General features: G+C 53.9%; 59 protein-coding genes (1 of these 59 only partly in view). 16 read left to right on the top strand and 43 right to left on the bottom strand.

What is annotated here, in order from left to right; translation table 11 throughout:
* Positions 1–438: the 3' portion of an MFS transporter gene (locus JK223_RS10350; protein WP_212714112.1), read on the top strand. It extends 972 nt beyond the left edge of the window; the window shows 438 of its 1,410 coding nt (coding positions 973–1,410); the start codon falls outside the window, past its left edge; the stop codon is at positions 436–438.
* Positions 439–517: 79 nt separating this feature from the next.
* Here JK223_RS10350 and JK223_RS10345 read toward each other — a convergent pair whose 3' ends face one another.
* From JK223_RS10345 to JK223_RS10335, 3 genes are read right to left on the bottom strand one after another with little or no spacing between them, the layout of a single operon-like run.
* Positions 518–1,840 (bottom strand): cytochrome c, encoded by a 1,323-nt coding sequence (locus JK223_RS10345; protein WP_212714111.1) that lies wholly within the window; start codon positions 1,838–1,840, stop codon positions 518–520.
* A 12-nt stretch (positions 1,841–1,852) separates the two neighbouring features.
* Complete coding sequence (locus tag JK223_RS10340) at positions 1,853–3,637, bottom strand: GMC family oxidoreductase (RefSeq protein WP_212714110.1); 1,785 nt, start codon at positions 3,635–3,637, stop codon at positions 1,853–1,855.
* Positions 3,638–3,639: 2 nt separating this feature from the next.
* Positions 3,640–4,377 (bottom strand): gluconate 2-dehydrogenase subunit 3 family protein, encoded by a 738-nt coding sequence (locus JK223_RS10335; protein WP_212714109.1) that lies wholly within the window; start codon positions 4,375–4,377, stop codon positions 3,640–3,642.
* A 301-nt stretch (positions 4,378–4,678) separates the two neighbouring features.
* On the opposite strand from JK223_RS10335, the gene sbmA reads away from it, so the two are divergent.
* Both sbmA and JK223_RS10325 read left to right on the top strand, forming a co-directional pair.
* The gene (gene sbmA, locus JK223_RS10330; RefSeq protein WP_212714108.1) at positions 4,679–5,914 is read left to right on the top strand and encodes a peptide antibiotic transporter SbmA; all 1,236 of its coding nucleotides are present in this window, start codon (positions 4,679–4,681) and stop codon (positions 5,912–5,914) included.
* 219 nt (positions 5,915–6,133) lie between these two features.
* Complete coding sequence (locus JK223_RS10325) at positions 6,134–7,045, top strand: ParB/Srx family N-terminal domain-containing protein (RefSeq protein WP_212714107.1); 912 nt, start codon at positions 6,134–6,136, stop codon at positions 7,043–7,045.
* Positions 7,046–7,082: 37 nt separating this feature from the next.
* Here JK223_RS10325 and JK223_RS10320 read toward each other — a convergent pair whose 3' ends face one another.
* The 3 genes from JK223_RS10320 to gltP form a co-directional block, all read right to left on the bottom strand.
* Positions 7,083–8,126, bottom strand: coding sequence for a YncE family protein (locus JK223_RS10320; RefSeq protein ID WP_212714106.1), 1,044 nt, complete (start codon positions 8,124–8,126; stop codon positions 7,083–7,085).
* Positions 8,127–8,525: 399 nt separating this feature from the next.
* The gene (murQ, locus tag JK223_RS10315) at positions 8,526–9,440 is read right to left on the bottom strand and encodes an N-acetylmuramic acid 6-phosphate etherase (RefSeq protein WP_212714105.1); all 915 of its coding nucleotides are present in this window, start codon (positions 9,438–9,440) and stop codon (positions 8,526–8,528) included.
* Positions 9,441–9,597: 157 nt separating this feature from the next.
* Entirely contained in the window at positions 9,598–10,908 is a 1,311-nt protein-coding gene (gltP, locus tag JK223_RS10310; protein ID WP_212714104.1) for a glutamate/aspartate:proton symporter GltP, read from the bottom strand.
* 510 nt (positions 10,909–11,418) lie between these two features.
* On the opposite strand from gltP, the gene acs reads away from it, so the two are divergent.
* Positions 11,419–13,383, top strand: coding sequence for an acetate--CoA ligase (acs, locus tag JK223_RS10305; protein WP_212714103.1), 1,965 nt, complete (start codon positions 11,419–11,421; stop codon positions 13,381–13,383).
* A gap of 63 nt (positions 13,384–13,446) precedes the next feature.
* Here acs and JK223_RS10300 read toward each other — a convergent pair whose 3' ends face one another.
* The 3 genes from JK223_RS10300 to JK223_RS10290 form a co-directional block, all read right to left on the bottom strand.
* Positions 13,447–13,989 carry a YfaZ family outer membrane protein gene (locus JK223_RS10300; protein WP_212714102.1) on the bottom strand — a complete coding sequence of 181 codons (543 nt, stop codon included), beginning with the start codon at positions 13,987–13,989 and terminating at the stop codon, positions 13,447–13,449.
* Between the two features lie 117 nt (positions 13,990–14,106).
* Positions 14,107–14,808, bottom strand: coding sequence for an LrgB family protein (locus JK223_RS10295; protein ID WP_212714101.1), 702 nt, complete (start codon positions 14,806–14,808; stop codon positions 14,107–14,109).
* Positions 14,801–15,229 carry a CidA/LrgA family protein gene (locus tag JK223_RS10290; RefSeq protein ID WP_212714100.1) on the bottom strand — a complete coding sequence of 143 codons (429 nt, stop codon included), beginning with the start codon at positions 15,227–15,229 and terminating at the stop codon, positions 14,801–14,803. Before JK223_RS10290 ends, JK223_RS10295 begins: the two co-directional genes overlap by 8 nt.
* A gap of 102 nt (positions 15,230–15,331) precedes the next feature.
* On the opposite strand from JK223_RS10290, the gene JK223_RS10285 reads away from it, so the two are divergent.
* On the top strand, positions 15,332–16,234 hold the full coding sequence (locus JK223_RS10285) for a LysR family transcriptional regulator (protein WP_212714099.1): 903 nt from the start codon (positions 15,332–15,334) through the stop codon (positions 16,232–16,234).
* A 37-nt stretch (positions 16,235–16,271) separates the two neighbouring features.
* Here JK223_RS10285 and JK223_RS10280 read toward each other — a convergent pair whose 3' ends face one another.
* The 3 genes from JK223_RS10280 to soxR form a co-directional block, all read right to left on the bottom strand.
* Complete coding sequence (locus JK223_RS10280; protein ID WP_212714098.1) at positions 16,272–17,921, bottom strand: Na+/H+ antiporter; 1,650 nt, start codon at positions 17,919–17,921, stop codon at positions 16,272–16,274.
* A 156-nt stretch (positions 17,922–18,077) separates the two neighbouring features.
* On the bottom strand, positions 18,078–19,427 hold the full coding sequence (locus JK223_RS10275; protein WP_212714097.1) for an NCS2 family permease: 1,350 nt from the start codon (positions 19,425–19,427) through the stop codon (positions 18,078–18,080).
* Positions 19,428–19,582: 155 nt separating this feature from the next.
* On the bottom strand, positions 19,583–20,113 hold the full coding sequence (gene soxR / locus JK223_RS10270) for a redox-sensitive transcriptional activator SoxR (RefSeq protein WP_212714096.1): 531 nt from the start codon (positions 20,111–20,113) through the stop codon (positions 19,583–19,585).
* Positions 20,114–20,213: 100 nt separating this feature from the next.
* Between soxR and soxS the strand changes: the two genes are divergently transcribed.
* A complete protein-coding gene (soxS, locus tag JK223_RS10265) occupies positions 20,214–20,624 on the top strand; it encodes a superoxide response transcriptional regulator SoxS (protein ID WP_212714095.1) in 411 nt (136 codons plus the stop codon).
* Positions 20,625–21,824: 1,200 nt separating this feature from the next.
* Here the strand turns inward: soxS and JK223_RS10260 are convergent.
* From JK223_RS10260 to JK223_RS10150, 23 genes are all read right to left on the bottom strand, one after another.
* The gene (locus JK223_RS10260; RefSeq protein WP_212714094.1) at positions 21,825–24,206 is read right to left on the bottom strand and encodes a glucose/quinate/shikimate family membrane-bound PQQ-dependent dehydrogenase; all 2,382 of its coding nucleotides are present in this window, start codon (positions 24,204–24,206) and stop codon (positions 21,825–21,827) included.
* A 578-nt stretch (positions 24,207–24,784) separates the two neighbouring features.
* The gene (locus tag JK223_RS10255; protein ID WP_212714093.1) at positions 24,785–25,531 is read right to left on the bottom strand and encodes a C40 family peptidase; all 747 of its coding nucleotides are present in this window, start codon (positions 25,529–25,531) and stop codon (positions 24,785–24,787) included.
* Positions 25,531–26,463, bottom strand: a complete 933-nt coding sequence (locus JK223_RS10250; RefSeq protein ID WP_212714092.1) for a flagellar motor protein MotB — start codon at positions 26,461–26,463, stop codon at positions 25,531–25,533. The genes JK223_RS10255 and JK223_RS10250 overlap by 1 nt, the downstream gene beginning before the upstream one ends.
* Positions 26,460–27,329: a flagellar motor stator protein MotA gene (gene motA / locus JK223_RS10245; protein WP_212714091.1), complete on the bottom strand. Its 870-nt coding sequence runs from the start codon at positions 27,327–27,329 to the stop codon at positions 26,460–26,462. Before motA ends, JK223_RS10250 begins: the two co-directional genes overlap by 4 nt.
* Positions 27,323–28,042, bottom strand: coding sequence for a FliA/WhiG family RNA polymerase sigma factor (locus JK223_RS10240; RefSeq protein ID WP_212714090.1), 720 nt, complete (start codon positions 28,040–28,042; stop codon positions 27,323–27,325). Before JK223_RS10240 ends, motA begins: the two co-directional genes overlap by 7 nt.
* Before the next feature lie 9 nt (positions 28,043–28,051).
* The gene (locus tag JK223_RS10235; protein WP_212714089.1) at positions 28,052–28,495 is read right to left on the bottom strand and encodes a flagellar basal body-associated FliL family protein; all 444 of its coding nucleotides are present in this window, start codon (positions 28,493–28,495) and stop codon (positions 28,052–28,054) included.
* Positions 28,496–28,517: 22 nt separating this feature from the next.
* The gene (locus JK223_RS10230) at positions 28,518–29,789 is read right to left on the bottom strand and encodes a flagellar hook-length control protein FliK (protein WP_212714088.1); all 1,272 of its coding nucleotides are present in this window, start codon (positions 29,787–29,789) and stop codon (positions 28,518–28,520) included.
* A gap of 4 nt (positions 29,790–29,793) precedes the next feature.
* Positions 29,794–30,096: a hypothetical protein gene (locus tag JK223_RS10225; RefSeq protein ID WP_212714087.1), complete on the bottom strand. Its 303-nt coding sequence runs from the start codon at positions 30,094–30,096 to the stop codon at positions 29,794–29,796.
* 1 nt (position 30,097) lies between these two features.
* Positions 30,098–30,484 carry a flagellar export chaperone FliS gene (gene fliS / locus JK223_RS10220; protein ID WP_212714086.1) on the bottom strand — a complete coding sequence of 129 codons (387 nt, stop codon included), beginning with the start codon at positions 30,482–30,484 and terminating at the stop codon, positions 30,098–30,100.
* A 12-nt stretch (positions 30,485–30,496) separates the two neighbouring features.
* Positions 30,497–31,798, bottom strand: a complete 1,302-nt coding sequence (gene fliD / locus JK223_RS10215; protein ID WP_212714085.1) for a flagellar filament capping protein FliD — start codon at positions 31,796–31,798, stop codon at positions 30,497–30,499.
* Between the two features lie 153 nt (positions 31,799–31,951).
* Positions 31,952–32,815 carry a flagellin gene (locus JK223_RS10210; protein WP_212714084.1) on the bottom strand — a complete coding sequence of 288 codons (864 nt, stop codon included), beginning with the start codon at positions 32,813–32,815 and terminating at the stop codon, positions 31,952–31,954.
* Between the two features lie 95 nt (positions 32,816–32,910).
* A complete protein-coding gene (locus JK223_RS10205) occupies positions 32,911–33,933 on the bottom strand; it encodes a hypothetical protein (protein ID WP_212714083.1) in 1,023 nt (340 codons plus the stop codon).
* Between the two features lie 2 nt (positions 33,934–33,935).
* Positions 33,936–34,847, bottom strand: a complete 912-nt coding sequence (locus JK223_RS10200) for a hypothetical protein (RefSeq protein WP_212714082.1) — start codon at positions 34,845–34,847, stop codon at positions 33,936–33,938.
* A 14-nt stretch (positions 34,848–34,861) separates the two neighbouring features.
* Positions 34,862–36,214 carry a flagellar hook-associated protein FlgK gene (flgK, locus tag JK223_RS10195; protein ID WP_212714081.1) on the bottom strand — a complete coding sequence of 451 codons (1,353 nt, stop codon included), beginning with the start codon at positions 36,212–36,214 and terminating at the stop codon, positions 34,862–34,864.
* Positions 36,211–36,585, bottom strand: a complete 375-nt coding sequence (locus JK223_RS10190; protein WP_249213569.1) for a rod-binding protein — start codon at positions 36,583–36,585, stop codon at positions 36,211–36,213. Before JK223_RS10190 ends, flgK begins: the two co-directional genes overlap by 4 nt.
* A complete protein-coding gene (locus tag JK223_RS10185) occupies positions 36,582–37,658 on the bottom strand; it encodes a flagellar basal body P-ring protein FlgI (RefSeq protein ID WP_249213578.1) in 1,077 nt (358 codons plus the stop codon). Before JK223_RS10185 ends, JK223_RS10190 begins: the two co-directional genes overlap by 4 nt.
* Positions 37,659–37,686: 28 nt before the next feature.
* Complete coding sequence (gene flgH, locus JK223_RS10180; RefSeq protein WP_212714079.1) at positions 37,687–38,355, bottom strand: flagellar basal body L-ring protein FlgH; 669 nt, start codon at positions 38,353–38,355, stop codon at positions 37,687–37,689.
* A 9-nt stretch (positions 38,356–38,364) separates the two neighbouring features.
* A complete protein-coding gene (flgG, locus tag JK223_RS10175) occupies positions 38,365–39,150 on the bottom strand; it encodes a flagellar basal-body rod protein FlgG (protein WP_212714078.1) in 786 nt (261 codons plus the stop codon).
* A gap of 27 nt (positions 39,151–39,177) precedes the next feature.
* Entirely contained in the window at positions 39,178–39,909 is a 732-nt protein-coding gene (gene flgF / locus JK223_RS10170; protein WP_212714077.1) for a flagellar basal-body rod protein FlgF, read from the bottom strand.
* Positions 39,909–40,679, bottom strand: coding sequence for a flagellar hook-basal body complex protein (locus JK223_RS10165; RefSeq protein WP_212714076.1), 771 nt, complete (start codon positions 40,677–40,679; stop codon positions 39,909–39,911). The genes flgF and JK223_RS10165 overlap by 1 nt, the downstream gene beginning before the upstream one ends.
* A gap of 33 nt (positions 40,680–40,712) precedes the next feature.
* The gene (locus JK223_RS10160) at positions 40,713–41,369 is read right to left on the bottom strand and encodes a flagellar hook capping FlgD N-terminal domain-containing protein (protein WP_212714075.1); all 657 of its coding nucleotides are present in this window, start codon (positions 41,367–41,369) and stop codon (positions 40,713–40,715) included.
* Positions 41,366–41,788, bottom strand: a complete 423-nt coding sequence (gene flgC, locus JK223_RS10155; RefSeq protein ID WP_212714074.1) for a flagellar basal body rod protein FlgC — start codon at positions 41,786–41,788, stop codon at positions 41,366–41,368. Before flgC ends, JK223_RS10160 begins: the two co-directional genes overlap by 4 nt.
* 18 nt (positions 41,789–41,806) lie before the next feature.
* Entirely contained in the window at positions 41,807–42,154 is a 348-nt protein-coding gene (locus JK223_RS10150) for a flagellar basal body protein (protein WP_212714073.1), read from the bottom strand.
* A gap of 103 nt (positions 42,155–42,257) precedes the next feature.
* Here JK223_RS10150 and flgA point away from each other — a divergent pair, with 103 nt between their 5' ends.
* The 3 genes from flgA to JK223_RS10135 all read left to right on the top strand — a co-directional run bounded on the left by flgA (position 42,258) and on the right by JK223_RS10135 (position 43,803).
* The gene (gene flgA, locus JK223_RS10145; protein WP_212714072.1) at positions 42,258–43,016 is read left to right on the top strand and encodes a flagellar basal body P-ring formation chaperone FlgA; all 759 of its coding nucleotides are present in this window, start codon (positions 42,258–42,260) and stop codon (positions 43,014–43,016) included.
* A 65-nt stretch (positions 43,017–43,081) separates the two neighbouring features.
* On the top strand, positions 43,082–43,360 hold the full coding sequence (gene flgM / locus JK223_RS10140) for a flagellar biosynthesis anti-sigma factor FlgM (RefSeq protein WP_212714071.1): 279 nt from the start codon (positions 43,082–43,084) through the stop codon (positions 43,358–43,360).
* Entirely contained in the window at positions 43,357–43,803 is a 447-nt protein-coding gene (locus JK223_RS10135) for a flagellar protein FlgN (RefSeq protein ID WP_212714070.1), read from the top strand. The genes flgM and JK223_RS10135 overlap by 4 nt, the downstream gene beginning before the upstream one ends.
* Here JK223_RS10135 and JK223_RS10130 read toward each other — a convergent pair.
* The 7 genes from JK223_RS10130 to JK223_RS10100 are packed head-to-tail and all read right to left on the bottom strand — an operon-like array spanning position 43,800 to position 50,157.
* Entirely contained in the window at positions 43,800–44,219 is a 420-nt protein-coding gene (locus JK223_RS10130; protein WP_212714069.1) for a flagellar FliJ family protein, read from the bottom strand. The two genes, JK223_RS10135 and JK223_RS10130, sit on opposite strands and share 4 nt — an antisense overlap.
* Complete coding sequence (locus tag JK223_RS10125; protein ID WP_212714068.1) at positions 44,216–45,538, bottom strand: FliI/YscN family ATPase; 1,323 nt, start codon at positions 45,536–45,538, stop codon at positions 44,216–44,218. Before JK223_RS10125 ends, JK223_RS10130 begins: the two co-directional genes overlap by 4 nt.
* The gene (locus tag JK223_RS10120; RefSeq protein WP_212714067.1) at positions 45,535–46,206 is read right to left on the bottom strand and encodes a FliH/SctL family protein; all 672 of its coding nucleotides are present in this window, start codon (positions 46,204–46,206) and stop codon (positions 45,535–45,537) included. The genes JK223_RS10125 and JK223_RS10120 overlap by 4 nt, the downstream gene beginning before the upstream one ends.
* Positions 46,207–46,218: 12 nt before the next feature.
* On the bottom strand, positions 46,219–47,250 hold the full coding sequence (locus JK223_RS10115; protein ID WP_212714066.1) for a FliG C-terminal domain-containing protein: 1,032 nt from the start codon (positions 47,248–47,250) through the stop codon (positions 46,219–46,221).
* Positions 47,225–48,799, bottom strand: a complete 1,575-nt coding sequence (fliF, locus tag JK223_RS10110; RefSeq protein ID WP_212714065.1) for a flagellar basal-body MS-ring/collar protein FliF — start codon at positions 48,797–48,799, stop codon at positions 47,225–47,227. Before fliF ends, JK223_RS10115 begins: the two co-directional genes overlap by 26 nt.
* A gap of 12 nt (positions 48,800–48,811) precedes the next feature.
* Positions 48,812–49,147, bottom strand: coding sequence for a flagellar hook-basal body complex protein FliE (fliE, locus tag JK223_RS10105; RefSeq protein WP_212714064.1), 336 nt, complete (start codon positions 49,145–49,147; stop codon positions 48,812–48,814).
* Between the two features lie 20 nt (positions 49,148–49,167).
* Complete coding sequence (locus JK223_RS10100; protein ID WP_212714063.1) at positions 49,168–50,157, bottom strand: sigma-54-dependent Fis family transcriptional regulator; 990 nt, start codon at positions 50,155–50,157, stop codon at positions 49,168–49,170.
* A 352-nt stretch (positions 50,158–50,509) separates the two neighbouring features.
* Between JK223_RS10100 and JK223_RS10095 the strand changes: the two genes are divergently transcribed.
* Genes JK223_RS10095 through JK223_RS10065 form a run of 7 tightly spaced genes read left to right on the top strand, consistent with a single transcriptional unit; the run spans position 50,510 to position 56,736 of the window.
* Positions 50,510–51,361: a FliM/FliN family flagellar motor switch protein gene (locus JK223_RS10095; protein ID WP_212714062.1), complete on the top strand. Its 852-nt coding sequence runs from the start codon at positions 50,510–50,512 to the stop codon at positions 51,359–51,361.
* Positions 51,362–51,364: 3 nt separating this feature from the next.
* Positions 51,365–51,745, top strand: coding sequence for a FliM/FliN family flagellar motor switch protein (locus JK223_RS10090; protein WP_212714061.1), 381 nt, complete (start codon positions 51,365–51,367; stop codon positions 51,743–51,745).
* Positions 51,742–52,491 carry a flagellar type III secretion system pore protein FliP gene (fliP, locus tag JK223_RS10085; RefSeq protein ID WP_212714060.1) on the top strand — a complete coding sequence of 250 codons (750 nt, stop codon included), beginning with the start codon at positions 51,742–51,744 and terminating at the stop codon, positions 52,489–52,491. Before JK223_RS10090 ends, fliP begins: the two co-directional genes overlap by 4 nt.
* A 2-nt stretch (positions 52,492–52,493) precedes the next feature.
* Positions 52,494–52,766: a flagellar biosynthesis protein FliQ gene (fliQ, locus tag JK223_RS10080; protein WP_212714059.1), complete on the top strand. Its 273-nt coding sequence runs from the start codon at positions 52,494–52,496 to the stop codon at positions 52,764–52,766.
* A gap of 5 nt (positions 52,767–52,771) precedes the next feature.
* The gene (locus tag JK223_RS10075) at positions 52,772–53,554 is read left to right on the top strand and encodes a flagellar biosynthetic protein FliR (protein WP_212714058.1); all 783 of its coding nucleotides are present in this window, start codon (positions 52,772–52,774) and stop codon (positions 53,552–53,554) included.
* Positions 53,538–54,662 (top strand): flagellar type III secretion system protein FlhB, encoded by a 1,125-nt coding sequence (gene flhB / locus JK223_RS10070; RefSeq protein WP_212714057.1) that lies wholly within the window; start codon positions 53,538–53,540, stop codon positions 54,660–54,662. The genes JK223_RS10075 and flhB overlap by 17 nt, the downstream gene beginning before the upstream one ends.
* Position 54,663: 1 nt before the next feature.
* Complete coding sequence (locus tag JK223_RS10065; RefSeq protein WP_305803615.1) at positions 54,664–56,736, top strand: flagellar biosynthesis protein FlhA; 2,073 nt, start codon at positions 54,664–54,666, stop codon at positions 56,734–56,736.
* Between the two features lie 64 nt (positions 56,737–56,800).
* Here JK223_RS10065 and JK223_RS10060 read toward each other — a convergent pair.
* The coding region (locus JK223_RS10060; RefSeq protein ID WP_212714055.1) for an IS3 family transposase at positions 56,801–57,369 on the bottom strand (569 nt) is incomplete at its 5' end.

Below are 57,369 nucleotides of genomic sequence, written 5' to 3'. Positions count from 1 at the left end.
TTCTTTATTACTCTGGCTTACCCGCTGGGGTCGTTGCTGTGCAGTCGCTATGCCGACAAAATAGAAAATAAGTGGCAGATCGTTATCTCTTCACTGATGACGGTTGTCTTCGGCACACTGTTTGCGCTGGTAACTCAGCCGGTACTGCTGATCCTTTGCGGATTTATGATCACCTATTCCAATGCCTGGCTGACTTTCAGCTACCACTCTTACCAGACCGAGATTTTCCCTACCCATATCCGCGCACGTGCGGTCGGATTCTGCTACTCCTTCAGCCGCTTATCGACCGTTTTCAGTAGTGTCATGATAGGTTCTATTCTGGCCTACGCCGGCAGCCAGGGCGTCATCCTCTTTATTATCCTCAGCATGCTGATGGTAATGCTCTCTGTGGGTCTGTTCGGACCGAAAACCCGCGGGCTGGACCTGGAAAATATCTGACAGGGATGGCATAACATTCCCCATAAAAAACGGGCGGCATCGCTGCCACCCGTTTTTTCCTCACTCTCTTACCGCGAAGTTACTGTTGTTTTTCCAGGTCTTTGATCGTCGCCCCGCCCTGATGGCCGCGGACAAACTCCGAGTTCCTGATATCCGCCACCTGGCTTGCCGTCACGCCGGAAGAGGCATTATTTCCCCAGCTGCTACGGATAAAGTTAACCACATCCGCGACTTTCTGATCATTCAGACGCCAGCCGAACGCTGGCATAGTGATGGCCGAAGGGGCACCCTGTACACCCGGCAGCGTATCTCCGGTAAGAATGATATGAATAAGCGATGTCGGATCCTTCGCTAATACCACCGGGTTCCCTTTCAGGGCCGGGTAGAAACGCTGATAGCCGGTCCCGTCTGTTTTATGGCAGGCGGCACAGCTGTCCACATAGGAAGCGGCCCCGGTCATGGAGTCATCGCCCTTCAGGAGCGCCCGGGAGACCGAATCATCCGCAGTGAATGCCGGCTGCTTAGGATCCTGCGGGCTGAGAGACTTCAGATAACGGGCTATCGCCTGAATATCGTCATTACTCATATATTGCAGACTGTGCTGTACCACGTCGGTCATCCCGCCGAAGGCCGCGGTATGATCATTGCGGCCATAACGCAGGAACTGAGCAATATCGTCGGTACTCCAGCGGCCCAGGCCTTCACGGTTATCTCCGCGTAAATCACTGGCATCCCAGCCATCAATCGGGGAACTACTGCCCGACAGGAAGAGATTACCGTCACTGTTATTCAGCGCTTTTTCCTGCATGGTGATGGCCCGTGGGGTATGGCAGGCACCACAGTGCCCCAGTCCTTCCACCAGATAACGCCCGCGGGCTAGCTCCGGGTCTTCACCCGCTGCTGCGACGGCAGGTTTGACGTCAGGTGCAAACATATGCCGCCAGATGGCCAGTGGCCAGCGCATAGAGAGTGGCCAGGGGATATCACTCGCCTTGTCCGGTTCACTCACCGGCTGGACACCCTGCATAAAATAGGCGTACAGAGCATGCATATCATCATCGCTCACCACCGCATAGGACGGGTAAGGCATCGCGGGATAGAGCGTTTCACCGTTTTTCGCAATCCCCTGACGCACAGCTTTCTGGAAATCATCATAGGTGTAGTTACCGATACCGTACGTCTTATCCGGCGTAATATTGCTGGAATAAATCGTGCCGATCGGTGTCTTCATCGGCAAACCGCCGGCAAAAGGCTGACCGCCTTCGCTCGTATGGCATGCCGTACAGTCCCCGGCCCGTGCCAGATACTCACCGCGTTTCACCAGGTCCTGTCCGCTTTCCCCGGCAGCCATGGCAGAAAAGGCCAGCGAACTCAGCACCAGCGCTAATAGTCTTTTTTTCATCGTCTGTGCCTCTTATGCCTGTACCAACGGACCCGGATTTTTCAGATAGACTTCGCGGATCGCTTTCGCCGACCAGTAAGTCAGTGCAGCAACCATTCCTGTCGGGTTATAACCCAGCCCCTGAGGAAAGGCTGACGCGCCCGGGACAAAGACATTCGGCACATCCCAGCTCTGCAGATAACGGTTAATGGCGCTGGTTTTCGGGTCTTCACCCATAATCGCTCCACCATTCATATGGGTCGTCTGATACACCGTGGTATCAAAATGCGTACCTGGCGTTTTCGGGCCACCCATGATCAGTTTAGGGTTCATGGCGCTGGCGATGTTGTGCATTTTAGCAACCATAAACTGTGACATTTTGATGTCATTCTCCTGCCAGTCGAACGTCATGCGCAGCAAAGGTTGTCCGTAGGCATCTTTATAATTCGGATCAAGATCCAGATAGTTCACCCGGTACGACTGGTGCGCGCCATGAGCATCCATCGAAACGTGATGCGTGTAAGTATCCGCAACCGCCGCTTTCCATTCGCTGCCCCAGGCCGGCGTTCCCGTCGGGGTCGGTAACCCGGAAATCGGCTTAGTGCCCGCCTGGTTTACCCATAGCGGGGAACCACCGACAAAACCATAAGGCGCATGGTCAAAGTTATCTGCATTAAAATCATCTACCGCCACACCCGCACCGCCCGCGCCGATAAACGGGTTAGTGGTGGTGTTTTTATCAAACAGCGCTTTCAGCGTAGAAATATTCTGATAGGCAAAGTTACGACCCACGACCCCTTCATTAGTGATCGGGTTATACGGCTTGCCGATCCCTGACAGGAGCATCAGGTGAACGTTATGGAACTGGAACGCTGACAGGATCACCAGATCCGCCGGCTGGATTTGTTCACGGCCGCTGGCATCCAGATAAGTCACCCCGGTCGCTTTTTTCTTATCGTCGGTCAGATTGACGCGTAAGACATAAGAGTCATTACGTAACTCAAACTTAGGTTCCTGACGCAGGGCCGGTAGAATGTTGACGTTAGGCGAGGCTTTTGAATACATATAACAGGCGTAGCCACTGCAATAACCGCAGAAGTTACATGGGCCCATCTGCGCGCCATAGGTGTTGGTATACGGGCCTGAGGTATTGGCCGACGGCATATCATAAGGATGATACCCCACCGACTCGGCGGCGGCCGCAAACAGCTGGGCGGAATAGGTCCGTTTCTGTGCTTTCAGCGGGAAGTCATCTGAACGATCCGGGGCAAACGGGTTTCCCCCTTTTCCTTTCCCCACCACCTGGCCTTTGATGGTCCAGGCGTTACCCGAAGTACCGAACACTTTCTCGGCTTTATCGAAAAACGGTTCCAGTTCATCGTAGCTGACACCGAAATCCTGAATCGTCATCCCGTCCGGAATAAAGTTTTTACCGTAACGCTCTTCATAATGGCTGCGCAGACGTAATTCCGCCGGATCGACACGGAAATGAACCCCCGACCAGTGCAGCCCTGCGCCTCCGGTACCGGTTCCAGGCAGGAACGCATTTAACTGACGGTAAGGCAAGGCGGTCTGCGAGGCGTTATGCCGGACGGTAACGGTGCTCTTCGAGAGATCCTGGAACAGTTTCTTACGCACATTATACGTCAGTTCATCGATGGACTGCGGATACGCACCGTCCGGATAGGTATCTCGCTGCGGGCCACGTTCCAGCGCGACCACATTCAGTCCGGCTTCGGTCAGTTCTTTCGCCATAATCGCCCCGGCCCAGCCGAAACCGACAATAACGACATCTGTTTTTTTCATTTCGTTCGCCATGATTACGCTCTTTCTCCACGAATTGATACCGGCGGGAAGGGATAATGTTCTCCGCGTTCTACCCAGTCCATAAAATCAGCACGGGCGCCCGGGAAACCAATCAGTTTCCAGCCCGTCATTCCCTGATTACCGCCATGGATAGGGTCACTGAAGAATCCTTCACGGGTGTTTTGTAACAGGTAGGAGAAAAAGAGCTTACTTGGCAGGTGGCTGAATTCTGCCTGCCCGCTTTCAAAGGCTTTCAGCAGGCTGATCTGCTGGTCTGCCGGTAAGTCGGCAAAGACTTTCTGGTGCTGTTGCTGACTGTAGGCGTCCGCATCCGCCAGACCCAGACGATAGATCTGGCGCGGTACCAGCGGTAACTGATACCCCAGTTCTTTCGGCGCGTCCGGCGCAAACGGTCCCTGCATATACCAGTTAGCCCCGGTGGCATACGGGGTATTCATCTGACGGTCGATGTATTCCGGGACGCCGGCTTCCAGGGCGCCCGGGCCACGATCATCCGCCGGAATCAGGTGAGCGACCGCCGCTTTGATAAATGCATATTCTTCCGCGGTAAACCAGCCGGGTTGATAGTCGCGGGGAGAGTGCTGCCCGTTTGCGGCACTCTCAGCCGCCTGCGCGGCAGGACTTAATGCAAGTGAACCAATGGCTGTGCTTCCCACTGCCATCGCCGGCGCAAGAGTAATTGTTCTTAACAAAAAATCCCTGCGTGATTGACCATTCTTATGTTCTGACATGACATTGCCTCAGTACCGCATATAATGCAGCATGAAATGTTAAAATTTTAGTGATGTTTTGAAATTATCAATAACGGTTACTAATTAGTGTTACCGGTAACAAGTTTAGACATTCTACACTCGTTATTCATAAGCTCCAGTAGATAAAAACATTAATTTTCTATTTTTTTAACATAACGGGCGGGTATGTTTTACATCAGCGGTGACAGGCCATCCTGTTTGTCACTGTCAGAAACATCCCCCAACAGACAGTTAACAGGGTTTCGCGCTATAACAGGATGAGACTAATAATGGAGTGGTTATGTTTAAATGTTTCTTTCCCCGACCGGGTCCCTTTTTCACCAGTGCAGCTATCTGGAGTCTGATCACCATCGTCTGCTGGTTCCTGTTCGGTGAAACTGCGCTAATGCATTTCCCCGCGCTGGCGAAGGTAGCGGCCAGCCCGCTCCCGAATACCGTTTTTCGCTTCGTGCATCTCAGCCAGGTCTGGTTCTATCTCTATTTCTGGATAGCCACTGCACTCTTTGCCCTGGTCTGGCGCGCTATTGATAACCACCCCTGGCAGCTCTGGTCAGTCTGGGGCTCGGCACTGATCATCTTTTCAACCTGGTTTGGCGTTCAGGTCGGTGTGGCTATCAATGCCTGGTATGGCCCTTTCGGTGATTTGATCCAGAAAGCACTGACCAAGGCAGGCTCGGTGCCGATTACCGTGTTTTATGATCAGGTGATTGCCTTCCTGGGGATCGCCCTGGTGGCGGTGGTGATCGGCGTGATGAACTCCTTCTTTATCAGTCACTGGGTGTTTCGCTGGCGTACCGCAATGAACAACTATTACATTGCTAACTGGCAGCATCTGCGCCAGGTCGAAGGTGCCGCTCAGCGTGTGCAGGAAGATACCATGCGTTTTGCAAGCACACTTGAAAGCTGGGGCGTCAGCTTTATCCAGGCCATTATGACGCTTATCGCCTTCCTGCCGGTGCTGGTGGGTCTGTCACACTACGTCAAAGATATCCCGTTCCTTGGCAATATCCCGTATGCACTGGTCATCATTGCCCTGCTGTGGTCGCTGTTCGGCACCGGTTTACTGGCTGTGGTGGGGATTAAATTACCGGGGCTGGAATTCCGTAACCAGCGGGTGGAAGCGGCCTATCGTAAAGAACTGGTCTACGGGGAAGACCATGCCGACCGGGCGACGCCGCCAACCGTCCATGAGCTGTTCAGCCAGGTCCGCTACAATTACTTCCGGCTCTACTTCCATTACCTGTATTTTAATATCACCCGTATTCTGTATCTGCAGGTCGATAATGTATTCGGGCTGTTTGTGCTGTTCCCGTCCATTGTTGCCGGGACCATAACGCTCGGGATCATGAACCAGGTTTCTAATGTCTTTGACCAGGTGCGATCTTCATTCCAGTATCTGATCAATTCCTGGTCAACGCTGGTAGAGCTGATGTCTATCTATAAACGTCTGCGGAGTTTTGAACAGATCCTGCAGAACAAACCGCATGATGAAATGATGCAGGACGCCGCAGAATAACGGCAGGCCGCGTCTCCGTTACCCCCGGGGGACGGAGACGCGGTTAACGTCGTATCGCGCACATTTCGCCATATCATCATAAAAACCTGCTCAGTAAAGTGTCATAATCCCGGCGGCCGGCCAGGCCACGAGAGAGTGGAAAGAGTAATGCTTTCATACCGCTGATATTCCCCGGCGGTTACCCGTTTATCATCCTGCGTTTTTACTGAGGACCTCCGAATGAATCGAGTCATCTTCGTCTGTCTGTCAGGACTGCTGACCAGCGTCCTGTCCGTACAAAGCATGGCGGCCGGGAACACGATAAAACAACTTCCGGTTAATGAGATCCATCCTACCCAGCCCGCCGTCGGTTATGATGAAATACATTATAAAATTGCCGTTGATAAAGCCGACCCTGGCAGATTATTTACTGAGTTTTGTGAGAACAATGGGGCAGGCCGCGTCAGTCAATACAACGCTCACTCGGCGATCATCCGCCCCGACAGTTTCACCTGCCAGTCGCCGTATGGCACTCACCCGGATGCGGTGAAGAGTGCGGTTATTGCCCCGGATCATCAGATCTATCTGACCGACGGGCATCATACGATCAGTATTTTCCGTGATATTGCAGGTGATCAGAACTTTACCTTCAGTGTCCGAATCACCAACGATCTCAGTCAGCTACCGGATATGGCGGCCTTCTGGCAATGGATGGAACAGCATAACCAGGCCTGGCTGAACGATCCGGCAGGAAAGCCTGTTAAGCCCGCGGATTTACCGGCACAGGTTGGCATGAAATTTATGGCGGACGATACTTACCGCTCCGTGGTCTATTTTCTCCGTGCTGTCGCGTATAAGAAACCGGAGAATGCCCCGCCGTTCCTGGAATTTTACTTAGGTGACTGGCTACGCCATCATCAGCCGGTGACCTTAGGTGCGCTGAAAACCAAAGCCGGTTATGCCGCCTCCCTTGCCCGGGCCGCCAATGCATTGGTGAATGCCAGCGGATCGGAACACACGACAGCCTCCCCGGACTCACCGACGCTCGGTCAGTTGGGTAAGCTGGATAAAGTTAATGTGAAAAAACTCGATAAGCTGAGTGAGAAAGGCGGGAAACTGTCGGTGTTGTTCGGGGAGGGGGCGGCATCCTGAGAGGAAAAACAGGGGGACCCGCCCCCTGTTCAGGCGATTACAGCGTAATGCGCATCACTTCATCCGGGGCCGTTGCCGGTTTCTCACGGGAAGCCGGCTGTTTCACGGTGACAAAAACGCTCTTGCCGTCGGCGGACAGCGCCAGACTGTTAGGCAGTCCCGGGGCTTTCACGGTCTGTTCCAACTGGTAATTTTGGGTATTGATAATACTGACCGTCCCGGCCTGACGGTGAGTCACATACAGCTGATGACGCTGCGGGTTATACAGAACAGACAGTGATTCCGGGACATTAATTTTATTGATCACTTTATCGGTACGGGTATCCACCACCAGCACCCCGGGTTGCTTATAATCAGAAATAAACAGACGATGTCCCACCGGATCTGACGCAATGTTCAGCAGCGCACTGTCGCCCTTTTCCACGAGCTTCACTTTCTTTTCAATACGCTGAGTCGTCGTGTTAATCACGACCAGTTCCCCGTCACCATTAGAGATGTAGAGCGTATGATGGGCACTGTCCAGAGCCACACCTGCCCCCAGTTTTCCGGTATGTTCAATGGTATTCAGCAGTGTCAGGTTCTTCGCATCAACCACCCAGACCACACTGTCCGCCCCCACGCCCGGGATATAAAGACGGTCATTCTCCGGATCAATCGCGATTTCACGGATCTGCAGCGGTCTGACCGTTTCGCTGCGCTGACGGCTATCCAGCACCAGGTGTTTCAGTTGCTCGCCACTTCGGGTATCGATGGAGGTCAGAGAGCTTTCGCGGCTGTTACCGAGGTAGAGGATGCCGGTGCGTGCATCCAGTGCCATACCAAAAGGTTTATACGGGCTTTTCAGAGTTTGGGTCGTTTTTAAATCCTGCGGGTCAAGCCGGTAGACTACGCCGCCCTGTTCGTCACGTCCCTGAGCACCTGAAACGTAGAGCGAATTACCTGTCTGGTTATAGACCAGTTCATAGAGTCCTTTTCCGACCGGCTGATGCAGGGTTGATGCCGGTTGAGAAGCAAAGCTGCCCGCTGAAAACAGTGCTGCCACCAGCACCAGAGGACGGAAAAACGTCTGATGAGTCATCATGTTGTAAGTATCTCCAGAGTAATGAACGGCGTATTCCCGGCTTATGCGGATACTGCCCTTTGCGCGGCCGATAGAATAAATGATTTTCTTTATGATAAGAATAATCATTTACATTTAAAATGAACAGCTTTTTATCCGGCAGCCGGAGACCCTCAGGATATGACAAGTAATAAGAGGTGAAAGTGAATAGTCACTTACCGTCAGTTCCTTTTGCCGGTAAGTGTGGGGGTAAATCTCTGTGTTTTCCTGCCGTCGCCATCAGTGCGGCGGGGAATCTCACTATTTTCCGGCCGCCGCCTTCAGTGTGGCGGGGAATCTCAGTGTTTTCCTGTCGCCGCCATCAGTGCGGCGGGGAATCTCACTATTTTCCGGCCGCCGCCTTCAGTGTGGCGGGGAATCTCACTGTTTTCCTGTCGCCGCCATCAGTGCGGGGCGTATAAATCCCTGATGAGTTACCAGCAGCTCTGCCGCCTGCGCTGCTGTCAGACCGGCGAGGATCATCAGGATGGCGGTTTTGCAATGACCATGACAGTCAGTGAGTGCCTGCTTCGCTTCTGATTCGCTGCAATCAGTGGCCTGCATGACAATGTTGACCTGCCGTCTGACCAGTTTGGCATTTGTCGCCTCGACATCCACCATCAGGTTACCGAATACCTTTCCCCTGCGGATCATCGCGCCGGTGGTCAGCATATTCAGGACCAGCTTCTGTGCCGTGCCGGCTTTCATTCGTGACGAGCCGGTAACGACTTCCGGCCCCACCACCGGCGTCAGAGCGATATCTGCCCGCGCTGCCATCTCGCTGTCAGGATTACAGCTCAATGCCACGGTTGTCGCGCCGCAGCCGGTCGCATACGCCATGGCCCCGAGAACATAAGGTGTTCTGCCGCTGGCGGCGATACCCACCAGAATATCACTGGCAGTAAAACGGATAGCTTCTAAATCTGCGCGACCCTGCCCGTCGTTATCTTCCGCATTCTCTACCGCTTTCAGGATAGCGGTTTTCCCGCCCGCAATCAGTCCCACCACCTGTTCGTGCGGGGTCCCGAAAGTTGGCGGGCACTCACTTGCATCAAGAATACCTAACCGGCCTGACGTCCCGGCACCGCAGTAAATTAACCGTCCCCCACGGGAGAATGCCTGTGTAATGGCATCAACGGCCCGGGCAATCTGCGGCAATATGGCCTCCACGGCCAGTGCGACTTTTTTATCTTCCCGGTTGATCACGGCCAGCATCTCTTCGGTCGATAGCTGGTCAATATTTTCACTGGCAGGATTACGACCTTCCGTAATCAGGGCGTTCAGGTTGAGGGTCATAATGACTCCGGAATGAGATCAGGACAGCCCGCATCATAAAACATGCATCGCAGAGGGAAAAGTGCCGTTCAGCAGGGAGATCAACGCGGGGGAAATTCAGAAAAGCGGCTCTCTGCACCGGCAGCGCCGGGCAGAGAGCAGGGTCAACACATCGTACTTAGTCGTTAGCCAGCTGATGCGTCTTCATTTTTTGCTCATAGGCTAAGGCTTTCGCCGTATCGAACTGCCCTTCCCAGCGGGAAATGACTAAGACGGCCAGCGCATTCCCCACGACATTGAGTGCGGTACGAGCCATATCCATAATACGGTCAACCCCGGCAATAAAGGCCAGCCCCTCGAGCGGGATACCGACACTGCCCAGAGTCGCCAGCAGCACCACAAAGGAGACGCCTGGCACACCGGCAATCCCTTTCGAGGTCACCATCAATGTCAGGACCAGGACAATTTCGCTGGTCAGCGATAAGTCGATACCGTACAACTGCGCGATAAAGATGGCGGCAATACTCTGATACAGCGTCGAACCATCGAGGTTAAAGGAATACCCTGTCGGTACCACAAAGCTGGTAATTGACTTCGGCGCACCATAGGCCTCCATCTTTTCCATGATCCGTGGCAAGACGGTCTCTGAACTGGAGGTTGAGTAGGCGAGGATCAGTTCATCTTTCAGGATGCGCATAATGGTGATAATACGCAGCCCGCAAATTCTGGCGACAATCCCCAGTACCACGAAGGCGAACAGTAAAATCGCCGCATACACCAGACCGACCAGTTTCGCCAGCGGAAGCAGAGAGGCAAAACCAAAGTTCGCCAGCGTGACGGTGATCAGGGCAAACACACCGATCGGTGCATAACGCATGATCATATGCGTCACTTTGAACATGGTTTCTGAGACACCACGGAACACGGAGACCAGCGGATCACGTTGTTCCGCAGGCAGCGCAGACAGCCCCATACCAAACAGTACAGAGAAGAAAATAATGGCCAGCATATCGCCATTCACCAGCGATACAAAAATGTTCTGCGGGATAATGGATAAGATAGTACTGACCAGACTGTGCGGGCCACTCTCTACCTGTTGCGTGGTCGCCTCGTATTTAGAGATATCCGTAGTGGTCAGCGTGGACATATCAATGCCCGCTCCCGGATGGAACACATTCGCCAGCGTAATCCCCAGGATAATGGCGATCGTGGTGATTATCTCAAAATAGAGGATAGTTTTGACGCCGATCCGGCCCAGCTTTTTAGCATCACCGACCCCGGCAATACCAATAATCAGCGAAGAGATCACGATCGGCACAACAATCATCTTAATCAGATGAATAAATATATCACCGGCCGGTTTCAGGATATTGAGGATTAACCAGTCACGGTGTTCAGGCTGATTATGCAAAACGGTACCCGCTACAATACCTAAAATCAGCGCAATCAGTATTTGCCAGGCAAGACTAACCTTTTTGCCTTTTTTCATTTTTAATTCCTTAGTCAGACTTCCTTTTCGCTTTTCAGCAAAAAACTACTCAGGGAAGTGAACAAACACCGGGTAAAACAGATCTTCTCCGAGGAAAAAAACTCATAACACCCTGCATAAGATTGAGATAAGTACCATTTTCACCCCGGTTCTGGCAACCTTATTCCGAAGTCTGTAAAAAGATAACTTAACACGGACAGGCCATTCAGGATCCCGCGGATTGATATAAGTATCTGTTATGAAAAGGGATAACAGACTACGTATTCCCGTCTCAGCGGCCAGACATCTTAACAATAAAATTCATAAATCTTATAGATTTACAGAGTGATTCCCGGGAACGGCTAATAACTGTTACTTTCAATCGTTAATTTACAGTTTAGGGATTTACCGCCTGATAATATGACTTTTCTCCTCTGCGTGATCAGTCACTCAAATGCAATACATTCTTTTAACATCTTTTAAATAACATTGTATAAACATAAAACCAACAAATAAACGTGGAAACCTGCTATGAGCCACAATTATAAACACCCCATCCCGCCGGGAATTGCTGAAAATGCGCTGATTAACGCCGGGCAATATACTGAGATGTATCAGCAGTCCGTGGAACAACCGGATATTTTTTGGGGCCAGCAGGGAAAAATCCTCGACTGGATCACGCCTTATCAGACAGTAAAAAATACTTCGTTTGTCCCCGGTGATATACGCATCCGTTGGTACGAAGACGGGACACTCAATCTTGCGGCTAACTGCATTGACCGTCATCTGGCCACTCATCCCGACAAAATCGCTATCCTCTGGGAAGGCGACGATGCCAGCCAGAGCCAGCAACTGACTTACCGTCAGCTGCATGAGCAGGTCTGCCGCGCAGCAAATATGCTGACGGCGCTGAACGTGAAAAAAGGCGATGTGGTCGCCATTTATATGCCGATGGTCCCGGAAGCCGCCATCGCGATGCTGGCCTGCGCCCGTATCGGTGCCGTTCATACTGTTATTTTTGGCGGTTTTTCGCCGGATGCCGTGGCCGGTCGTATTACAGACTGCGCCGCCAAAATCGTCATCACTGCCGACGAAGGTCTCCGGGCCGGACGCCCTATTCCGCTGAAGAAAAATGTCGACGAAGCCCTGAAGAACCCGACGGTCACCAGCGCCGAAAAGGTCGTTGTCTTCAGACGCACCGGAACACCTGGCGAATGGCAGGACGGCCGTGACCTCTGGTGGCATGAGCTGATGGCCTCTGCAGGTACAGAACACACACCGGTGCCGGTCAATGCGGAAGACCCGCTCTTCATCCTCTACACCTCGGGGTCCACAGGTAAGCCTAAAGGCGTACTGCATACGACCGGCGGATACCTGGTCTACGCCGCAACCACCTTCAAATATGTCTTTGATTATCATCCTGAAGATATCTACTGGTGTACCGCAGATGTCGGCTGGATCACCGGACACAGCTATCTGGTCTATGGCCCGCTGGCCTGTGGCGCGACCACCCTTATTTTTGAAGGTGTCCCTAACTGGCCGACACCGGCCCGGATGGCACAGGTGGTCGACAAACACCAGGTGTCCATCCTCTACACGGCCCCCACGGCAATCCGTGCGCTGATGGCTGAAGGGGACAGCGCCATTGCCGGTACCCGGCGTGACAGTCTGCGCATTCTGGGCTCCGTCGGTGAACCGATTAACCCGGAAGCCTGGGAATGGTATTACCGCACCATCGGCAACAGCCATTGCCCGATTGTCGACACCTGGTGGCAGACAGAAACCGGCGGCTTAATGATTACCCCGCTGCCGGGGGCTACCGAACTGAAAGCCGGGTCGGCGACACGTCCGTTTTTTGGGGTGCAGCCCGCCTTACTGGACAACGACGGTATAACGCTGGAAGGGGCCTGTGAAGGGAACCTGGTGATCACCGATTCCTGGCCGGGTCAGGCCCGGACCCTGTTCGGGGACCACGCACGCTTTGAACAAACCTATTTCTCGACGTTCAGAAACTGTTACTTCAGTGGCGACGGTGCACGCCGTGATGCCGACGGAGACTACTGGATCACCGGCCGGGTGGATGATGTCTTAAATGTTTCCGGGCACCGTCTGGGCACTGCTGAGATCGAGTCCGCCCTGGTGTCACATCCTAAAATTGCCGAAGCCGCGGTCGTCGGCATTCCTCATGCCATTAAGGGCCAGGCCATCTATGCGTATGTAACGCTCAATGCCGGCGAGGAACCGACACCGGAACTCTATACCGAAGTCCGCCATTGGGTGCGTAAAGAAATCGGCCCGATAGCGACTCCGGACGTTTTACATTGGGCAGAGATGTTACCGAAAACCCGGTCAGGGAAAATTATGCGCAGGATCCTGCGTAAGATTGCGGCCGGAGAAACCTCAGGACTGGGCGATACCTCGACACTGGCAGACCCGGGGGTCGTTGAGAGATTACTGGAAGAACAACAGACGATTAACATGCCCAGAAAGGGCTGACTGCGGGGACGCCAGTGGCGTCCCTGCGCACATCCCGCGGAATAGCTTTCCGCGGGACATTCATCAGAAGCTGACGGAAGCGCTGATATAAGGACCGTCGACCAGTACGTTATCCTTATTATTGTTGGTGTTCTTCAGACCCACATACTGATACCCGGCACGTAAGCTCACCAGAGAAATCGGGCTGAAGCTGATTCCGCCACCGGCTTGCTGGTAACGTTCCAGGTGGTCAGAGAATGATTTTGGTGCGTAGTAATATTCACCGTACACGCCCCACATGCTGTTCAGCTGATAGCTGACACCGGAGCCGACAGCAACGGTGAAGCCATCTTTACCATCTGACGGATGGGTATACAGTGCTTTCGCGGCCGGAGAGACGTTAAACGGACCCACAGACAGGTTATAACCTAATGTGGCACCACTGACGCTGCCATCATCATTACTGCGTAACCAGTTTCCTTTCAGGAACAGTCCCGGAGACTGGCTGCCAAGCCCCACACTCAGGTTAGTACTGTGCTCTCCGACATCCACACTTCCTTCGACGGCTTGTGCCATACCACTGGTCACCAGACCGGCCAGCCCGAGGGCCAGGATTGTTTTTTTCATTATATTACTCCCGAAAAATTAAAAGACGTGCTACGCGAGTATTTGAACAGCAAGGAAAACTACCGGCAACAGGTTTATAAGTTAACGGAAGTAACTTTCGTCATATTCTGAAATGCCTTAGCTTTTTAACGTCCACATCACATGACCAATGATCGGTGCAGCCAGTACCGTAACCACCCCCGCCAGCATCATCACCAGACTGGAGACCACGCCTTCCTGAGGGCCTATCTGATAAGCTCTGGCCGTACCGGCACCGTGTGATGCGGCCCCCAGGCCGGCACCTTTCGCCATCCCCTGTTTGATCGCAATACGCAGAAACAGAAAATCCCCCATTGCCATACCAAACACCCCGGTCAGCACCACAAACAGTGCGACCAGATCCGGCTGTCCTCCCACCGGCTTGGCGGCCGCCAACGCGAAAGGCGTGGTAATTGAGCGTACCGCCAGGCTCCGCTGGATTTCCACCGGCAGGGTAAATAACCGTGCCAGCCAGACAGAAGTACAGACGGCGACCAGGGTTGCCGTGATCACCCCCGCGGTCAGTGACATCCAGTGACGTTTGATAATCGCCATGTTCTCATACACCGGCACCGCAAACGCCAGTGTGGCGGGACCCAGTAACCAGATCAGCCAGTGGCTGTCGGCGATATAATCTTTCCAGGTAATATGTGTAATGAGCAACATCACCACCAGTACCATCGGAGTCATCACCAGCGGCATCAGGATCAGAGTACGCCAGCGGGTATAGAGCCGCTTGTTCACGTAATAGACCAGTAACGTCAGCACAAAACAGAGAACGCTTACGATAAAATCACTCATGACGAGCCAGCTTACGCTCTGCACGGGCGATTTCATACTGGTAGATACGTTGTACCACCAGCGAAGTCGCCGCCAGTACCAGCATGGTACTGATAGCGATCACCAGGCAGATACGCACACCGTCCTGACGTAACAACGGACCGTAGTTAATCACGGCCACCACGGCAGGGATAAAAAACAGTAACATTTCGGCCAGTAGCCAGTTTGACCCTGCTTTTACCCATTTCAGCGGCAGGATGCGGCTCACAATAAGAAACAGCAGAAGTACCATGCCTACGATATTCGCCGGCAGGGGAATATGTAGCCAGACCACCAATTGTTCAGAAAATAAGAACAGACCAATATAAATCAGTACCTGCACAGGCAACTGCAACAAATGGGGTAATTTTGTCAGCCGCTGTGAACGAAGGGCTGCAAGCATGGTGAACTCCTCATGAATAATTGATACAGGAAGTATACAACCTGGTCACCGGGTGAATAAAATGAACTAAAATTATCTTAACCATGCCATTTAGGAATACTTATGGATGTAAAGGCGATTCGCTACTTTACTGAAGTGGTCCGTCAGCAGAGTTTTACCCGTGCGGCAGAGAAGTTATATGTCACTCAGCCGACCATCAGTAAGATGCTGCGTCAGCTGGAAGAAGAACTGGGATGCACCCTGCTTTTAAGGGAGGGACGTAAACTCTACCTGACCGATAGCGGTAAAGCGGTTTACCAGCGCGGGCTAACCATACTGCAGGAGTTCCGCCAGCTGGAAGCCGAAATTGGCGATATCAATCAGTTAAAAACCGGTGAGCTCAGGCTGGGTATTCCGCCGATGGTCGGTATGCAGATTGTCGGCTCTATTTCTGCCTTCCATAAGCGTTACCCGGGGGTGGAACTTAAAATTTCCGAATTCGGCGGGCTGGCGGCACAACAAGCCGTACTGCAGGGACGGCTGGATATTGCCATGACCGCGCTGCCGGCAGAAAATGAATTCCCTCTGCAGGTTCTGCCTCTGTTAGAACACCGGTTATGTGTACTGGTTCCGCGCACCGAGGAGTGGCTGGCGCGCGAGCGACTGACGCTGGAAGAGGTGGCCCGCTACCCGCTGCTGGTATTCAACGAAGAGTTTTCGCTTAACCGTCAAATCAGTAAATCGTTCCAGCGTCAGGGGCTGACGCCGGATATTGCCATCCAGAGCGGGCAATGGGATTTTCTGGCGACGATGGTGCAGGCCGGGATGGGCGTAGCCATCCTGCCGGAACCTATTTGTGATCGACTCGACCCGGCATCGTTGCTCTGGCTGCCTCTGGAGTCGGAACTGACCTGGACACTGGGCCTGGTCTGGCGGGAAGGTAACTACATTTCAAGCAGCACCCGGGCATGGATCCAGTGCTGTCGTGACTACTGGCCGGACAGCTCTGCGCTGTTAAGGCTCTGATCTCCGGCCGGGGAACACCGTTCCCCGGCCATCTGTCTTACTCTTCTTTCTCTATCAGCAAGGCTTCGAGCAGGTCCAGATCACGCAACAGTTTTTGCATCGACTCATTGCTGATCTGCTGGGTGGCGCGCATATGATACACCTCCGCCCTTTCAGAACGTAACGCGGTAAGGCGGAAACGCCGTTCCAGATTCTCCGCAAACAGTACCCGTTCAGGATCTTCCTTTCCGTCGATCCTGCGTCGCAGGTTACCGGTCACCCGTGAACTGACTTCCTTCAGAAGATCCGGATCGATATTTTCTTCACTGTCTTTTGCCAGCCGTTCTTCCATTTTATACAAACTGTCGATAGCCACTTTTGCCATCACCGCTCTGGCCGTCCTGAGTTCGCGGGCATTCTCACTTTTATCCATGCCCGGGATCCCCCGCAGCAACATGGGCAAAATAACCACCCCGGCCAGCAGTGAGAACATAATCACTCCGGTGGCCAGGAACACCAGTTCATAACGGGCAGGGAAAGCATCGCCATTCACCATATACAGCGGAATGGAAAGCACACCGGCCAGGGTCACCGCCCCGCGGACACCGGCAAAGGTGGCAATTAATAATTCACGGAGGGAATAGTTGCTGAATTCCAGCGGGCTCTTCTTCAGCAGACGCAGGCTGAAACGTTGCATGATATACAGCCAGCCAAACCGCACGGCCAGTAACGCGATGTAAATCATGCCGACATCCATAAACAGGATCCAGATACTGACATTCTGGTCAGCATTGGCCTGTACGATAGAGGTCTCCAGAATACTCGGCAATTGCAGTCCGAGCATCAGGAAGACCATACCGTTGAAGACAAACTCGAGCATCTGCCAGACACTGTTGGCACGTAAGCGCATCGCCAGCGGTGCCTGACGGATAATTCCGGAACGGGCAATGGTCATCCCCGCCGCAACAGCCGCCAGGATCCCCGAAAAGCCAAAGTGTTCGGCAATCAGATAAGAGGCGAAAGGCAGTAACAGTAACAGGACGGTCTGGGTCGCCGGGTCATCCCCGCTCCAGCGGCTCAGTAAGCGTAAGGACTTACCGTACAGCCAGCAAATCGCGACACCGGCCAGCAGTCCGCCCGCCGCCACTTTCAGAAATTCGAGGGTGGCACCGGACCAGGTAAACACCATCGTTCCCATCGCAACCGCCACCGCAAATTTCAGTGACACCAGACCGGAAGCATCGTTCATCAATGCCTCCCCCTGGACTATCGACATAATTTTCTTAGGGATCCTGCCCTCACCGACAATACCGGACAGTGCAACCGCATCCGTCGGGGAAAGCACGGCGGCCAGTGCAAAAGCCGGGATCAGCGGGATCCCCGGGACGGTCCAGTAAATCAGATAACCGATCCCCACCACCGTGATCAATACCAGCACCAGCGCCAGCCCGATAATTTCGCGGCCATGATGCAGGAATTCGCTGGTCGGGGTTTTCCAGCCATCGGCAAATAACAATGGCGGGATAAACAGCACCAGGAAGAGATCCGGGTCAAAATTTACATGCAAGCCGATAGAGGGCCATGCAAGGAAGGCCCCGGCAATAATCTGCATCAGTGGCAGAGGAATATGGAAAGGGAGTAACCGGCTGGCTACCCCGGACAGGGAGACCACCAGGGTCATAATCAGTATAGTAAAGAAGATTTCCATGCTTGCTTTCTAGCCTCTTCTGCGGCGATAAATGTTGAAATCACATCTCCGGGATGCCGGTAGTGTAAAACAAAATAGCCACAAACCCCGCATCCTGATGTGCGAAATCTCATCGTTGCCAGCGGTTTACAGATTAATCCCCGGTCAGTACGGGCGCTATAGCGCCCAGCCCCCGGCATAAAATATCGCCAGCGCGGCAGCAATAATGACGATGGCAGAGTTCAGCTTCCGCCACTCTCCTGCAAACAGTCGTCCGATGACCAGGGTGACAAAGCCCAGCATAATGCCGGTCACGATGTTACAGGTCAGTACAATAAAGACCGCGGTAACCAGCCCCGACATCGTATCCACAGTGTCACCGGAAACGACCCTGGCGACATTTTTTAACATCAGCAGGCCGACATACATCAGCGCCGGAGCCGTGGCATACGCCGGAACCAGCCCGGCCAGCGGCGACATAAACAGCACCATTAAAAACAGTAACCCGACCACCACCGCCGTCAGCCCGGTTTTTCCGCCCGCCGCCGTCCCGGCCGCTGACTCGATATAGACCGCGGCCGGAGAAGCCCCGACCACCGCAGCAAACAGGCTGGTTACCGAATCACTGGTCAGTGCTTTTCCGCCATTGATGATTTGTCCATCGTCATCCAGCAGATCGGCCTGACCCGCCACAGCACGGATGGTTCCGCTGGCATCAAAGACCGCGGTCATCACCAGTGCCAGTACCACCGGTAAAACGGCCGGGTGTAATGCCCCGGCAATGTCCAGGCTAAACCACTGCGAATGCCCCTGAGCATCCTGCAGGTGAGGGAACGCAAAAATGCCCTGATAGTGGAGGGAGGGATCGAGCCACAATCCCGCCAGCGAAATGGCAATGATCACCCAGACAATGCTGCCCGGGACGCGACGTTTTTCGAGACCGATAATGGCGGCGAGTCCGCCAAGTGCCATCAGGGCCTGAAGCGAGGTAAAGTGGCCCAGCGCGACCGGTAAACCCGCTTCCGGATTTTTCACCACCAGCCCGACCCCATTGGCGGCGATCAATAGCAGAAATAACCCGATCCCGACGCCGGTCCCGTGAGCGATGCCTGCGGGGAGATTACGTAAGATCCACCCACGAATGCCGGTGACAGAGACCAGGGTAAACAGTACCCCCATCAGAAACACCGCCCCGGTCGCCACAGGGACAGAGATATGCTTACCAATCACCAGACTGAATGCCGTAAACGCCGTCAGCGAGATAGCACAACCTATCGCCAGTGGCAGGTTTGCCCACAATCCCATCAGTAAAGAGCCAAAACAGGCCACCAGGCAGGTCGCCACAAAGGTCGCCGATGGCGGGAATCCGGCGGCCCCCAGCATCTCCGGAACAACAATCACTGAATAGACCATGGCCAGAAATGTGGTGAGCCCGGCAATCACTTCCTGACGCAGGCTGCTGCCTCGCTGAGAAATTTTAAACCACCTGTCCAGCCGTCCTGAAGATAGCCGCGGGTCGTAAGACATAAAAAGTCCTCTGGTATATGTATTATTATTTATTAGTGATGCGTCTGTCGTCAGAGCAGCGTGTTATTGGGATGGCGACGGATGTCGCCGGAGCAGGAGCAATACTCGTCACCGGCCCTGAAAGGTCGGTGATTATCCGGTTATAAGAGCGACTTTCAACCTTTGTTTTGGAATTGCTTCTTTTGCCGGCCTGGCAGCGGTGCGGAATGGCCCCCGGCGTGCGCTTCCTGCCCGCGTTCCAGCAGGACCGCCCCCTGCCCACTGTCAGCTAAATGATCCCCCGGGTTACGTAACGGACAATCCCGCATCGATAAACAGCCACAACCGATACAGCCATTCAAATCATCGCGCAGGCGCGTCAGTGACTCTATCCGTTTGTCCAGTTCCTCGCGCCAGTAACCTGTCAGCGTTTCCCACTCACTGGCGGACATACGTTTATCTGCCGGCAGCAGTGCCAGGTTATCGCTGACCTCGGATAACGGCAGGCCGATGCGCTGTGCCACCTTAATAATCGCCACCCGGCGCAGTACATCGCGGCTGTAACGGCGCTGATTTCCGCTGTTTCGGGTACTGGAAATCAGCCCTTTGCTTTCATAGAAATGCAGCGCAGAGACGGCCACCCCGCTTCGCCTGGCCACATCGCCGGGGGTCAGTACCGGCTTAGGATAATTTCTCTCTTTTTTCATTTGATGCTTTACCTCAAGTTAACTTGAGGAATTATACTTCAGACCGTTGAATATTTCGAACCCCCGACCCGGGTACAGATATCGCCGTAAGGACAGGACTATGATGCAAGAAGAGATCATTCATTCGCTCACCCAGTGGATTAACCAGAATCTGGGTAAACAGTTATCGATCGATGAAGTCGCCGCCAAATCAGGGTATTCGAAATGGCACCTGCAACGTATGTTCCGTGCAGTGACACAGCAGACACTCGGGGACTATATCCGTGAAAGGCGTCTGGAAATGGCGGCAGACGCCCTGTGTAAAACACGGCGGCCGGTGTTCGATATCGCCTTACAGTTTGGCTACGATTCGCAGCAAACCTTTTCACGCGTGTTTCGCCGGCAGTTTGATCAGACTCCGACCGCCTACCGCCAGGCCATGCGTTGTCAGGCCCTGAGAGGAGCCTCTTCTGCCCGCCATGACACCTCACGTAGCGAGCGGCATTCCCCGTCAGCCTCCGGGATCATGTGATCCCGGAGCTGCCCCTGTCTTAGCCGTACTGCGGCAATGCAGACGCCGGGATACTCTCTCCCCCGGGGTATCTGCGGGTTATCCTCTTAACTTCTCTTCCCCGGCCTGCTCAGGCACATCCGGCAGGTCAGTGGTCGGCGGGTTGTTTCGCTGGTCCACCGCGCACTACTGCGAAAGATGGGCTACCGGTACTCTGGTGTCCTGACGGTTTATGCGGCCCTCCGTCACACGCCACACTCCTGTTACGGCCACTGCCACTGCATTTTCCCGATACCGACCTGTGATAACGTGATGGCTTCCCCGGCGTCTGCCGCACGACGAGCCTCTCTGCCTCAGGCTGGAGGCCCCTGGCGAGCGATGACGCTAAGAATATATGCAGGGTCAGGAAAGACGGACCGCATTAATAAGACCACCTGTCGCCGGTCAGAATCTGTTAAACCACAACAAGCAGACAGCGGAATGACGTAAAAGGCGCCGGAAATGGCGTGGATCAGTCGGGTAGTGTTTCCACCCGCAATCCGGAGACGCAATACCACAGCCCCGCAGATCAGCAAACGAAGCGGCAATACGAATGATGCAGAGGTTGAGCCAAACAGCAAACGGCCGGAATATCCCGAATGCAGAACGTGTCAGCCACAGCCTGAAAAGTGAAGGATTAGGGGGGCATTAAGGACGCAGAAGAGACGCCTCGTTTTATCTGAGTAGTAATGACAACAGAATAACGTCCCGGCCTTATAACCACGGGCGATCACTCGCGGGGAAAGTGCAGACATGCAAAAAACCTCCGCCTGTGTCCTGAAATATGCACCCGTTCCTGCCAGAATGCGCTGCCGTACAGTGACTGATCGTCGGGCCGCCGGGCCTGCCGCGCTGGAAAGCACAGACATGCAAAAAACCTCTGCCCGTATCCTGAAATCTCAACCCGCACATACCAGAGGGCACTGCCGTACAGGTGCGGTACTTACCGGGCCGCCGGGCCCGCCACGCTGAAAAGCGCAGACATGCTAAAAATCTCCACCCGTGTCCTGAAATATGCACCCGTTCCTGCCAGAATGCGCTGCCGTACAGTGACTGACCGGGCTGCCGGGCCTGCCACGCTGAAAAGGGTAAAAAAAATCCCCGCTGACATTTGCATGCCGGCGGGGATGGCTTACCTGGTCTCTGACAGCGGACACCCTGTGGGGTCCGCCTCATTAACACTTAAGGTAATTTATAAGCAACGATGTAGTCACCCAGTTTGGTACCGAACGAGCCGTGGCCGCCAGCAACAATTACCAGATACTGCTTACCGTCTACTTCATAGGTCATCGGTGTTGCCTGACCACCTGCTGGCAGACGAGCCTGCCACAGCAGTTTACCGTCACGTACGCTGTACGCACGGATGTAGTTATCAAGCGTTGCACCGATGAAGAACACGTTACCGGCCGTCGTGATTGGTGCACCCAGCATCGGGGTACCGACAGTCATTGGTGGTAATGGGATCGGACCGCCGCTGTCACGGATAGTACCGATACGTTTTTTCCACACAATTTTGTTGGTTTTCAGGTCAATCGCTGAAACGAAGCCCCATGATGGTTCCATACAAGGCAGACCTAATGGTGACAGGAATGCACTCAGCTCAACACCATAAGGAACACCGTACATATGCTGCAGACCGGCTTCTGAACCTGAACCTCCTGCGGCACCTTCACCAGGTTCTTCCGGGTTGTTCGGACCACGAGGGATCAGTTTAGAAACGAATGGCAGCTGCATCGGGTTAGCAATCGCGAACTGGTCGTTACCGTTCACTGAAATACCGCCCCACTCGAACATGCCCAGGTTACCCGGGAATACCAGGGTTCCCTGCTCTGAAGGCGGAGTAAAGGTACCTTCGTAACGCAGGCGATGGAACATGATACGACATACCATCTGGTCGAACATGGTGCCGCCCCACATCTGCTTACCGGTCAGCTTGGCCTCAGGACGGAAAGTCAGGTCCGAGAATGGCTGAGTCGGAGACAGGTGGTCGCCTTTTGCAGGTCCTTGTGGTACCGGACGTTCGGTGGCAGGAACCACCAGTTCACCCGTTTCACGGTTCAGGACAAAGATGTTACCCACTTTGGTCGGTACATAGATGACCGGAATGGTTTTACCGTCTTTATCGGTGATATTCGCCAGTGAAGGCTGTGCCGGAATATCCATATCCCACAGGTCGTGGTGGACCGTCTGGTAGAACCAGGCTTCTTTACCGGTCGAGGCGTGTAACGCCAGAATACCACTCGCATAACGTTCCTGCTCAGGAGTACGATCGCCACCCCAGATATCCGGTGTGGTCACACCCATAGGCAGGTAGACTAAATCCAGTTTGGCATCATAAGCTGCAGGTGCCCAGGAGTTAGGTGAGTTAGGCGTATAGTGCTGACCGTCTGCCGGAATAGCATTAGGATCTTTCGCACCCGGGTCAAATGCCCATACCAGTTTACCGGTATTCACATCGAAACCACGGATAACACCGGAAGGCTCACGGGTTGAGTAGTTATCTGTCACTGCACCGGCAATAACAATCACGTTATTCGTGATAACCGGCGGTGAAGTCGGCTCATAGCCACCCGGATAAGCGTTCGGCTGCTGATGCTGCAGGTCCAGCGTACCGTTATCACCGAAATCCTTACACAGCTGTCCGCTTTCTGCATCAACAGCAATCAGACGACCATCGTTGACTGGCAGATAGATACGACGTGAACACATTGCCGGAGTTGCAGGGGCATTACCCGGAGCAACGGCTGGCTGAATTTCATGGTAAGCAACACCACGACAGGTCATGTGCTGGAAGGTCGGGTTATATTTGATCTTCGGATCAAAACGCCATTTTTCTTTACCGGTCGCTGCATCAATAGCCACCAGGATCTGGTGCGCAGTACAGGTATACAGCAGGTTACCGACTTTCAGTGGCGTCGCTTCGTTGGTGATTTCACCCGGATCATCCGCACGCTTCAGGTCGCCCGACTGATACTCCCAGGCAACCTGCAGGTTTTTAACGTTAGTGTCGTTGATCTGGCTCAGCGGAGAATAACGGTCACCGGCCTGAGTACGCCCGTAAGCTTCCCAGTTTGCTGCCGGCATATTCGCGCCTGGCTGCTCAACACCGGAGTTCTGAAGGTTCAGCGTCCCGTAGACTGACTGAGGATCCTTACCGAAGAACGCCGTCACCACCATCGCCAGGTTAATCACAATCGCGATCACCATCAGAGCGGTTGATTTCTTGTTAGGCGCTGCCAGCTGGCGGTAGACAAACGGCAGAATCATCCAGATACCAAACAGTACCCAGATATCCAGACGTGGTGCCAATGCCCAGAAGTCAAGACCGGCTTCGTAGTAGGACCAGATAGCGGTCGCTAACAGGATGAGTGCGTAAAGATAAAAAGCACAGCTTCTTTTCTTTAACAGCATGACAGTAAACACCGCCATCGCGATGCCGCTGATCAGATAGTAAGCACTGCCGCCCAGGGAGAGCAACCAGCCACCGCCGATGATCAACCAAAGGGTACAGAATACCGATATAAGTAGAGTGATGAGGCGTAAACCTCGGGATTGCCGTGACATTTAATTAACCTTTAAGTTAACAACTGTATACATAAGTAAAAGTTGCAATAGGGTATTCCTTTTTTCTGTCTATTAGTATCGTTTTTTGTGACCGGAGCACATTGACAATAACATTTGTTAATATTTCTCATGACAATGCACCAACAATTTTTCTCATTTATCTGAACAATTTCCTGAAAAAAAACTATATGTTAGCTGCAAAATTAGGAATTTTACTTATCTGCCATATATAGCAAAAAGTTAAATAAAACAAAGCTTAGATGAAAAATAGGAATAAAAAAAACCGACCGAAATTGTTTAAAAAATATACTGAAATGAATGGTATCGGTTACATCTTTTTATCCGCCGGAATTTCTGCCGACAGATCGGTGGCGTTCCCTCCTGAGCCGCGTGCCAGCCTGTGGCACCCATGGCGTTCCTGGCGGGTGTGCCGGTATAAAAAAATCTCTTTTCTGAGCAGTAAAACGCCTCCCCTGTCGGTGGAAATGTCCGGATAGTGTCTCTCTCCGGAGTACCTGCCCGGGAACATCTGTCGCGACAGTGGCGATCTGCCGATATTCCCGGAATGCGCGGCCCTCTCAGTGGCGCAGGTTATGTTCTGTGAGTACACGACGCGCGCCGGCATAATGCTGTTGCCAGAAGGGCTGGTCCAGCTGGCTGATACGGATGGACAGTCCTGTGCGGGGAGCTTCGATAAACTGATGATTTCCCAGGTAAACCCCCACATGGTCAGGCACATCCCGCCGGTGAATGTAGAAGAAGACGAGATCACCCCGCCGGAGTTCAGTCGTAAAGACCGTCGCCATGCGGGGTTCCGTGAACAGCGCCCGCGCCGTCCGCGGAATGGGCCAGTTAATTGCGTCACGGAACGCAAACCAGACGAGTCCGCTGCAATCGAACCCCTGCCCCGGTGTCTGACCGCCCCAGCGATAGGGGCGGCCAATCTGAGCGTCCAGCGTATCCAGTACCTTTGCCAGCGCAGAAAGTAATTGCGGAGACCCGGTTTCTCTCAGTAATTCATCGGTGGCTAACGGTGCCCACCCAAGGCCGCTATCGCCCGGAATAATGCCCCGCCGCAGTAAGGCCAGCGTGGCTTGTCGCTGTTTTTTCTGACGCAACGCCCGCGAATGCGTGGACGCCGCTGTCGCCGCGATACCTGCCGATAGTACGGACTGATGCCACAGGCGTTGACGGTTACGCTCCCGTTCAATTTTCGCCATCCGCGCCTGGTGGTCAGCAGGCTTCGCTGCCTCTCCGTGCAGGGGCAGTAACAGAGCGCTGAGCAACACTCCCCACAGGCATGTCCGGGTACACAGCCTGCTCATCAACGGACATCGGTCATTTGATCATGCGGCGACAGCGAACGGGCCTGAGACGAAAATGTTTCTTCCCATTGCGCCAGTCCCTGCTCAGATAGGATAATAAACTCAATCCGCCGGTTAATCGGATTGGTCGGCTGATGACGATCCAGGGGCTTCTGATCTGCAACGCCGGAGAGCTGAACGATTTTATCTGCGGAGAAACCGGCATGGATCATCACCTGGCGGGCAGACTGTGCCCGATCCACCGACAAACTCCAGTTATCGTAGTAAGGATTCTGCGGATAAGGGGTCGCATCCGTATGACCAATAATGATCATATGATCGCGGCTTTTATCCAGTACCGGTACCAGCCCGGTAAGCAATTGCTGAAAATAAGGCGTGACCCGGGCGCTGCCGCGTTCAAACATGGCCCGATGGGGATCATCATTTACCACCACCCGCAGCCCCGTTGCCAGCTTCTCAATCCGCATATTGTTCTGCGCCTTCTGACCTGCCACAAAGGTCTGCAGGGCGGTTTGCAGGCTATCCTGCGACGCGGCATTTTTATCCTGAGCAGCAACAGGTGCGGTTTCTGACATTGCTTCCTGTGCGGTCTGCGTGGCCTGTGAGGGCTGAGCGCTCTGCGGCCTGGCGTCATGTGACGCTGCCTGAGGTGAAATATCGGGTGAAACCGAAGGTGCCGGATCCTGTCCTGAAAAAGAGATAGGGCTGAAGGAGTGGCTCTCAAACACCGACTGATTATTTAAGGTATACATGATCGCTTTCCGGTCTTTTTCAGAGACCTGCCCCATGATCCACATCACCATAAAAAGTGACATCAGCGCCAGCATAAAATCGGCAAAGGCCACCTTCCAGGCACCGCCATGCCCGCCGGCATGGGCCCGGCGGATATTACGTTTAATAATTGTCGTCGAATTCTTCTGGCGCCCGCTCATCGCGAATCAGGCTCCTGGCGGTTATCTACCCAGGCCTCTAACTGAGAAAACGAGGGCTTAATTTCCACGGGTAACATTTTCCTGCCGGCATCCACTGCCAGCAGAGGCGGTTTGCCTGCGACCTGATTGACCATGATGGTCCGCAGGCATTCAAAAGCGGTCATTTTTTTCTTCACCAGCTGTTCCATCGCATTCGCCAGCGGGTCAATCAGGCAATAACAGATGAACACCCCCAGAAAAGTGCCGATCAGTGCGGCTGCCACTTTGACACCGATCACGGCAATAGAGCCATCGATAGACTGCATGGTAATCACAATACCCAGCACGGCGGCACAGATCCCGAAGCCAGGCATCGCCTCCCCGGTACGCTGTAACGAACGGGAGGCCTGCAACAGATTCTCTTCAACCGAATGAAGCTCCTGTTCCAGCAGCCCTTCCAGTTCATGTTCATTGATCTTGCCCATCGCCATCATACGAAAATTATCGGCAATAAAGGTACACAGCTCTGAATCGCTGGCGATCAACGGATAGCGCTGAAACACCTCACTGTCGGTAGGGTTCTCAATATGATTATCCAGGCTGCGGAGTCCGCCATTCTGTACACTGTCCAGCAATTCATACATCAGCAGTAATAGCTGCTGTGAGTAATCAGCGGAGTAACTGTTTTTACGCATGACGCCTTTTAACTGGGCAAGGATCTGCTTCAGTACCGTGGCGGAGTTAGCCAGGATCAATGTCCCCAGGCCACACCCAAGAATAATGACAATCTCTCCGGGCTGCCAGAAAGCCGCTAAACGTCCGCCTGAATGCATATATCCCCAAATCAGACAGATAAATACAATCAGGATCCCACCAATCTTCAACATACTGACTCACTTTGCTTTAAATACGCGACTAATTTATCGTTCAACCGTTTATTCAGCTGACAGACCCGGGCTTCACTGATTTCCAGTACCAGCGCTATCTCTTTCAGGTTCATATCATGCTGATAATAGAGGGTCAGGATCAGCTGTTCCCGCTTATCCAGTACGGCGATGGCCTGTGAAAGCTGTTGCTGACGCGCGTAGTAACGTTCCGGATTATCCCGTTCGGACCCGAAACGGCCTTCGCCCTCACTTTCCATCACCGCATCCAGGCTTTCGATGCTGGCCAGATACTCACTTTGCAGATAATCATGATAGGTCTGAGCATCTATCTGCAGTGCCTGCCGGATCTCCGGCCACTCCGGCTCACGACCGATCTGTTTTGCCAGCTGGCGGATTTGTCTGGCAATATCATGGGTTTGTTGTCTGACCGTACGCGGCCGCCAGTCCGCCTGGCGTAATTCATCCAGAATCGCCCCACGGATCCGGTACTTTGCATAGCCCGGAAAAGCCTCATCCGGAACGCCATAGCGTCTCAGTGCGGTCAGCAACCCCATCAGCGCAATCTGTTGTAAATCCTGATAATCCATCACCACACTGGCGTGATGAGCGATTTGGCGCAGGATTTTATGGACCAACGGTAAATACTGACGAATACAGGCCGCTTCCTGTTCCGCACTGAAGGTCTCGTCGAGAGAATATTCAGTAACTGACATCGCAGCACTTCACTGAAAAACCATCTTACTGATCATCACATCCTCAAACGGCAGCGGGGTCACCCCCAGCCGCGCCGCATCTTCCCGGTATTTTTTAAGCAGTTGGTCATGTAATTCGGGGATCTGGCGTGCGCGAAGCGCAGCATACGGCTGATTGTTGAGCAGACCGACCGTGGCACTGCGGACAGCAGGTTCGAAGGCCATGGCCCGCGCAGATTGTGCCTCCCCTCTCACCACCAGCACCAGATCGAGTAACAGATAACGTTCGCGGCCGTTTTCTCCCTGCAGGGTAATGATCAGATCTTTGACATCAATAAAGCTGGCCTCCGGTGGGGCACTCTCAAATAACTTGCTTAACCCGCCTGCGCCCTCCGGACTCTGCCTGGCGGTTAACCACCACCCGCCACCGAGCCCTGCCAGGACCAGTAGCAATACAAGGGATACAATAACCACGGACTTTTTCATTAAGGTGCTCTTATAACGTCATTAAAATGGACTGATCGGTCGGGGCTTCCGCCGCCGCAGAAAACGAATAATTTCCTGCCACACTGATGCCCCGTTTTTCCTGCTGTTCCCGTCGAGCCTGCCGGCGTTGCTGATCTCCCTGAGCGGAGACATCAACCTGTACCTGCCCGCCCTGCGTCACGACCAGTTTTTCTTTCAGATCACTGGCGGTTTGCTGCAAAAGTTGCTGAGTTTCCGGTATTTCGGCACTGAGATGCACGGCGGTTTTTCCAGGCTCCAGATGTAAAGTGATCGCAATGGAACCCAGTTCAGCCGGGTGCAGACGCACTTCCGCGCTCTGTATCTGCTGACTGACCTGCCACTGTAAATGCTCACCTAATGCGCGGGTCAGTTGTTGCTGACGCGGATCTTCATGACCGACCGACAGACTAAACAGTTGAGTGGCCGCCGATGTCGTCGCCTGTGCCGGCTTTTCCGCCGCGACCGGGACCGCAGGCTCCGGCCCGGCGGCATGTTCATCAAGTCTGTGAAACACCGGTAACAGACTGCTGTCCGTCGGTGATGCGATAGCCGCTTCTGCGCCTTTTACCGGCGCAGGCTCTGTGGTATCTGAAACGGTGGAAGGCATCAGCGCCGCTAAGGGGCTGGCAACAGAAGCCGTGACCGCCGGATCAGTGTGATGCGGGCGATCCATTGTTACGCCTGAAGCAGGCAACGGGACTGCGCCGCCGGTTAATAACGATGAAGACGCTGCCGGTGATGGCTCGCGGGAGCGCGGGATCCCGGAGGGCAGGACAGGTTGCAGAAAGATCGGCACCACACCGGAAGGATCCTGTGACGTGTCCTGCGATTGTTTTTCTGCCGGGAGAGCCTTTCCGGTTTTCTCCCCGCGACTCCCGCCATTGACCGGCAGCCACACCGGCAGAGCGGTCGCCGGCGATATATTCTGCGCTTGCCCTTCTTCAGCCGCGGTTTCCACGGTCTTGCCGCAGGCCGCGGTTGTCACAGGTAGCCCGCGTGCCGGATAGTCAGCCTGCGCCTGTAAACTGTTAAATAAGGACTGCTGATCGGACGGGCTGACTGACGGCGTTACCGGTGCCGATCCGGCCGGGGTATCACTGACGGCGGCGGCCTTCTCCCCGCGCTTTGTCTGCCCGGACGACGGTGTCATCACCGCAGAAAATGCCATGTTTCCGGTACGGGGATCGGCAGGAACGGAAATATCCGATCCTGTGCTCTGTGTTGCAGTAACACTCTGACGGCTGACAGGAAATGGCATCATGGGTTCATCCTGCAAAACTGTCCTGATCCGCAAAGCAGGCATAGGCTGCCATCGCTTCACGCTCTGCCAGCGTTTGTTGTATTTTGTGCCACAGGTCGTCGGCGTCACGCTGACATTGGGCCAGCCCGGCCTGATAGGCCGTCTGCAACTGCTGCTGCTGAGTGACAGAAAGGCTGCCCCGCGGGAAGCTGTCCGCAATCTGGCGATTAATGCGCGACAACGCCTGCCAGTCCTGGCGGCGGATAGCCGCAGACAATGTTTTTAACAGTGTGTCCAGCGCGGTGTCTGACGGGGACTGATTATCCATCTTACTGCGCCATTTCCCGCCATCCGGCTTCAATCTCAGCTAATAAACGTTCAGCTTCAGTGATCTTATCCACGGACAACTGGTGGCTGGCTTCGTATAAGCAACGCACGCAGTAGTCATATAACCCGGCGAGTGTTTTGGCCAGCTCTCCGCCCTGTTCATAATTCAGCGCGCTGCTTAACGCATTAAGAATATCGATGCAACGATTGATACTCTGCGCCTTTTGCGCATAACGTTTTGCCTGGATATGGCTCTTAGCCCTGATTAACTCATCCATCAGCCCGTTAAACATAATGAGTACCAGCTGATGCGGCGTCGCGGTGGCAACCTGCCTTTCTAAATCCGCAGACTGGTAATCGTAACTGCCGTGAGTGTCGTTATCATACATAGTGAATTCTCATCAGCTTAAAAGGCTGCTTAACGTACTGTTCATCTCCTGCATCGAACTTTTCAGCCGGGTGAACTGTGATAAATAGCGATTGTAAGCATCGTTATAACGTGTGGTAATTTTGTCCTGCCGATCGGTTAACTCCGATTGCTGACGATCCAGTACCGCCTGCCGGCTCTGTAATACGCCCTGGCTGGTGCTCAGGTAGCTGTTCATCGTTTTATCGAGGGTATTCAGTAACCCCTGGCTATTAAAAAAGGTGTTGATCGATTGCGGGTTCTTCGCCAGTTGTGTTTTCAGGGTGTCACTGTTTAAGGTCAGCTTGCCATCTTTGTCCGACGTGATCCCGAAGCTGGTCATATCGAGTCCGTTGACCTGAGTACGGATCTGGCTGTTCAGCGTGGTGGTCAGTGACGACACTAAGCCGTCATTACCGCCACTGGCCGATCCCTGGGTATCCAGCACGCTGCGCAGCGTGTTATAGGCATCCACAAAACTTTGCAGGTTACTTTGTGTACCGCTGGTATCTGTGCCGACGGTGAGGGTCAGCGGAGTATCTGCCGCGGTGACCGACTGCAGATTAATGGTCACTCCCTGAATCAAAGAGTCCAGTTTATTGGAGCTGCTGGTCAGCGCCAGCGATCCGATGCTCACTTTGGCATCCTGCGCCGCCGAGATTTGCGTCCCCTGACCGAATGCCCCGGCACTCTGGCTATCCAGTTGCTGAGTATCCAGCTGGATTTCGTTGGCGGTACCGCTTTCATCGCTGCTTAACATCAGCTGCACTTTGCCGTCAGTTTTTATCAGGGATGCCGTCACGCCCGGATTATCGGAAGACTGATTCACGGCATCGGCAAAGTCGGCCAGCGATGAGACACTGCTCATATCGACTGACATACTTTTCCCCTGAACGGACAGAGACAGTGTCCCTGTGGCCTGCTTCATCATGTCATCGGTCAGCCCGGTATAAGCCGTTTGCTGAGCCGAGGCCAGCTGGCTCACGGTCAGGTTATAGGTTCCCCGGTTGGCCTGTGAGGTGGTGGTCACGGTAGCCACCGACGACTGGCTGAGGGTCGCGCTATTGTTCAGCATCCCCTGCGTCGAAGTGTTCAGACTGGCAAGGCTGCTGCGAAACGTCGTTAAGGCTGTCTTTAATTTACTCAGATTCGTGGTCTGCGTCGTCAGCGTCGTCTGTTGGGCTGTCGCCGCATTCTTCGCCGCCTGGATATCGTAACCAGCCATCTGAGTAGCCAGTGTTGTCGGGTCAAGGGAACTGATATCGGTCATTGTGGCTACATCCGCTAAGAGACTCATCAACGCAGGGCAACCAGCTAAGCAATAAACATGCCAACAATTAACACCGCGCTACCGGTCGATGAGAGAACAACAAAGCGGAAAGAAACTTTCCGCTTTACCTGTCAGGAGGAAGGATTCCGGTCAATCCCGCGGGGATCCACCGGCGATCACTTAGCCCAGGATACTCATCACCAGGCTGGACATGCTGTTGGATTGTTTCAGCATGGAAGTACTGGTCTGTGCCAGCATCTGGCTGCGGGTCATGGTTGAAGCTTCAGAAGCAAAGTCCGCATCCTGGATGTTACCTAACGCCTGGTCGGTATTATCTTTCATGTTGGTCAGGTTCGCCGAGGCATGGCTTAACCCGTTAATAGAAGCACCGAACGCAGAGCGTAAGCTGGAAACGTTATCCAGCGCGGTGTTCAGGGTATCGATCAGGGCATTTGCATTCTTGGTACCATCGTCGCCGGAAACCGACGCGGTCGATAAGCCGGTGATGCTGGTCTGGACCGCACTCAGCTGGCTGCTGACATCGACACTGGTGGTTTCCCCTTGCTCAGAACCGGTCTGGAAGGTCATCGCCTGAGTCATTTTCGCCTTGGTACCATCGGCCTTAGCGGTAAACAAATTGTCACCCGCATACGAGGTGTTGCCCATAATGCTGCCCAGCTCGGTATTCAGACTGGTCATCTCGGCATCGATGGCTTTACGGCTTTCTGCGGTGTTGGTATCACTCGCGCCCTGAGTCGCCAGGTCTTTCATGCGATACATGATGTTGCTGACTTCATCCATCGCACCTTCACCGGTTTGCAGCATGGTGGACGCATCAGAGATATTACGCTGAGCCACCGCCATTCCGTTGGTCTGACCCTGTAAACGGGTCGCTACCTGCAGGCCTGCCGCATCATCAGATGCCGAGTTGATACGCTTACCGGTGCCTAAACGCTCCATGGCACTGGACAGCGTGGAGTTGGCTTTTTGCAATGCATTACTGGCTGACATCGCGGATGAGTTTGTAAACAGTGTAATGGCCATCTGATGGCTCCTTTAAAAGTAGTAGTAACCTGATAACACTGAGTAAAAACGACCGCATGATCCCGGAAATAAAGGGGGAATGAAAAAAAATTATTTTACCGGCTGTCCACCAGCTGACAGACCAGTGCCAGCGGCAGATTTGCCTGACAGGCCAGTGCCTGATTTAAGCCACGATACTCTCCACGGTAACCTGCAAGCTGCACACGTAAATGTTCAGCCAGTGATTGTGCTTTTGCCGCATCCAGTCGCGCCGGGCGCTGTTCCAGCTGATTGTCCACCTGCTGGCGTGAAGCATACAGTTTCTGTCGTTCATACTGCAGGTGCCGCACGGCCTGTTCTGCCGTCAGCGTGATCGCACCGGGTTCGCCGGTCAGTAATGCCTGTAGCTGCTGTTCAAAACTGAGCAGCGGTTGCGGTTGCAGCAGGGTTAAACTGTCTGCAGGAAAACAGACACCACCTCCCCTGACCGCCCAATGGCTTAACAACGCCCAGCGGTCTTCCGGGACCGTAAACAGCAGGCGTTGCTCAGCAAGCTCATAGTGGCACCAGATGTGCGACTGACCCAGCACTCTGTTGAGTGCGAAAATACGTTGTGTCAGCGGCATCTCTGGCTCAATCACCAGCGAGGACCAGTGCCGGAAAGTCCCTTCGCCCAGCGCGAACGTAATGATTTCCCGTTGCTCCGTAAACAGTAACGCCTGTAATGGCGGGCACTGGAAAATCACCCGCGCCGGCCTGTCGAGGCACGGCTGGAAATTCCGGTCAATCGTGCCTCCCGTCAGCAGAGTACGTCGGGCCACCCACTGCCTTGCCCGCTGTAATTGCCGGTATCGTTTTTCACTGTCCAGCGGTCTGGCCAGCTGGCGCAGCGCCACCTCCGTTTCCCCGAGATAATCACTGGCGCGCTGTACTGCCGTAATTTGCTGGTTCAGTAAGGTATTGAAGCGTTGCGGATCCCGGCTGATCAGCAGTTCATCCGGGAAACGGCGCCCCGGGTGTGACGGCGGGAGTTCGTCGATAACATTTGTCGTCGGTGTCGCCGGGACGCTGCCCGGACGGGTACCGATATCACCGCTACGAAGACGCCCCGGGGCGCCGGAGATAATGGGGGATAACATGATTACATTTCGTCAAATAAAGAGAACTGATTCATCAGACTGTACGCTTTACTGCTGTATTCCACGGTCTGTAACCAGGATTGCAGCTGTAAAGTCGTCTGTGCCGTATCGGTACTCTGTAAGCTACTTAATACTCCGCTATTGGCCGTAGTCAGATCGGTATAGACATTCGTCAGCCGGGTGAGCTGATTCTGCCGGGAACCAATGGAGGCCACCGCACTGCTGACCCTGTCCGAGATATCACTGCTTTGCTGGATCAAATCGCCGAGTGTTTCGCTGTCCGGCGACGCGTCACTGCCGGTCTGAGTGAGCGAGTTTTGTAAGGCGGAAAGCTGATTAAGGAAACCCATCCCATCCTCCCCGGAAGAAAACAGTGTGCCGGCCGTGGTATTACCGGCGATCCATTGTTGCTGACCTACCTGAACAGACTGAGCCTGATCATTGCCCTGCCACTGATACTGACCATCCACCTTCACCACCGGCGGCTGCGTATTATTGCTCCCGGCGAACAGATAATGCCCGTTGGCATCCTGGCTGTTTAACAGGCTGACAATGCCGTCCGTCAGACTGCTAATCTGTGCCGCATATCCCGGATTTTCGGCACCGGTATGCGAGGCATTATTCATGCTGCGGAACTGATCCTGCAGTGCCAGAACCTGGTTATTGATGCTGGTCAGCAAGGTTTCCTGACTGCTCAGTGAGCCCGTGACGGCGGTAATATTCTGCTGATACTGGGCGGTCACCGCTTGCTGCTGTGTTAATGCCGCGGTACGCGATGCATTCAGCGGGTCCTCTGAAGGGAGTGACTGCTTCTGCTGGGTAGATAACTGATCTGAGAGTTTCTGGATCTGGCTGTTCCCGTTCTCCAGGGCAGATAACATCCACTGTGGCTGACTGAGGCTACTGATTCTCATACGATAGGTCTCCGTTAACTGAAGGCGTTCAGTAAATCAGCAAACAATTGATTACCCACCGTCATCACTTTCATATTGGCCTGGTAAGATTGTAAGTACGTTTGCAGATTAACCGCCTCTTCGTCCTTATTCACCCCGCTCAGATTGTCCCGTTGCTGCTGCCACTGGTCATTCACGGCGGTGGCGGCGGTCAGCTGACTGCTGCTCTGACTGTTGGCCAGTGCCAGGCTACTGGTGATGCCGCTGGCCTGATCCGCTAAGCTGCTGCTCTGTGCCTGCCCGGTCGCTGTCTGCAGAGCCAGTAACGCCTGCAGATTATCGCCATTTGCCGGGCTGTCTTTGCCCGCCGACAGCCCGAGTTCGCTGGCCTGTAACGCCGTTGTTTTTAAACTCATCACACCGCTGTCACTGGTTTCCACCGAGAACAGTGCGCCCCCGGATTGGCCGTTCAGGTCATACCCTTTGGCCAGGGTACTGTTCACCTGGTCGCTGACTGACTGCATTAATCCCGAGACCCGGGTTTGCAACGGTGAAAGGACCTGCTGTTGATAGTCATAGAGCGCGCCCAGTTGCCCGCCGACATTCTCCGTCACGGTGGAGGTCTGCTGGCCGATAGTGAGCCGGAGTTGCCGGACGCCCTGGTCATTCTGCACAGAAGTCGCGGTCGCCGCCTGGTCCCCGTCCACCAGCGTGGCACCATTGGCCGCCGTCAGGCGATAACTTCCTTCCGCTGTCTTCTCAACAGAAACTGACATCAGGCTACTGAGTGATTTGACTTGCTGATCCCGCTGGTCCTGCAGAGTATTACTCTCCGCACCGGAGCCAGCCCGCTGAATTTGCTTATTAAGCGCGGCTATCTCTGCAGAAATCTGTGTAATTTGTTGCGTTGCCGCACTCTGCTGGTCAGTGAGGCTGGTTTGCTGCCCGGCCAGGGTTTCTGCCGTCTGTGACAACCCGGAGGCTACACCGGCGGCACTGCTCAGTAACTGCTGGCGATACGCCGTGGAGTCGGGCTGACTGGTCAGCGCACTCAATGAGTTAAAAAAGGTCGTCAGCAGCGTGCCGGGTTGTGTACTGTCCGTCGATATCACCTGCTCCAGGGAGGTCCCCCAGCTATTCATCGACTGATAATATCCTGCCGCCGTCTGGCTCTGCCACAGTGCCTGATTGATGTGCTGGTCCGTGACCCGCGCGGCATCACTGGTTTTCACCCCGCTGCCGGTCTGAGAAACCACCGTTGCACTCTGGCTTACCTGCTGACGTGAATACCCTGCCGTCTGCTGGTTGGCAATATTCCCTGCCGCGACCGACAGTTGATTCTGTGCTGCCTGTGCTCCCTGGGAAGCAATAGTGAATAGGTTCATCATGCGTCTTTATCCGCCGTAGTCGTCTCTGTAATGACAGAACGACCCGGCGCTACCTTATCTGAAGGGGCGACGGCAGGTGATAGCTGTTTTACGATCATTTCAGCCAGCCCGGTCGAATGCGTTGCCGCTAATTCAGCACTGAGCTGATCATCATAAAAATCCCGCCACATCCCTTGCTGCTTACTGTCCAGCGGGGAGTCAGGGACCAGTGCCTGCGTCGCTTGCCGCATCTCTTTAATCATCTGCCGCAGAAACTGATTCTCAAATTGCTCTGCGGCCTGAGACAGGTTCTGAGGCTTACGCTGTGTCCCGATATCGCCGGGTAACAGCGCCTCAGTCAGCCCCGGACCGGAAGCCGGCATTAACTTCATATCACCACCAGCTCGGCATCGAGAGCCCCTGCTTCGTGAAGCGCCTGCAGTATTGACATAATGTCGTCCGGGGAGGCTCCTAGTCCATTTAAGGCATTCACAATACTTCTCAGTGTGGTCGCGGTCGGGATCACCACACTGTGGCCGCTGCCCTGGCTGACCCGTAATTCGCTTTGCGGGGTCACCGCCGTCCGGCCGCCACTGAGGGCCGACGGCTGGCTGACATTCGCCGACTCACGGATAGTCACCGTCAGGTTACCGTGAGAGACCGCCGCGGCGTGTACCACCACATTTTCGCCGATCACTACCGTGCCGGTACGTGAATTAAAGACCACCCGCGGTGACATCCGCCCCGGGGTGACCGAAACATCTTCAAGCGCAGACATAAACGCCACGCGGGCACCGGGACTTCGGGGGGCATTCACCGCGATGCGGGTCGCACTTTCCGCCGTGGCGGTTCCCTCACCAAAGGTCCCGTTCAGCGCATTCACAATATTATTAGCCGTCTTAAATTCCGGAAGATGAAGGCTCAGATACACCTTGTCATTACTCTGGAAGTCAGTCGGTATCTCACGTTCCACCGTGGCTCCGTTAGGGATCAGCCCCGCCGTGGGGGTATTGACCGTAATACTCGAACCGCTATTCCCCTGTGCCTGGGTGCCGCCAACAACGACATTTCCCTGAGCCAGCGCGTAAATTTCGCCATCAGCCCCCCGTAACTGCGCCAGAAGCAGCGTGCCGCCCCGCAGGCTTTTAGCATCCCCGATGGAAGAGACGGTGACATCAATCGCCTGCCCCCGGCTATATCCGGGAGGTAATACAGCGCTCACCGCTACCGCTGCCACATTTTTGACTTTAGGATCGACCTTCGCCGGCAGCTGCACACCGAACTGGCGCAACATATTCGTTACTGACTGGCTGGTAAATCGCACCTGGTTTTTATCGCCGGTGCCGTCCAGACCGACGACTAAGCTATAGCCGATCAGCTGATTTCCGCGGATACCTTCAACATCCACTAAATCGCCTAACCGTGCCGCACAGGCGGCATTCAGTCCGGTAAAAAACAGCATCATACTCAGCAGGATACGCATCGCTGACTCCTTACATCGGGAAGAGGGGATGGTTAAAGAAACGGGTTAACCAGCCGGCGCTGTTCGCATCACTCAGCGCACCCCGTCCCGCATAAGAAATACGGGCATTGGCAATACGTTGTGAATTCACCGAATTATCGCGATCGATATCATCCGCCCGGACCAGGCCGGTGACGCGGATATATTCATCCCCCTGGTTCAGGGTCAGCCATTTCTCGCCACGGATCACTAATACGCCATTCGGCAGCACACGATAGACCGCGACCGTAATATAGCCTTTCAGGCTGTTCTGCTGTTGAGAACTGCCGTTACCGTTAAACGTCCGGTCTCCGTCGACAGAGGCCGACAGGCTGTTTACCGAATGTCCGAACACATTCGGGATCCCGAATGTCGTATCATTCTTCTTATCAAATCCGGTTTTCGCCTGTTTACTCGCCTGTGTCGCCTCATCCAGCTTAACCGTCAGAATATCCCCGACACGATAGGCCCGGCGATCCTGGGTCAGCGACCAGTTAAACCCTGAGCTATATAACCCACCCCCATGAACCGCCGGCTCCGGGGCCATAATTTCATCCGGCGGAGCATAGGCTGCATCATCTTTTTTCACTAAATAGGGTGAGCTTTCACAACCCGTCAGTAAGCAACAGAGCCCCCAGAAAATAAGTAATGAATAGCGCATCCGTCGTTCCTATAGCGTCTGGGTCACAAATTTCAGCATGTCATCCGCCGCAGAGACCATCTTGGCATTCATCTCATACGCCCGTTGCACAGTGATCATGTCCACCATCTCCTCAACGACCTGTACGTTCGAGCCTTCCAGCGCCCCCTGCTCAAGCTGACCCAGGCCATCTTCTCCCGGGGTGCCTTCCGTCGCTTCACCACTGGCCGCCGTTGCCTGATACAGGTTATCGCCCTCGGCTTCCAGCCCGGCCGGGTTCATAAAATTCACCAGTGTCAGTTGCCCCAGCTCCTGCGGATCCGTTTCACCGGCGACGGTTGCCCTGACGGTGCCGTCTTTACCGATCTGGATATCTGTTGTATTCGCGGGGATCTCAATTTGTGGCTGTAACGGTAAGCCTTCCGCCGTGGTCAGGACGCCGTCCTGATTACGCTGGAAGTTCCCCGCGCGGGTATACCCGATGTCGCCATTGGCTAACTGCACCTGGAAGAACCCGTCCCCGGTGATCGCCACATCTAATTTCTGTCCCGTGTTCTGGATATTGCCGACACTGAACTCTTTCTGCGTGCCGACTATCTTTACCCCGGTACCGTACTGTGTGCCGGTCGGTGTCGTGTTCTGCTGATCCAGCGGACTGCCGGCAGAACGCTGGTTCTGATAGAAAAGATCGGCAAACAGGGTGCGATCCTTTTTAAACGCCGTGGTATTGACGTTGGCCAGGTTATTGGAAATGGTCGTCAGACGTGCATCCTGTGCACTTAATCCGGTTTTACTGATCCACAATGCAGGATTCATTATCGCTTCTCATGTTAACGCTGCAGATTAGCTGTTTCTCAACAGCTGATTGCCCGCCGACGCTAAGTCATCGGCGGTTTTCATCATTTTAATTTGCGCCTCAAACTGCCGGTTCACCGACATACTGGCGAGCATTTCACCGATGGCCGAAACGTTAGAACCTTCGAGGTGTCCGGAGACAACACGGACACCTTCATCTGCAGGATTATTACGCTGAGTGCTGACCAGCAGCCCTTGTTCATTTTTAGATAACGACGGGGCCGGGGGATCCACCAGTTTGAGACGATCGACATCGACGGGGGTGGTGTTACCGCTTTCCTGCGGGACAATGGAGATAATACCGTCCTGACCGATACTGACCGACGAAAACGGCGGCAGGATCACCGGCCCGTTATCCCCGGCGACAGGATACCCGTGAGCATACATCTGCCCCTGAGCATCAATCGTCAGTTGTCCGTCGCGGGTATAGGCCTCGCCTTTTTCCGTCAGCACCGTCAGATAGCCCTGTCCCTGAATAGCCACATCCAGGTTCCGGCCGGTGGCCTGAATGGCACCGGCAGACAGATCGACCCCGGACGGCCTTTCGCTGTTCATCACCCGTGTTTCGCCGGGACTGGCCGATAAGGCCTGCTGCTGTGCTAACGCCAGATCAGCGCGAAAACCTTCGGTGTTAGCATTCGCCAGGTTATTGGCATGGATCTGCTGCTGTTGCTGAGCCACACTGGCCCCGCTGAGCGCGGTGTACAATAACCGGTCCATCAGATGGCCTGGAATAAAGCGGTGAACATGCTGCTATCGGTGCTGATCACTTTGGTATTGGCCTGATAGTTACGCTGAGCACTCATCAGGTTGACCAGTTCACCGGTCAGATCCACGTTGGAGGATTCTAATGAACCGTTATGCAGGCTGCCCAGCACACCGCTTTGTGCGATACCAAACCGTGCTGCGCCGGACCCCCCGGTGGCGCTCCAGGTGGTGCCGTCTTCCGCCTGCAGTTGATCTTCATTCGGAAAACTCGCCAGTGCCACCTGACCTGCGGTGAGTTTTGAACCATCCGTATAGGTCGCCTGAACATTTCCCTGCTCATCCAGACTGACGCCACTCAGTTCACTGCCATTATTCGTCTGTGCCACCTGTAGGGGGGTGACGTTGCCCGTTGTCGCTCCGCCCTGGTACCCCTCATACTGTAAGCCGGTGTTATTGACCAGATAACCGTCTTTATCGACCTGGACGTAACCCGCGCGGCTGAATTTCTGGCTGCCATTGGAATCATGCAATACAAAGAAGCCCTTACCGCTGATCGCCATATCCAGGCTGCTGGAACTGCTCACTAATGACCCGTTCGCATCAACACTTTGCTGGGCGCCCTGATCCAGTACACCGTTACCGGTGCCATTCACATAGAGTGCAGAAAAGTTCTCCCGTCCGGATTTAAAACCGACGGTATCGGCATTGGCGATATTGTTAGAAATCGTGTTTAACTGGGCACTGACCGCATTTAATCCACGAATAGCGATATTAAAACTCATGATCTGTTTTCCTCTGATCGTCGATAAACTGCGTTAAGCCATGCTGAATTGTGTGATTGCGCTGTAACTGACATCCCCCAGCCCCTGAAGCGTCAGGATGGGATCACTGCCGGATAACGGGAAACGCACGGATTTGACCGTCCCCGCCAGTTCAGTGGTTAATCCGCTCTGGTCGTTATCCGTGGTGACACTCAGGCTATAGTTCCCCGCAGGTAAGCCGGCCGCCGCGGGATCGAGGGTAAAACTGACATCACCGGCCGCCGCAGATCCCAGAGAGACGGGATACGTCTTACCGTTGCTGTCTGTCAGGGTCAGTGTGACCTGCGAAGCGGCATGGCTGAGCGTGGTCCGGCCGCTGATGGCCGTTTTCCCGTCCGTCGTCAGCGTGGCAGCCTGAACCATCACGGATTGTCCGGTCAGCGCCCCGATGCTTTGTTTTTGCAGAGAACTGACCTGCCGGGACGTGCTGGTCATCAGGCTGGTCATGCTGTCCATGGATTGCACCTGGCTCAGTTGCGCCAGCTGACTGACATATTCTTTACCATCCGTAGGATTGGTCGGATCCTGGTTCTGAATCTGAGCCACCAGCAGCTGTAAAAACATATCGCTGATCTGACTCCCGGCCCCGGACGTCGAAGCCGTTGTGCTGCCGGTGGTGCTGGCCGTCGTCGTGCTGGTATTAATATTCATGAGTTACCTTCTCCCAGTCTGAGCAGGCTTTGCTGCATACTTTTAATGTTACTCAGCACATCCACGTTGGTTTCAAAACTCCGGCTTGCCGACATCATATCGGCCATCTCATCCACCGTATTGACGTCGGGGTAATAGACATAGCCCTTCGCATCCGCCAGCGGATGATGAGGTTCATAGCGGGCAATGGCCCCCGGCCGTTCGGTGATGGCCGTCACAGCCACACTGGCAGAGGCCCCGTCTGACGTCATTGACTGGTCAAGCACCGCGCTGAAGACCGGCTGGCGTGCTTTATAAGCACTCTCTGCGGACCCCGCCGCAGTATCGGCATTGGCCAGATTGCTGGCTACCGTGTTCAGACGGATCATCTGCGCATTCATTGCAGAGCCCGCTATCTGATAGATGGCATTAAATCCCATGACCTGCTCTCCTGGCCGTTACTTACCTTCAATTGCACTCTTCAGGTTGCCGAATTGCATGTTTAAAAAGGTGAGACTCATCTGGAAGCTTTGGCTATTGCTGGCAAAGGCCGTTTGCTCGTTATGTAATTCGACCGTATTCCCGTCTGCACTCGCTTGCTGCGGGATCCGGTACAGGGTCTCAGCAACCTGTGGAAAGGTACTGCTTTGCTGACGTTGCATCTCTGCGGCAAAATCAATATCTTTAGCCTGGAAATCGGGCGTATCAGCATTCGCTAAGTTTGCACTTAAGATTTCGGCGCGTTGTAACCGTAGATCGATAGCCCGGGGGCTATTACCCAACGCCCGTTCGAAAGAGATACTCATCAGAATCCCGCCTGTGTTATTCAGAAACGTTGGCAGTCTGAATGCAATTTACGTGCCAGTCAGTAAAAAATATTTTCAACATAAAATTCATAAGGTTAAAAGAATGCAGAGGCTGCAGAGGAAAGGAAACTTCCGCCCGGGCGTCCGGGGATTTTCCTGTCTGTTGATGGCGACACTGACGGTGCTGTTACAGCAAACGGCTTACAGTGCCACCCTGCCGGAAACACAGGCGACGCAGTGGGTCGGACAGCACGTCCGGGCGTATGCCCGGCAGCAAGGCTGGCAGCAGGTCACCGTCCGGCCAAAGGTCACTTTTTTTACCGCAGAGAACCGGTTACGCCCCTGTCTTTCCGGACTCAGCTTTAGTGCGCCGGTGGAAAGTGCTCCGGTCACCCGTTTCCCGCTGCTGATTAGCTGTTCCGACCCGGCAGGCAACTGGAAGGTCAGGGCCGAAGCCACCGCCAGTATTACCCTGCAGGCCATTACCCCCTCAGACAACCTGCCGGCCGGAACGGTGCTGAGCCCGGACAATACACAAACCACGCAGATACAGCTGCAGCCCGGGCAACGGCCCGATATCCTGACACGCCCGGAGGATATGATGCAGATGGCGCTGAAACGTCCGCTGGCCGCGGGACAACCGGTGACGCTCAATCTGCTTAAAGCCCCTTTACTGATCCGCCGCGAGCAGCCGATCACATTACTGATCCGCCAGCCCGATCTGGAACTTTCCGCCCCGGGGATTGCCCTGCAAAATGGTGTCAGGGGGGCGCTTATTAAGGTGAAAAACAGCAGCAGCGGCAGAGTGATTGTCGGCAAGGTGATCAATGAACAACAGGTCAGCGTCAGAGCGGCCGAATAAATGTCGTATTTACCCTTAATTTACGGCCGGTCCGCGTCGTTATAAGCAGGAAACGGAGATTATTTATGATAAAGCTGACATCTGTGACGCATAACGACAGGATTAATACCCCCGTTGTTGCTTCACAAGACAATGAAAAGGCGATTAAAACCTCAGCCCCGAAAGTCATGTCCGCCTCGACCGGGCAGACAATGATGGAAGCACGGCAGGCATTAGCAGCCATGCCGGAGGTGGATAGCGCGAAGGTCGCTGAAGTGAAAGCCGCCTTAAGCCGTGGTGAACTCACTGCGGACAGTGAAGGACTGGCCCGGTCTATGCTGAGTTTTTACCAGAGGTCTGAATGAGTAAGGCTGACCTGGTGCGCACGCTGTGCACTGAGCTGCTGGCAGACAGGCAACATCTGCACGCGATCAACGCGATATTATCGGCCCAGCGTCAGGCGATCCTGACCTATGCACAAGCGGATCTTGACCAACTGAATCAGCAGCTGATGCAACACTACCGGCAGTTACACCAGCATGCCCGGCAGCGCATGGCCGGTCTGCAGCAACTGGGTTTACCGGCAGCCCCGCAGGGCATGACGCAATTACTGGCAGGACTGCCGGAAGCTGCCCGGCACCCGTTGCAATCCGCCTGGCAGGAAATAACAGAACAACTGCAGCAGTGTCAGCAGACTAACCACCACAATCAGCAACTCATTGAAATGCAGTATGATATTCTGCAAAACAGTCTCCCGGTTTCCGGAGAGGGACCGTCCTGGCTTTATCAGCCGGGCCAGCACGCTTAGGATTTTCGGGCAAAGCGGAGGGCGGCTAAGGCATCCGTACTCTTTTGCTCCTGCCGGCGTTGCTGCTGCAATTCGCTGCGGGCCAGTTCATGGCCATAGCTTTCCAGCCGCTTATACTGCAAATGACTCTCCAGTAACGCCGTTTGACGCCGGGCTAACTCCTGCTCTGCCGCAAGGTGCTGCTGCTGCTGCCAGCGGAGCAGGTGACGCAGTTCCCGGGCATAATTATCCTGATTCCGCAGGGCTAAGCCCTGCGTCACCGGTGTCATAGGCGACTGCAGAAACGACTGCAGGGTATGGATTTTGGACTGCATGCCCCGGAGCATGGCCTGCTGTTCATTGACCCGCTGCTGGCACTGTTGTAACTGCTGGCGGCGGAGGCGTTCCAGCGTCTTCAGCGGATCCGTCAGGCTCATTCCCCTGCCTTCCTGTGGGCCAGCGTCAGTAATTGCTGCCGGCTGTCAGAGAATGAACTCAGTTGCTGCTCTTCCTGTTGTAAAAACCGATGGAGAGCCGGTGATAGCTCTACCGCCAGATCCACCTCAGGATCGGCCCCTGCCACATAGCCCCCCAGAGCCATCATCGGCTTAATCTCTCTGAAGCGGGCATATTGCTGCTTAAGTTGCCTGGCGGCACGGCGGTGCTCTTCAGATGTCACCAGACTCATACAGCGACTGACGGACTGACTGATATCAATGGCAGGGAAATGTCCGGCTTCTGCCAGCGTACGTGATAACACAATATGTCCGTCGAGTACGGCGCGCGCCGCATCGACGATCGGATCCTGCTGATCATCGCCTTCGGCAAGGACGGTATAAATGGCCGTCAGGCTCCCGGTCCCTTCACCGTTACCGGCGGCCTCCACCAGCCGCGGGATCAACGAAAAGACCGATGCCGGATACCCTTTGGTTGCCGGGGCTTCCCCCAGCGATAAGGCGATTTCACGCTGTGCCATGGCGTAACGTGTTAAAGAGTCAATCATCAGCAATACATGAAAGCCCTGATCACGGAAAAAAGCCGCCACTGAGTGACAAAGTTCTGTCGCTTTCAAACGCATTAACGGGCTTTCGTCGGCAGGCGCAACAATGACAATGGCTTTCTTCCGCCCCTGTTCACCCAGGGTATGGGTCAGGAATTCATTCACTTCACGACCCCGTTCACCGATCAGGCCGACCACCACGATTTCTGCTTCTGTTGCCCGGGCCATCATGCCCAGCAAAACACTTTTCCCGACCCCGCTCCCGGCCATCAGGCCGACGCGCTGACCACGCCCCAGGGTCAGGAAACCATTGATCGTCCGGACCCCGACATCCAGCGGGGCGCTGACCGGGGCACGCTTCAGTGCCGGCACGGCGGGAAGCTGACGGGGTAATATAAAGCCACCGCCGGCAGGGCCGGACTCATCGACCGGTTCGCCCAGTCCGTTGAAGACCCGGCCTAACCACTCCTCACCGATCGGCAGACCGGCGGAATTTCCGGCAGGAAAGACGCGGGCACCACTGCGTAACCCCGAAGGATTCTGTAACGGCATCAGATAGGTCAGCTCACGGTTGAAACCCACCACTTCCGCAATCACTCTCTGCTGATGAGCGGTTTCGACTTCACAGCGCTGACCAATGGCTAACGGGCAGCCACTGACTTCCATCAGCGGCCCCGTGACCCGGCAGAGTTTGCCGGCATCCAGGCTCAGGGGAACGGCCGCCAGTGAGGCTAACGCGTGTTCCAGCCCCTTCACGAATTCGGCTCTTGCAGGCTTTTTTCCAGCGTCGCCAGGCAGGTGTTCAGACGTTGCTGGCAACCGAGGTCAATCTGCTGTTCCGCCGTATCGATAAGACATTCGCCACGGGCCAGATCCGCAACCGCCTGTAAATTCCAGGTCGCTTGTTTTTCAGGGGCCAGTTTTACGATGGCGTCAAAATCGGCTTCAGCCACCCGTACCGCGAAGGATTGTTCACTGAGTTGCTCAGAAGCCAGTTTGTCTTCGATCAGTGAGAGTAACAGTTCCGGACGACTGGTAATTTCATGGCGGATCACCAGACCCGCAATCCGGGTGACCAGCGCGAGCGTGGCTTCATTTTGTTGCTTTTCAACGCGGGCATACCAGGCCGTCAGCTGCTCTGCGGCCGCATCCAGCGGGGCACTGGCCTGCTGAAAAAGGGCCTGACTTTCTGCCAGTCCCTGTGCCCTGCCTTCGGCAAGGCCCTGCGCTTTCCCTTCGGCCATCCCCAGAGAAATCCCCTGTACCTTGCCTTCCTCCAGCCCCTGACGGTAGCCGTCGGCTTTCGCCTGTTCAAAAGCGGTTTCCCGGGCGGCCAGAGAGGCTGTTTCGGTCACAGGGGTGACGGCAGTGACCTCTTCAGGGCACAGCGCCGGAAAACGATAACGGCGGAAAGAGTGATCCATCCGGTGCTCCTGTTATTCGACGGTACGTTCAGCGTACATCTGGATTCTGATTTCACCCTCTTCGGCCAGCTGACGGAGAGTCCCCATAATGTCACGACGAACCTGCTCGATACGGCTCACCGGCACCGGCCCCAGCCGCGCAGAGGTCTGTTCCAGCTGGCCGATTTGCCGTTTTGGCATAATGCTGAAGATGGCATCACGTAATACCGGCTCGGCACCTTTCAGGGCAATCGCCCACTCTTCCAGCGGAATTTCATCAAACAGACGCTGTAATGTTTCTTCACTCTGCCGGCTCAGGATGAAGAATTCATACATCTGATCTTCCAGCGCTTTCACCAGTGAAGCATCCTGCTGTTTCAGCTGCTCCAGTAACTGATTCTGCTGCTCAGGCAGGCGGTTGATAATATTGGCAGCATGTTTTGCCCCGGTAATACGGGAGCCATGTTCAGAAATAATAGCAATGCCCCGCTCAATGAGCTTATCCAGTTCATCAATCACATCGCGGTTAATGTCATCCAGACGGGCTATCCTTAGCAGGATTTCATCCTGACGGGGCGCGGGTTGCATCGCCAGCACACCGGCCGCCACATCGGGCGGCAGAAAAGCCAGGAAGATGGCCTGCAGCTGAACGTGTTCCTGGCAGATCAGCGCAGAGAGTTGCGACGTATCCACCCATTGCAGGCGCGCCATCCGGTAACGGATAGCATCACCATAAATATGGTTCATCACGCTCATGGCAATTTCCGGCCCCAGTGACTTCTGCAGAATGTTTTGCAGGTAAATCCGGGACCCGCCATGGATACCGCTTTGCTGGCGATAATCATCAAAGAAGTGATTAAATGCCTGATGTGCCTGCGAAACTTTAACACCCTGTAAGCGTGCCATGGTTTCGCTCAGCAGGATCACCTCTTCGCGGGAGAGCTTCTGCATCACTTTTGACGCCGCATTTTCACCAATGCTCAGCAAAAGGATGGCCGCCTGCTCGAGACTGTTTCGTTGCCGGGTCAGCAAAGAGACGTTAGACGTTGTCGCGGGATCGGTCATTACTATTTATCCATTGTTTAATCACTTCAGCGATCCGGTCGGTCTCATTCTCAGCAAGCTGCTGTAAATAAGCCACTTTATCTTCAATGCCCGAGGCGCGTGGCGGCAGCTCAGCTTCATTCTCAAACTGATGTCCGCTGGCAGATGCACTGTCATTGATTTCACCCGCTGCAGGTGCTGTGCCGTCAGAACTGGCCTGTAATTGCCGGTTTCGTGCGATGACGCGGGGCCGGATCACCAGCACTATCATCAACAGGGCTAACAGGCCTATGCCTCCCCGGGTGACCCAGAACTGAATATCCGGTTGCTGCCACCAGGCAATCACAGGGACGGAAACCGCAGGCGGAGCCACAAAACTGAGCTTATCCAGTGATAACGTATCGCCACGTGCGCTATCAATACCCGCAGCATTCTCTAACAGGCTCTTTAACTGACCCAGCTGCGCCTCAGACATGCCCGCAATATTCCCGGCGGCGGCATTCAGTGCAACCGCCACCTGTAAGCGCGCCAGTTGCTGATCAGGGTATTTAATGTGTCTGATTTGCCGGTCATACGCATATTTACGTTGCGTCTGGCTGTGCATCTGATTCGTTTTAGAATTATCGTCAGGCTTACTCTCTGCTGGCGGACGGTTACTTAAGGTTCCCGGCACCCCGGAGGCGGTGCTCAGGGCACTGCTGTCGTTATTGACCTGCTCTTCCAGTACCCTCGGCTCTCCCTGTAATACTTCATCCGTCTCTTCCGATTTGCGTAAATCGAGGGCCGGCATCACGGTGACACGATAATTATCATGACCCACCGCAGAGTCGAGCAGTTGCGTCAGGTTTCGGGTGACGGGCCGGGCGACCGCCTGCAGCAAGTCATCCGACACCGCCTGATCATTACCGGCCTCATTCAGCAAGGCACCGGTTTGATCGACCACATGGACATTGGCTGCGAGTAACCCCGGAACACTTCCCGCCACGAGCTGGGTGATCGCACGCACCTGGGCCGCGGTTAAGCGGATACCTGCGGACAGCGTGAGCACCACCGAGGCGCTGCTAGGAGGTTGGCTGGAGAGTACAAAGCCGCTTTCCGCCTGGATCCCCAGATGCACACGGGCCTCTTCGACCCCCTCAATGGACATGATACTGCGGGCCAGCTCCCCCTCCAGTCCCCGCTGATAACGGATATTCTGGATATACTGACTGGCGCCAAGGATTTCATCCTTATCCATCAGTTCGAACCCCGGGGCGACCACAGGCTGAATATTTTTACCGGCCAGTACCATCCGGGCGCGGGCCAGCAGATCATCGGCCACCAGAATCTGTCCGTTATCCGGGTTAATACGGAAATCAATATGTTCGCTGGCCAGCGCGCTGGCGACGGCATCCGCAGGGACTTTCTGATGAACGCCATATAAGGGGACATAGTGGGACTGACCACGCCAGAGAACAGCAACAATCAGTAGACTGAGCACTGCGCCCAGGGTCGCGAGTACCCAGGGCTTTTTAATGGTATCGATGGGAAACTGACGCCGGGAAAACCAGCTTTGTAACGAATTAAGCACGATGGCTCCGAATTAAAGAGGGGTATTTAGCAGATCATCCAGCGCACTCGTCAGCTTGTTCCGTACCTGCAGGAGGGCGGAAAAACTGATATTCGCTTTCTGGCTGGCGACCATCGCACCGGCCAGATCATCACTTTGCCCGGCATTTAAGGCCTGCTGTCGGGACGCGGCATCCAGTTGCAGTTGGTTCACCTGTGAAACTGATTGCGACAATACCGACTGAAAACTGTTTTCCTGAGACATTGCCGGAAGGAACGCCCCCTCATCTGCAGCAATCACCGGCGCAACATCACTAAGGCCTGAGGCCGGTACCGCTGTCGACAACGATACGAAAGGATCTAAAACCATGATCTCGTCATTCCTGATACTTATATACTTAATCCGGCCTGACGCATTGACGTCAGACGATAACGTAATGCCCGCGGGGTGATCCCCAGTTTTTTGGCGGTCAGTGTTTTATTTCCTTCACACTGCTCCAGCAGATCGAGGATATATTGCTGCTCTACCTGTTTACCCATCTGGCGGATTGAGGGAGTATTCTGTGGCTGCAATCCCCTCACCGGGGAGGTCGCGGGAGTCGGCAGGCCGAGATCAGCCAGCGTTAATTTTCCCTGCTGACACAGAATTAACCCGCATTGAATTTTATTTTCCAGCTCACGGACATTTCCGGGCCAGTCGTAGTCCAGTAACGCCTGACGTACCTGAGGTGACAACTCGGCTTCAGCGGCTGAAAAAGCGCGATATTTTTTTAAAAAGCAGGTGACGAGGGGCAGGATATCTTCCCGTCGCTCACGTAACGGAGCAATGGTCAGAGGTAATACCGCCAGCCGGTAGAACAGGTCCTGTCTGAAACGTCCTTCAGCCACGGCGGTGGGTAAATGCTGATGAGTGGCCGCAATAATCCTGACCGATAATTTAATACGGCGGGTACTTCCCAGACGTTCAACTTCCTGTTCCTGCAATACCCGTAATAATTTGGCCTGTAATGAGAGAGGCATATCACCAATTTCATCCAGTAATAATATGCCGCCGTTTGCCTGCTCAAATTTACCGGGCATCGATTGTACTGCCCCGGTGAATGCCCCTTTTTCATAGCCGAATAAGGTCGCCTCCAGCAGGCTGTCAGGAATAGCGGCGCAGTTAACACCAATATAGGGCGCTGAGTTAAGCGTTCCGAATTGCTGGCGATGAATATAACGCGCAATACACTCTTTTCCTGTGCCTGATTCACCATAAATTAATACGGGTACAGAGACTCTGGCCATTTTTTCGGCCATGCGCAGAGTTTCCATACTCCTGGCAGAGTATGAAATAAGATCAGCATCAGCAGTATTTATCCCTGAAGAATAAGTACTCATTGATATTTCCCGGAAGTAATGTGAATTTTTATTTAAATTTTTTTAAAAAACCGGCGTCATGACACCAGTTCCATTAACATCGCTAATAAGCAATGCTCAGATAACTCTTGTTTTTATTTAATCTAACCTATCGGTGGAATTTCTTAAACCCCTGATATATCTATAGATTATTGGTTACAGGTCACTCAGAAAACAGAGACGCCCATCCCTCAGAGAAATAAACGGAAAATTCTCATTTAAATCTAAACAAATCCCTTGCAACTGGCAACCAATATCTCATAAGATTCCAAAAATTTCCGGCCTAATGCTAAGTATAATTAATCAAATACTGCATGCAGACACTGGGCAACCCATGGTTCTTTGCAAAAACATTTTAAAAAAACTTAACATCGACCCGAAGGATACTATTCTGCCTTTAGGGGTGAGTCAGTTGGGAAAACCCTGGCATAAGCTGGCTGAACACATTAATAAAAATTATGATAATTTCGATGCTGCCTTAAGCCGTTATTTTCTGAATAAGTTCAGGGTAAATACTTCGCTGGCTAATATTAACTTCACTATTGAAGAGAATAAAAAATGCCATCAAATATATTCCTGTACTGCGGGAAAAATAGCCTTTGAAATTGATCGTGTCCTGTTACTGAATTTATTACATGACTTTTATGGGGTCAGCGACACCCCCGCGACAGACAATGACACCGAAATCACTCAGACCGAGAAACGCTTACAGGAACGTCTCGGTGATGAGATCTGCAAAATATTTCTGACGCCGGAAGTGACCGGTCACGATCTGTCGGTCAAACCCGTACATAATCAGCAGCACAGTCATTGGGCCTGGTGTCTTTCGTTCCGGTTACGGGGTTATCAACAGGGTGCCATCACCTTACGTTTTGACCATTCCCTGATCGATCAGATACTGAGCACATTACGTAATGAACCTGAGCCGGGGGAGGCGAATCCTTTTTCTGAAGCCCGCCTGGAGCAGCAGTTACGTCGTCTTCCTTTCACGCTAAACGCTCAGTTAGTGTGTATGGAAACCACCCTGGAAAAATTATTACATCTGCAAGTGGATGATGTGTTACCCGTTTTCCTTAATGACTCCGTTCCCGTCACACTCGGCGATGAAGTGTTATTTCATGCCAAAGTCTCTGAACATCAGGGGCAACTCGTCCTGTCAGAATTTATTGATCATTACACCGGATAAATAATGAATTACGAAGATAATAAAACACCGTCGGCTTTTTCTCTGGATGATCTTAATTTCGATGAGTTATCCGCCACGGCGACGGAGCAGAACGTCGCGGCAGACCCGCAGCAGCGGCAGGAAGAAAACCGTAAGCGCCAGTTATTTAACCGTATTCCGTTGACCCTGACGCTGGAAGTGGCTTCGGTCAGCGTCTCTCTGGCCGACCTGTTAGCGGTGGATAAAAATACGGTCATTGAATTGAATAAAATGGCCGGTGAGCCACTGGATTTAAAAGTTAACGGTGTGTTGTTTGGAAAAGCAGAAGTTGTCGTGGTGAATGATAAATATGGTTTACGTATTATCGAATTTACCGGCCAGCAGTTAAGCGACCTGACCTCATGAATATCTGCCGTTACTGGCGACAATTCTGCGCCGGTTTACTGATGATAGTGACGCCTTGTCTGACGGCGGCGGAGCCGGGTCTGACATTATTCAGTACCCGCACTGAGCAGGGCGGGCAGAGCTATAGCGTCAATATTGAAATACTGATCCTGATGACCTTACTCGGTTTACTGCCGGTAATGGTACTGATGATGACGAGTTTCACCCGCTTTATTATTGTATTAGCCATATTGCGTCAGGCGCTGGGGTTACAACAAACCCCACCCAATAAAGTGCTGACCGGGATTGCGCTCTGTCTGACGCTGCTGGTGATGCGTCCGGTATGGATGACGATGAATCAGGAGGCGCTGATCCCCTATCAGTCAGGGAAAATCTCGCTGAATGAGGCCCTGATCCAGGCCAGCCAGCCACTGAAAAAATTTATGCTGGCGCAGACCAGTAAAACAGCCATGAGTCAGATCATGACGATTGCGCACGTCACCGGCGACCCCGCAGACCAGGACCTGACCATCATTACGCCTGCGTATTTACTCAGTGAGTTAAAGACGGCCTTTCAGATTGGTTTTATGATCTATCTGCCGTTTCTGGTCATCGACTTAATTGTCTCCAGCATATTGATGGCCATGGGCATGATGATGCTTTCACCGATGGTGGTGTCTCTGCCGTTCAAATTACTGCTGTTTGTCTTATGTGATGGCTGGTCACTGATCACCGGAACACTGACCCAAAGTATTCAGGGTTTTTAATCATGTTCACGTTAGATAGCATCAGTGACCAAATGGGTGGCGCAATCCAGCTAGTGCTGCTGATTTCTGCCGTCATTATTCTGCCCGGATTACTGGTCGGTCTCTGTGTCAGTATCTTCCAGGCGGCTACCCAGATTAATGAACAGACCCTCAGCTTCCTGCCCCGGCTGGTCGTGACCCTGCTGGTACTGATTGTGGCCGGAAAATGGATACTGATTAAACTTATCGACTTCACTCAGTTGCTGTTTCACCAGGCCGGAAATATTTCAGGTTAACCGGCATGCTCGATCTTTCAGGATTTTACAGCCATCTGTTAACCCTGCTATTACCCTGGGTCAGGATAGTGTCGTTTCTGCAATTCAGTCCGCTGGCAGACAGTACATTAATTCCGCGAAAAGTCAGGATAGTCCTCTCTCTGGTGCTGACGGCGTTAATTGCCCCCCTTCTGCCACTGACCTCTCCCCCGGCATTTTTATCGGTCACCCTGCTTACCCAGGTCGCCGAACAAATTGCCTGGGGGCTTATTTTCGGACAGCTGTTACAACTCGCCTTTTCGGCATTGCAGACAGCGGGCCAGATCATCGCCATGAATATGGGCCTCTCGATGGCGGTACAGAACGACCCGATCAATGGCACCAGTAATACCCTGGTCTCACAGTTGTTTAATTTAACCATGGTGCTGATCTTTTTTGCGGCCAACGGTCACTTATTACTGGTGACGGTGTTGTATCAGGGATTTATCTACTGGCCGGTCGGCACGGCACTTAACTGGCCATCGGTAAATACCCTGATTATCAGTTTTGGCTGGATAATTTCTGCGGCGGTGATCATCGCCCTGCCCTCAACGGTGATCATGTTATTGATTCAGGGGGTATTTGGCTTACTCAATAAGATATCACCGACACTGAATTTATTTTCGCTGGGTTTCCCGCTGGCGGCACTGGCCGGAATTATCAGTATTGCCTTACTGATCCCGACGCTATCCGGACACTATCTCTCACTGACGGATCAGGTGATCCATCAGTTTGACCTGCTGAGGACACCCCATGTCTCAGGCCAGTGATAAAAGTGAGAAGGCGACACCGGCAAAGCTCAAAAAAGCCCGCGAAAAAGGCGATACCGGCCGGGCCAAAGAGTTTTCATCGGCGATTTCACTGGCGGTCGCCTTTATGACGCTGACCGGATTATTACCCTGGTACTGGCACCTGATTGGCGATTTTTTCCGGCAAGCGTCAGAGGGGGTACACACCTCTGATCCGGGCGCACGGTTAGTCCTGCTGACAGGTAAGGCGCTGGGGTTGTTATTAACCATCACGCTCAGCTTTTGTACGGTTCCGCTGGCCGCCGGTATTGCTACGCTGTTCAGCGGTGGATGGATATTCAGCCTGAAAAAAATTATGCCGGACGGTAAGCGACTGAATCCGTTAACCGGTTTTACCCGCTTGTTTGCCGCCGACAATTTTATCGAATTAGCGAAAGTGATACTGAAAGCCGGGCTTATTTTACTGATGTTAAGCCTGTTATTACGCCATTCATTGCAGGACATCATGCTGTTATCACAGCTGGGCTGGCCTGTGGCGATGAGTGAAGGGCTGGCCCTGGTAGCCCGCCTGTTTGGCTATTTTGTACTGCTGATGCTGGGGTTTGCCCTGCTTGAATGGCCGCTGAGTCGTTATCAGTTCCGGCGTAAAATGCGAATGACGCGACAGGAAGTCAAAGATGAATTTAAACACAGCGAAGGGAACCCGCAGATTAAGGGGCGTTTACGCCAGTTACAGCGCCAGTTGGCTCAGGGACAACTCAGAAAAACCGTCCCTCAGGCCAATGTCATTATCACGAACCCGACCCACTATGCAGTGGCACTGAAATACGATCCGCAGGCGGCCGCCGCTCCGTATGTAGTCGCGAAAGGAGCCGATGATCTGGCGCTTTTTATCCGGCAGATTGGTGAAGAACATCAGATAGAAATCGTTGAGTTCGCGCCGCTCGCCCGGGCTGTCTATGCCTCGACACGTGTGAATCAGCAGATCCCGAATCAGCTTTATCAGGCCATTGCCCATGTACTGACCTATGTCATGCAATTACGGCGCTGGCGGCAGGATAAATCTCAGCAAAAACCGACCATCAATCGAAAAATCCCGATGCCTTCAGAAGGACAATTCCGTGAATAAATTGCCATTGACTCACTGGCTCCGGCGCGGCAAAGCGCTGCCGCTGGGCCTGCCACTGCTGATAATGGCAGTGCTGGCCATGATCATTTTGCCGTTAGATCCGCTGATACTGGACTGCCTGTTCACCTTTAATATTGTGCTGGCAATATTGATCCTGCTGGTCTCCGTCAATGCGCAACGGCCCCTCGATTTCAGTATCTTTCCGACACTGCTGCTGATCACCACGCTGCTGAGACTGTCCATGAATGTCGCCTCAACGCGGGTTGTGCTGCTGCATGGACAGGAAGGCGAAGGGGCGGCAGGGAAAGTGATAGAAGCCTTCGGTCAGGTCGTGATTGGCGGAGACTTCCTGGTCGGATTTGTCGTTTTTGTGATCCTGATGATCGTTAACTTCGTGGTGATCACCAAAGGCGCGGAACGTATTTCCGAGGTCTCCGCGCGCTTTACGCTGGATGCCATGCCAGGCAAACAAATGGCCATCGATGCCGACCTTAACGCCGGGATCATTACTCAGGCCCAGGCCCGCGAACGACGTTCTGAAGTGACCCGCGAGGCTGACTTCTATGGGTCGATGGATGGTGCCTCGAAGTTTGTGCGGGGTGATGCGATCGCCGGTATGTTGATTCTGGTGATCAATATGGTCGGCGGCGTGGCGATCGGCATATTTAAACACCATCTGGATGCCGGTCATGCCTTTCAGCAGTATGCCCTGCTGACGATCGGCGATGGTCTGGTCGCGCAATTGCCTTCGTTACTGCTGTCAACGGCGGCCGCGATCATCGTGACCCGGGTCAGTGATGGTCAGGATATCCGCCACGAAGTGCGTCAACAGCTGCTGGCCCAGCCCGCGATCCTGTATACCGTCGCCGGCATTATGCTGGCCATGGCCCTCGTTCCCGGCATGCCGCATATCGCCTTCCTGAGCTTTGCGCTTTTACTGAGTTTTGCCGGATGGCGTCAGTCAAAACGTGTTCTGGCAGCCAGCCAGTCCGCGACGGATGTGGTGGAGAAGGCGCTGGAGCCGGAAGTCCCTCGGCTGCACTGGGAAAGCCTCTCCGTGACCGAGCCGGTCGGGCTTAACCTGGGCTACCGGCTGGTCAGCCTGATCGACAAACACCAGGGCGGCTTACTGTCTCAGCGCATCACCGGCGTCCGGCAGGTCCTTTCCGAGAGTAGCGGGATGCTGCTGCCGGAAATTCAGGTGCGGGAAAACTTCCGCCTGAAACCTACGCAGTACAGTATTATGATCCATGGTGTCCGTGCCGCGCTGGGAGAAGTTCATGCCGATAAGCTGATGGCGCTCGCCAGCAGTGAAGTCTATGGCGAACTGGATGGGATCCTCGGGACCGATCCCGCCTATGGCATGTCCGCTATCTGGATTGATCCGGCACAGAAAAGCCAGGCACTACGCTTCGGATATCAGGTAGTCGATTGCGCCAGCGTGATTGCAACGCATGTGAATAAAGTGGTGAAGCAGTATCTGCCTGAGCTTTTTCAGTACGATGATATTACGGCACTGCATCGCCGGTTAGCTCAGCCCGCGCCCCGGTTAAGTGAAGACTTAAATGCAGCACTGAATTACACCCAACAGTTACGTATTTATCGTCAGTTACTGACCGACAATGTCAGCCTGAAGGATATTGTCACCATTGCGACGGCACTGCTCGCCGGGCACCAGATCACCAAAGATCCGCTGCTGTTATCCGCCGATGTCCGCTACGCCCTTCGTCGTCAGATAGTCCACGGGATCAATAAGGATCGCCGGCAGTTTGCGGTATTTACCCTCAGTGATGCCTTAGAAGAGTTACTGCTACGCGCCCAGCAGGCGGCAGGCAATAAAGAGCTGGATAACGTGCCGCTGGATCCGCATCTGTTAACGCAGTTACAAACCAATATGCCGCTGATCACCGAACAGATGAAAGCCGAAAATCTGCCTCCGGTACTGATCGTCCCGCCGGCATTGCGGCCACTGCTGGCACGCTATGCCCGTTCATTTTCACGTGAGCTGTTTGTGCTGTCTTATAACGAGGTCCCTGAAGACCTGGAAGTGGTGATCCGCGGGCATCTGTCTTAAACCCGGCGGGTGACCGCAGTATCTCCGGCAAAAGGCTGGACGGACAGAACCGCTTTTTTGGTGACTAGTCCTGATATAGGTTGACAGTTTTTTGTCTGTAAAACGCCTGATGAACATCATCGGGCGTTTTGTATTTCAGGGCCAGATGCGGCCGTTCATGGTTATAAATTTCCACGGACTCTTTTACCATCATCCGGGCCTGTGCAAGATCCACCGGGCGCGAGAGTAAAAACTCATTTTTCAGTATCCCGTTTATTCTCTCAGCCAGCGCATTCTGGTAGCAGTCGTAACCATCAGTCATTGAACAGGTTATTCCATTTCGCTCATGAACTGACTGATAAAGTACAGAACAGTATTGCAGCCCTCTGTCAGAGTGATGTACCAGCGGACCTGTGGTTTTTCTCTGCCTCAGAGCCTGCCTGAACGCTTTTACCACGCTTTCTGTCCGCAGGTTTTCCCCGACATGGTAACCCACGATTTTTCTGGAGCAGGCATCGGTGACCAGGCTCAGATAAGCCGTGCCGCTGCGTAGTGGAAGGTAAGTTATATCAGCGACCCAGACCTGCTCTGGCTCAAGGGCGGTAACCTGGTCAGAGCCGGATTTCAGCAGATTAGGATGCCGGTAAAAGCGAT

Source organism: Tatumella sp. JGM118 (genome assembly GCF_018257515.1).
Lineage (GTDB): Bacteria > Pseudomonadota > Gammaproteobacteria > Enterobacterales > Enterobacteriaceae > Tatumella > Tatumella terrea.
The sequence above is the reverse complement of the archived record's forward strand: the minus strand, read 5'-3'. Positions and strand labels throughout refer to the sequence as shown.

Bases quoted from the DNA above. Each gene is read 5' to 3' on its own strand.
- JK223_RS10345 (WP_212714111.1), bottom strand. From the start codon at position 1,840: ATGAAAAAAAGACTATTAGCGCTGGTGCTGAGTTCGCTGGCCTTTTCT.
- JK223_RS10340 (WP_212714110.1), bottom strand. From the start codon at position 3,637: ATGGCGAACGAAATGAAAAAAACAGATGTCGTTATTGTCGGTTTCGGC.
- JK223_RS10335 (WP_212714109.1), bottom strand. From the start codon at position 4,377: ATGTCAGAACATAAGAATGGTCAATCACGCAGGGATTTTTTGTTAAGA.
- sbmA (WP_212714108.1), top strand. From the start codon at position 4,679: ATGTTTAAATGTTTCTTTCCCCGACCGGGTCCCTTTTTCACCAGTGCA.
- JK223_RS10325 (WP_212714107.1), top strand. From the start codon at position 6,134: ATGAATCGAGTCATCTTCGTCTGTCTGTCAGGACTGCTGACCAGCGTC.
- JK223_RS10320 (WP_212714106.1), bottom strand. From the start codon at position 8,126: ATGATGACTCATCAGACGTTTTTCCGTCCTCTGGTGCTGGTGGCAGCA.
- murQ (WP_212714105.1), bottom strand. From the start codon at position 9,440: ATGACCCTCAACCTGAACGCCCTGATTACGGAAGGTCGTAATCCTGCC.
- gltP (WP_212714104.1), bottom strand. From the start codon at position 10,908: ATGAAAAAAGGCAAAAAGGTTAGTCTTGCCTGGCAAATACTGATTGCG.
- acs (WP_212714103.1), top strand. From the start codon at position 11,419: ATGAGCCACAATTATAAACACCCCATCCCGCCGGGAATTGCTGAAAAT.
- JK223_RS10300 (WP_212714102.1), bottom strand. From the start codon at position 13,989: ATGAAAAAAACAATCCTGGCCCTCGGGCTGGCCGGTCTGGTGACCAGT.
- JK223_RS10295 (WP_212714101.1), bottom strand. From the start codon at position 14,808: ATGAGTGATTTTATCGTAAGCGTTCTCTGTTTTGTGCTGACGTTACTG.
- JK223_RS10290 (WP_212714100.1), bottom strand. From the start codon at position 15,229: ATGCTTGCAGCCCTTCGTTCACAGCGGCTGACAAAATTACCCCATTTG.
- JK223_RS10285 (WP_212714099.1), top strand. From the start codon at position 15,332: ATGGATGTAAAGGCGATTCGCTACTTTACTGAAGTGGTCCGTCAGCAG.
- JK223_RS10280 (WP_212714098.1), bottom strand. From the start codon at position 17,921: ATGGAAATCTTCTTTACTATACTGATTATGACCCTGGTGGTCTCCCTG.
- JK223_RS10275 (WP_212714097.1), bottom strand. From the start codon at position 19,427: ATGTCTTACGACCCGCGGCTATCTTCAGGACGGCTGGACAGGTGGTTT.
- soxR (WP_212714096.1), bottom strand. From the start codon at position 20,113: ATGAAAAAAGAGAGAAATTATCCTAAGCCGGTACTGACCCCCGGCGAT.
- soxS (WP_212714095.1), top strand. From the start codon at position 20,214: ATGATGCAAGAAGAGATCATTCATTCGCTCACCCAGTGGATTAACCAG.
- JK223_RS10260 (WP_212714094.1), bottom strand. From the start codon at position 24,206: ATGTCACGGCAATCCCGAGGTTTACGCCTCATCACTCTACTTATATCG.
- JK223_RS10255 (WP_212714093.1), bottom strand. From the start codon at position 25,531: ATGAGCAGGCTGTGTACCCGGACATGCCTGTGGGGAGTGTTGCTCAGC.
- JK223_RS10250 (WP_212714092.1), bottom strand. From the start codon at position 26,463: ATGAGCGGGCGCCAGAAGAATTCGACGACAATTATTAAACGTAATATC.
- motA (WP_212714091.1), bottom strand. From the start codon at position 27,329: ATGTTGAAGATTGGTGGGATCCTGATTGTATTTATCTGTCTGATTTGG.
- JK223_RS10240 (WP_212714090.1), bottom strand. From the start codon at position 28,042: ATGTCAGTTACTGAATATTCTCTCGACGAGACCTTCAGTGCGGAACAG.
- JK223_RS10230 (WP_212714088.1), bottom strand. From the start codon at position 29,789: ATGATGCCATTTCCTGTCAGCCGTCAGAGTGTTACTGCAACACAGAGC.
- JK223_RS10225 (WP_212714087.1), bottom strand. From the start codon at position 30,096: ATGGATAATCAGTCCCCGTCAGACACCGCGCTGGACACACTGTTAAAA.
- fliS (WP_212714086.1), bottom strand. From the start codon at position 30,484: ATGTATGATAACGACACTCACGGCAGTTACGATTACCAGTCTGCGGAT.
- fliD (WP_212714085.1), bottom strand. From the start codon at position 31,798: ATGAGTCTCTTAGCGGATGTAGCCACAATGACCGATATCAGTTCCCTT.
- JK223_RS10210 (WP_212714084.1), bottom strand. From the start codon at position 32,815: ATGGCCATTACACTGTTTACAAACTCATCCGCGATGTCAGCCAGTAAT.
- JK223_RS10205 (WP_212714083.1), bottom strand. From the start codon at position 33,933: ATGTTATCCCCCATTATCTCCGGCGCCCCGGGGCGTCTTCGTAGCGGT.
- JK223_RS10200 (WP_212714082.1), bottom strand. From the start codon at position 34,847: ATGAGAATCAGTAGCCTCAGTCAGCCACAGTGGATGTTATCTGCCCTG.
- flgK (WP_212714081.1), bottom strand. From the start codon at position 36,214: ATGATGAACCTATTCACTATTGCTTCCCAGGGAGCACAGGCAGCACAG.
- JK223_RS10190 (WP_249213569.1), bottom strand. From the start codon at position 36,585: ATGAAGTTAATGCCGGCTTCCGGTCCGGGGCTGACTGAGGCGCTGTTA.
- JK223_RS10185 (WP_249213578.1), bottom strand. From the start codon at position 37,658: ATGATGCTGTTTTTTACCGGACTGAATGCCGCCTGTGCGGCACGGTTA.
- flgH (WP_212714079.1), bottom strand. From the start codon at position 38,355: ATGCGCTATTCATTACTTATTTTCTGGGGGCTCTGTTGCTTACTGACG.
- flgG (WP_212714078.1), bottom strand. From the start codon at position 39,150: ATGAATCCTGCATTGTGGATCAGTAAAACCGGATTAAGTGCACAGGAT.
- flgF (WP_212714077.1), bottom strand. From the start codon at position 39,909: ATGGACCGGTTATTGTACACCGCGCTCAGCGGGGCCAGTGTGGCTCAG.
- JK223_RS10165 (WP_212714076.1), bottom strand. From the start codon at position 40,679: ATGAGTTTTAATATCGCTATTCGTGGATTAAATGCGGTCAGTGCCCAG.
- JK223_RS10160 (WP_212714075.1), bottom strand. From the start codon at position 41,369: ATGAATATTAATACCAGCACGACGACGGCCAGCACCACCGGCAGCACA.
- flgC (WP_212714074.1), bottom strand. From the start codon at position 41,788: ATGGGATTTAATGCCATCTATCAGATAGCGGGCTCTGCAATGAATGCG.
- JK223_RS10150 (WP_212714073.1), bottom strand. From the start codon at position 42,154: ATGAGTATCTCTTTCGAACGGGCGTTGGGTAATAGCCCCCGGGCTATC.
- flgA (WP_212714072.1), top strand. From the start codon at position 42,258: ATGCAGAGGCTGCAGAGGAAAGGAAACTTCCGCCCGGGCGTCCGGGGA.
- flgM (WP_212714071.1), top strand. From the start codon at position 43,082: ATGATAAAGCTGACATCTGTGACGCATAACGACAGGATTAATACCCCC.
- JK223_RS10135 (WP_212714070.1), top strand. From the start codon at position 43,357: ATGAGTAAGGCTGACCTGGTGCGCACGCTGTGCACTGAGCTGCTGGCA.
- JK223_RS10130 (WP_212714069.1), bottom strand. From the start codon at position 44,219: ATGAGCCTGACGGATCCGCTGAAGACGCTGGAACGCCTCCGCCGCCAG.
- JK223_RS10120 (WP_212714067.1), bottom strand. From the start codon at position 46,206: ATGGATCACTCTTTCCGCCGTTATCGTTTTCCGGCGCTGTGCCCTGAA.
- JK223_RS10115 (WP_212714066.1), bottom strand. From the start codon at position 47,250: ATGACCGATCCCGCGACAACGTCTAACGTCTCTTTGCTGACCCGGCAA.
- fliE (WP_212714064.1), bottom strand. From the start codon at position 49,147: ATGGTTTTAGATCCTTTCGTATCGTTGTCGACAGCGGTACCGGCCTCA.
- JK223_RS10100 (WP_212714063.1), bottom strand. From the start codon at position 50,157: ATGAGTACTTATTCTTCAGGGATAAATACTGCTGATGCTGATCTTATT.
- JK223_RS10095 (WP_212714062.1), top strand. From the start codon at position 50,510: ATGGTTCTTTGCAAAAACATTTTAAAAAAACTTAACATCGACCCGAAG.
- JK223_RS10090 (WP_212714061.1), top strand. From the start codon at position 51,365: ATGAATTACGAAGATAATAAAACACCGTCGGCTTTTTCTCTGGATGAT.
- fliP (WP_212714060.1), top strand. From the start codon at position 51,742: ATGAATATCTGCCGTTACTGGCGACAATTCTGCGCCGGTTTACTGATG.
- fliQ (WP_212714059.1), top strand. From the start codon at position 52,494: ATGTTCACGTTAGATAGCATCAGTGACCAAATGGGTGGCGCAATCCAG.
- JK223_RS10075 (WP_212714058.1), top strand. From the start codon at position 52,772: ATGCTCGATCTTTCAGGATTTTACAGCCATCTGTTAACCCTGCTATTA.
- flhB (WP_212714057.1), top strand. From the start codon at position 53,538: ATGTCTCAGGCCAGTGATAAAAGTGAGAAGGCGACACCGGCAAAGCTC.